The sequence below is a fragment of the Bradyrhizobium sp. AUGA SZCCT0105 genome, from assembly GCF_018129565.1.
Classification (GTDB): domain Bacteria; phylum Pseudomonadota; class Alphaproteobacteria; order Rhizobiales; family Xanthobacteraceae; genus Bradyrhizobium.
Genome location: NZ_JAFCMK010000002.1, coordinates 1,288,851 through 1,344,209, shown reverse-complemented (window position 1 = coordinate 1,344,209; position 55,359 = coordinate 1,288,851). Strand labels below are relative to the sequence as shown.

58 protein-coding genes (2 of these 58 running past the window's edge) are annotated in these 55,359 nt (G+C 64.4%); 31 read left to right on the top strand and 27 right to left on the bottom strand.

Features of this window, described 5'->3' with window-relative positions:
• Together JQ573_RS15455 and JQ573_RS15450 are read right to left on the bottom strand one after the other, a co-directional pair.
• On the bottom strand, positions 1-455 hold the beginning of the coding sequence (locus tag JQ573_RS15455; RefSeq protein ID WP_212310655.1) for a malonyl-CoA decarboxylase. 910 nt of this gene lie to the left of the window's left edge; only the first 455 of its 1,365 coding nucleotides appear in the window; its start codon is at positions 453-455; the stop codon falls past the left edge of the window.
• A gap of 158 nt (positions 456-613) precedes the next feature.
• Positions 614-1,414: a helix-turn-helix domain-containing protein gene (locus JQ573_RS15450; RefSeq protein WP_212310654.1), complete on the bottom strand. Its 801-nt coding sequence runs from the start codon at positions 1,412-1,414 to the stop codon at positions 614-616.
• 89 nt (positions 1,415-1,503) lie between these two features.
• Between JQ573_RS15450 and JQ573_RS15445 the strand changes: the two genes are divergently transcribed.
• From JQ573_RS15445 to JQ573_RS15420, 6 genes are all read left to right on the top strand, one after another.
• The gene (locus JQ573_RS15445) at positions 1,504-2,694 is read left to right on the top strand and encodes an MFS transporter (RefSeq protein WP_176529719.1); all 1,191 of its coding nucleotides are present in this window, start codon (positions 1,504-1,506) and stop codon (positions 2,692-2,694) included.
• Positions 2,695-2,904: 210 nt separating this feature from the next.
• A complete protein-coding gene (locus JQ573_RS15440) occupies positions 2,905-4,455 on the top strand; it encodes an SUMF1/EgtB/PvdO family nonheme iron enzyme (protein ID WP_212310653.1) in 1,551 nt (516 codons plus the stop codon).
• A 34-nt stretch (positions 4,456-4,489) separates the two neighbouring features.
• Positions 4,490-4,915, top strand: coding sequence for a DUF4399 domain-containing protein (locus JQ573_RS15435; protein WP_212310652.1), 426 nt, complete (start codon positions 4,490-4,492; stop codon positions 4,913-4,915).
• A gap of 154 nt (positions 4,916-5,069) precedes the next feature.
• Entirely contained in the window at positions 5,070-5,816 is a 747-nt protein-coding gene (locus JQ573_RS15430) for a transporter substrate-binding domain-containing protein (RefSeq protein ID WP_212310651.1), read from the top strand.
• A 509-nt stretch (positions 5,817-6,325) separates the two neighbouring features.
• The gene (locus tag JQ573_RS15425; protein WP_212310650.1) at positions 6,326-7,144 is read left to right on the top strand and encodes a formate/nitrite transporter family protein; all 819 of its coding nucleotides are present in this window, start codon (positions 6,326-6,328) and stop codon (positions 7,142-7,144) included.
• 60 nt (positions 7,145-7,204) lie between these two features.
• The gene (locus JQ573_RS15420; protein ID WP_212310649.1) at positions 7,205-8,941 is read left to right on the top strand and encodes a bifunctional protein-serine/threonine kinase/phosphatase; all 1,737 of its coding nucleotides are present in this window, start codon (positions 7,205-7,207) and stop codon (positions 8,939-8,941) included.
• 199 nt (positions 8,942-9,140) lie between these two features.
• Here JQ573_RS15420 and JQ573_RS15415 read toward each other — a convergent pair whose 3' ends face one another.
• Together JQ573_RS15415 and JQ573_RS15410 are read right to left on the bottom strand one after the other, a co-directional pair.
• Positions 9,141-9,929, bottom strand: coding sequence for an extracellular solute-binding protein (locus JQ573_RS15415; protein ID WP_212310648.1), 789 nt, complete (start codon positions 9,927-9,929; stop codon positions 9,141-9,143).
• 193 nt (positions 9,930-10,122) lie between these two features.
• Positions 10,123-11,346 carry a polyhydroxyalkanoate depolymerase gene (locus JQ573_RS15410; RefSeq protein ID WP_212310802.1) on the bottom strand — a complete coding sequence of 408 codons (1,224 nt, stop codon included), beginning with the start codon at positions 11,344-11,346 and terminating at the stop codon, positions 10,123-10,125.
• A gap of 174 nt (positions 11,347-11,520) precedes the next feature.
• Here JQ573_RS15410 and JQ573_RS15405 point away from each other — a divergent pair, with 174 nt between their 5' ends.
• The 3 genes from JQ573_RS15405 (at position 11,521) to JQ573_RS15395 (ending at position 13,089) form a co-directional block, all read left to right on the top strand.
• A complete protein-coding gene (locus JQ573_RS15405; RefSeq protein ID WP_212310647.1) occupies positions 11,521-12,177 on the top strand; it encodes a glutathione S-transferase in 657 nt (218 codons plus the stop codon).
• A 320-nt stretch (positions 12,178-12,497) separates the two neighbouring features.
• Positions 12,498-12,932 carry a cupin domain-containing protein gene (locus JQ573_RS15400; protein ID WP_212310646.1) on the top strand — a complete coding sequence of 145 codons (435 nt, stop codon included), beginning with the start codon at positions 12,498-12,500 and terminating at the stop codon, positions 12,930-12,932.
• Positions 12,933-12,951: 19 nt separating this feature from the next.
• Positions 12,952-13,089, top strand: a complete 138-nt coding sequence (locus tag JQ573_RS15395) for a hypothetical protein (RefSeq protein ID WP_171947700.1) — start codon at positions 12,952-12,954, stop codon at positions 13,087-13,089.
• A gap of 90 nt (positions 13,090-13,179) precedes the next feature.
• Here the strand turns inward: JQ573_RS15395 and JQ573_RS15390 are convergent, their stop codons facing one another.
• The gene (locus JQ573_RS15390) at positions 13,180-13,404 is read right to left on the bottom strand and encodes a hypothetical protein (protein WP_029079022.1); all 225 of its coding nucleotides are present in this window, start codon (positions 13,402-13,404) and stop codon (positions 13,180-13,182) included.
• Positions 13,405-13,599: 195 nt separating this feature from the next.
• Here JQ573_RS15390 and JQ573_RS15385 point away from each other — a divergent pair, with 195 nt between their 5' ends.
• Positions 13,600-13,971, top strand: a complete 372-nt coding sequence (locus JQ573_RS15385) for a hypothetical protein (protein ID WP_212310645.1) — start codon at positions 13,600-13,602, stop codon at positions 13,969-13,971.
• Between the two features lie 106 nt (positions 13,972-14,077).
• Here JQ573_RS15385 and JQ573_RS15380 read toward each other — a convergent pair whose 3' ends face one another.
• The gene (locus tag JQ573_RS15380) at positions 14,078-15,181 is read right to left on the bottom strand and encodes a mandelate racemase/muconate lactonizing enzyme family protein (RefSeq protein ID WP_212310644.1); all 1,104 of its coding nucleotides are present in this window, start codon (positions 15,179-15,181) and stop codon (positions 14,078-14,080) included.
• A 245-nt stretch (positions 15,182-15,426) separates the two neighbouring features.
• Positions 15,427-16,668, bottom strand: a complete 1,242-nt coding sequence (locus tag JQ573_RS15375) for an ABC transporter substrate-binding protein (protein WP_212310643.1) — start codon at positions 16,666-16,668, stop codon at positions 15,427-15,429.
• Positions 16,669-16,905: 237 nt separating this feature from the next.
• On the opposite strand from JQ573_RS15375, the gene JQ573_RS15370 reads away from it, so the two are divergent.
• The gene (locus JQ573_RS15370; protein WP_212310642.1) at positions 16,906-17,745 is read left to right on the top strand and encodes an AraC family transcriptional regulator; all 840 of its coding nucleotides are present in this window, start codon (positions 16,906-16,908) and stop codon (positions 17,743-17,745) included.
• A gap of 51 nt (positions 17,746-17,796) precedes the next feature.
• Positions 17,797-18,651 carry a transglutaminase-like domain-containing protein gene (locus JQ573_RS15365; protein ID WP_212310641.1) on the top strand — a complete coding sequence of 285 codons (855 nt, stop codon included), beginning with the start codon at positions 17,797-17,799 and terminating at the stop codon, positions 18,649-18,651.
• A 534-nt stretch (positions 18,652-19,185) separates the two neighbouring features.
• Here the strand turns inward: JQ573_RS15365 and JQ573_RS15360 are convergent.
• Entirely contained in the window at positions 19,186-20,196 is a 1,011-nt protein-coding gene (locus tag JQ573_RS15360; RefSeq protein ID WP_212310640.1) for a polyprenyl synthetase family protein, read from the bottom strand.
• Between the two features lie 135 nt (positions 20,197-20,331).
• Between JQ573_RS15360 and JQ573_RS15355 the strand changes: the two genes are divergently transcribed.
• From JQ573_RS15355 to JQ573_RS15320, 8 genes are all read left to right on the top strand, one after another.
• A complete protein-coding gene (locus tag JQ573_RS15355) occupies positions 20,332-20,559 on the top strand; it encodes a DUF2007 domain-containing protein (RefSeq protein WP_173638095.1) in 228 nt (75 codons plus the stop codon).
• A 16-nt stretch (positions 20,560-20,575) separates the two neighbouring features.
• The gene (locus JQ573_RS15350) at positions 20,576-21,379 is read left to right on the top strand and encodes a methyltransferase (protein WP_212310801.1); all 804 of its coding nucleotides are present in this window, start codon (positions 20,576-20,578) and stop codon (positions 21,377-21,379) included.
• 245 nt (positions 21,380-21,624) lie between these two features.
• Positions 21,625-22,548 (top strand): S49 family peptidase, encoded by a 924-nt coding sequence (locus JQ573_RS15345; RefSeq protein ID WP_212310639.1) that lies wholly within the window; start codon positions 21,625-21,627, stop codon positions 22,546-22,548.
• Positions 22,549-22,664: 116 nt separating this feature from the next.
• Positions 22,665-22,856: a hypothetical protein gene (locus JQ573_RS15340; RefSeq protein WP_050403245.1), complete on the top strand. Its 192-nt coding sequence runs from the start codon at positions 22,665-22,667 to the stop codon at positions 22,854-22,856.
• A 247-nt stretch (positions 22,857-23,103) separates the two neighbouring features.
• Entirely contained in the window at positions 23,104-24,039 is a 936-nt protein-coding gene (locus tag JQ573_RS15335; protein WP_212310638.1) for a glycine--tRNA ligase subunit alpha, read from the top strand.
• Positions 24,039-26,177: a glycine--tRNA ligase subunit beta gene (gene glyS, locus JQ573_RS15330; protein WP_212310637.1), complete on the top strand. Its 2,139-nt coding sequence runs from the start codon at positions 24,039-24,041 to the stop codon at positions 26,175-26,177. The genes JQ573_RS15335 and glyS overlap by 1 nt, the downstream gene beginning before the upstream one ends.
• A 3-nt stretch (positions 26,178-26,180) precedes the next feature.
• A complete protein-coding gene (locus JQ573_RS15325) occupies positions 26,181-26,774 on the top strand; it encodes a bifunctional 2-polyprenyl-6-hydroxyphenol methylase/3-demethylubiquinol 3-O-methyltransferase UbiG (RefSeq protein WP_212310636.1) in 594 nt (197 codons plus the stop codon).
• Positions 26,775-26,894: 120 nt separating this feature from the next.
• The gene (locus JQ573_RS15320) at positions 26,895-27,995 is read left to right on the top strand and encodes a hypothetical protein (protein ID WP_212310635.1); all 1,101 of its coding nucleotides are present in this window, start codon (positions 26,895-26,897) and stop codon (positions 27,993-27,995) included.
• 150 nt (positions 27,996-28,145) lie between these two features.
• On the opposite strand, the gene JQ573_RS15315 is transcribed toward JQ573_RS15320, so the two are convergent.
• Complete coding sequence (locus tag JQ573_RS15315; protein ID WP_212310634.1) at positions 28,146-28,505, bottom strand: DUF1236 domain-containing protein; 360 nt, start codon at positions 28,503-28,505, stop codon at positions 28,146-28,148.
• A 236-nt stretch (positions 28,506-28,741) separates the two neighbouring features.
• On the opposite strand from JQ573_RS15315, the gene JQ573_RS15310 reads away from it, so the two are divergent.
• From JQ573_RS15310 to JQ573_RS15280, 7 genes are all read left to right on the top strand, one after another.
• Complete coding sequence (locus tag JQ573_RS15310; RefSeq protein ID WP_084518327.1) at positions 28,742-28,897, top strand: DUF3096 domain-containing protein; 156 nt, start codon at positions 28,742-28,744, stop codon at positions 28,895-28,897.
• Positions 28,898-28,988: 91 nt separating this feature from the next.
• Positions 28,989-31,904: a pyruvate, phosphate dikinase gene (ppdK, locus tag JQ573_RS15305; RefSeq protein ID WP_212310633.1), complete on the top strand. Its 2,916-nt coding sequence runs from the start codon at positions 28,989-28,991 to the stop codon at positions 31,902-31,904.
• Between the two features lie 416 nt (positions 31,905-32,320).
• Entirely contained in the window at positions 32,321-33,802 is a 1,482-nt protein-coding gene (locus JQ573_RS15300) for a cell wall hydrolase (protein WP_212310632.1), read from the top strand.
• 188 nt (positions 33,803-33,990) lie between these two features.
• On the top strand, positions 33,991-35,235 hold the full coding sequence (locus JQ573_RS15295) for an MFS transporter (RefSeq protein WP_212310631.1): 1,245 nt from the start codon (positions 33,991-33,993) through the stop codon (positions 35,233-35,235).
• Positions 35,236-35,280: 45 nt separating this feature from the next.
• Positions 35,281-36,267 carry an MDR family oxidoreductase gene (locus JQ573_RS15290; RefSeq protein WP_212310630.1) on the top strand — a complete coding sequence of 329 codons (987 nt, stop codon included), beginning with the start codon at positions 35,281-35,283 and terminating at the stop codon, positions 36,265-36,267.
• 186 nt (positions 36,268-36,453) lie between these two features.
• Complete coding sequence (locus JQ573_RS15285; RefSeq protein ID WP_212310629.1) at positions 36,454-37,032, top strand: hypothetical protein; 579 nt, start codon at positions 36,454-36,456, stop codon at positions 37,030-37,032.
• A 137-nt stretch (positions 37,033-37,169) separates the two neighbouring features.
• Positions 37,170-37,403, top strand: coding sequence for a DUF6894 family protein (locus JQ573_RS15280; RefSeq protein WP_050403167.1), 234 nt, complete (start codon positions 37,170-37,172; stop codon positions 37,401-37,403).
• Between the two features lie 28 nt (positions 37,404-37,431).
• Here the strand turns inward: JQ573_RS15280 and JQ573_RS15275 are convergent, their stop codons facing one another.
• From JQ573_RS15275 to JQ573_RS15255, 5 genes are all read right to left on the bottom strand, one after another.
• On the bottom strand, positions 37,432-40,131 hold the full coding sequence (locus tag JQ573_RS15275) for a DUF2339 domain-containing protein (protein WP_212310628.1): 2,700 nt from the start codon (positions 40,129-40,131) through the stop codon (positions 37,432-37,434).
• A gap of 110 nt (positions 40,132-40,241) precedes the next feature.
• Positions 40,242-40,748, bottom strand: a complete 507-nt coding sequence (locus JQ573_RS15270) for a tyrosine phosphatase family protein (RefSeq protein WP_212310627.1) — start codon at positions 40,746-40,748, stop codon at positions 40,242-40,244.
• Positions 40,749-40,864: 116 nt separating this feature from the next.
• Complete coding sequence (locus JQ573_RS15265) at positions 40,865-41,482, bottom strand: YfbR-like 5'-deoxynucleotidase (RefSeq protein WP_212310626.1); 618 nt, start codon at positions 41,480-41,482, stop codon at positions 40,865-40,867.
• A complete protein-coding gene (locus JQ573_RS15260; protein WP_212310625.1) occupies positions 41,479-42,105 on the bottom strand; it encodes a DNA-3-methyladenine glycosylase I in 627 nt (208 codons plus the stop codon). Before JQ573_RS15260 ends, JQ573_RS15265 begins: the two co-directional genes overlap by 4 nt.
• Complete coding sequence (locus JQ573_RS15255; RefSeq protein ID WP_212310624.1) at positions 42,102-42,983, bottom strand: folate-binding protein YgfZ; 882 nt, start codon at positions 42,981-42,983, stop codon at positions 42,102-42,104. Before JQ573_RS15255 ends, JQ573_RS15260 begins: the two co-directional genes overlap by 4 nt.
• Before the next feature lie 129 nt (positions 42,984-43,112).
• On the opposite strand from JQ573_RS15255, the gene JQ573_RS15250 reads away from it, so the two are divergent.
• Complete coding sequence (locus tag JQ573_RS15250; protein WP_212310623.1) at positions 43,113-44,447, top strand: dihydroorotase; 1,335 nt, start codon at positions 43,113-43,115, stop codon at positions 44,445-44,447.
• A gap of 83 nt (positions 44,448-44,530) precedes the next feature.
• Here JQ573_RS15250 and JQ573_RS15245 read toward each other — a convergent pair whose 3' ends face one another.
• The 5 genes from JQ573_RS15245 to JQ573_RS15225 all read right to left on the bottom strand — a co-directional run bounded on the left by JQ573_RS15245 (position 44,531) and on the right by JQ573_RS15225 (position 47,020).
• Entirely contained in the window at positions 44,531-44,797 is a 267-nt protein-coding gene (locus JQ573_RS15245; RefSeq protein WP_028332620.1) for a hypothetical protein, read from the bottom strand.
• Between the two features lie 155 nt (positions 44,798-44,952).
• Positions 44,953-45,609: an HAD family hydrolase gene (locus JQ573_RS15240; protein ID WP_212310622.1), complete on the bottom strand. Its 657-nt coding sequence runs from the start codon at positions 45,607-45,609 to the stop codon at positions 44,953-44,955.
• Complete coding sequence (locus tag JQ573_RS15235) at positions 45,599-45,976, bottom strand: TIGR02301 family protein (RefSeq protein WP_050424352.1); 378 nt, start codon at positions 45,974-45,976, stop codon at positions 45,599-45,601. Before JQ573_RS15235 ends, JQ573_RS15240 begins: the two co-directional genes overlap by 11 nt.
• A gap of 85 nt (positions 45,977-46,061) precedes the next feature.
• The gene (locus JQ573_RS15230) at positions 46,062-46,481 is read right to left on the bottom strand and encodes an NUDIX hydrolase (protein WP_212310621.1); all 420 of its coding nucleotides are present in this window, start codon (positions 46,479-46,481) and stop codon (positions 46,062-46,064) included.
• Between the two features lie 38 nt (positions 46,482-46,519).
• On the bottom strand, positions 46,520-47,020 hold the full coding sequence (locus JQ573_RS15225; RefSeq protein WP_212310620.1) for a hypothetical protein: 501 nt from the start codon (positions 47,018-47,020) through the stop codon (positions 46,520-46,522).
• Positions 47,021-47,082: 62 nt separating this feature from the next.
• On the opposite strand from JQ573_RS15225, the gene JQ573_RS15220 reads away from it, so the two are divergent.
• Complete coding sequence (locus tag JQ573_RS15220) at positions 47,083-47,844, top strand: SOS response-associated peptidase (RefSeq protein ID WP_212310619.1); 762 nt, start codon at positions 47,083-47,085, stop codon at positions 47,842-47,844.
• Between the two features lie 304 nt (positions 47,845-48,148).
• Here JQ573_RS15220 and JQ573_RS15215 read toward each other — a convergent pair whose 3' ends face one another.
• From JQ573_RS15215 to JQ573_RS15205, 3 genes are read right to left on the bottom strand one after another with little or no spacing between them, the layout of a single operon-like run.
• Complete coding sequence (locus JQ573_RS15215; protein ID WP_212310618.1) at positions 48,149-48,544, bottom strand: RidA family protein; 396 nt, start codon at positions 48,542-48,544, stop codon at positions 48,149-48,151.
• 4 nt (positions 48,545-48,548) lie between these two features.
• On the bottom strand, positions 48,549-49,028 hold the full coding sequence (locus tag JQ573_RS15210) for a DUF6691 family protein (protein WP_212310617.1): 480 nt from the start codon (positions 49,026-49,028) through the stop codon (positions 48,549-48,551).
• A gap of 2 nt (positions 49,029-49,030) precedes the next feature.
• A complete protein-coding gene (locus JQ573_RS15205; protein WP_212310616.1) occupies positions 49,031-49,468 on the bottom strand; it encodes a YeeE/YedE family protein in 438 nt (145 codons plus the stop codon).
• A 207-nt stretch (positions 49,469-49,675) separates the two neighbouring features.
• On the opposite strand from JQ573_RS15205, the gene JQ573_RS15200 reads away from it, so the two are divergent.
• Positions 49,676-50,110, top strand: coding sequence for a hypothetical protein (locus JQ573_RS15200; protein ID WP_092116023.1), 435 nt, complete (start codon positions 49,676-49,678; stop codon positions 50,108-50,110).
• A 93-nt stretch (positions 50,111-50,203) separates the two neighbouring features.
• Here JQ573_RS15200 and JQ573_RS15195 read toward each other — a convergent pair whose 3' ends face one another.
• Genes JQ573_RS15195 through JQ573_RS15185 form a run of 3 tightly spaced genes read right to left on the bottom strand, consistent with a single transcriptional unit; the run spans position 50,204 to position 51,661 of the window.
• Positions 50,204-50,719: a mismatch-specific DNA-glycosylase gene (locus tag JQ573_RS15195; RefSeq protein WP_212310615.1), complete on the bottom strand. Its 516-nt coding sequence runs from the start codon at positions 50,717-50,719 to the stop codon at positions 50,204-50,206.
• Between the two features lie 37 nt (positions 50,720-50,756).
• Complete coding sequence (locus JQ573_RS15190; protein WP_212310614.1) at positions 50,757-51,236, bottom strand: NUDIX domain-containing protein; 480 nt, start codon at positions 51,234-51,236, stop codon at positions 50,757-50,759.
• Positions 51,237-51,265: 29 nt separating this feature from the next.
• The gene (locus tag JQ573_RS15185; RefSeq protein WP_212310613.1) at positions 51,266-51,661 is read right to left on the bottom strand and encodes a hypothetical protein; all 396 of its coding nucleotides are present in this window, start codon (positions 51,659-51,661) and stop codon (positions 51,266-51,268) included.
• A gap of 202 nt (positions 51,662-51,863) precedes the next feature.
• Between JQ573_RS15185 and JQ573_RS15180 the strand changes: the two genes are divergently transcribed.
• Positions 51,864-53,570, top strand: a complete 1,707-nt coding sequence (locus tag JQ573_RS15180; RefSeq protein ID WP_249131705.1) for an NAD(P)/FAD-dependent oxidoreductase — start codon at positions 51,864-51,866, stop codon at positions 53,568-53,570.
• A 70-nt stretch (positions 53,571-53,640) separates the two neighbouring features.
• On the opposite strand, the gene JQ573_RS15175 is transcribed toward JQ573_RS15180, so the two are convergent.
• Together JQ573_RS15175 and JQ573_RS15170 are read right to left on the bottom strand one after the other, a co-directional pair.
• Entirely contained in the window at positions 53,641-54,732 is a 1,092-nt protein-coding gene (locus tag JQ573_RS15175) for an adenylate/guanylate cyclase domain-containing protein (RefSeq protein WP_212310612.1), read from the bottom strand.
• A 13-nt stretch (positions 54,733-54,745) separates the two neighbouring features.
• Positions 54,746-55,359, bottom strand: partial view of a HAMP domain-containing sensor histidine kinase gene (locus JQ573_RS15170; RefSeq protein WP_212310611.1) — the 3' portion only. It continues 1,180 nt past the right edge of the window; the window shows 614 of its 1,794 coding nt (coding positions 1,181-1,794); its start codon lies off the right edge, out of view; its stop codon occupies positions 54,746-54,748.

Genomic DNA, 55,359 nt, shown 5'->3' with positions numbered 1-55,359 from the left:
TTGTTGCCCTTCATCAATGAAAGCAGATCCGAGCGGATCGACACCAGCTCGCCGGTGCCGCCCGGCGCACGGTTGAGCCGGCGAATCAATTCCTGGCGGCGCGGCTCGGAGGCGAAATGCAGGTCGCTGGCGTCGCCGCCATTGGCCTTGTCATCCGCCTTGGCGCGCCAGCTCTCGATCGCCTGCGCCAGTCTGGCGTGATCGGGGCCGAAATCGCGGGCCAGCGTCTGGAAGAACGACAGGCGGCCGGCGGCATCGAGGTGGTGGTAGCGGTCGAGCACTTCGCGCGCCATCGCGGTGCCGGAGGCCTCGCCCCGGCCGGACAGCAGCGCCTCGCACAATTCCAGAAGTTCGGACGCATCCTGCTTGTCGTCGGCCGGGCTGGCGCGGCCGAGCAGGACGCGGCCGCGTTCGGAAATCGTCGAGAGCAGGTCGGAGAAGAAGGCGTTGGCCATGTGCGGGTCGTATCCAGCGGGTCGTATTCAGTGAAGCCAGACCTTACACGGGATTTAAGGTCGGGAGGACTGCAATCAAGCGCTAGGATCGTACGGAAATATGTCGCAACGCGACAACGGTATAATTCGTCATCGCTACGGGTGGTGACAAACCCCGTTCACGTTTTCTCGGCGAACGCGGTCGGTGTCTTGCCGGTGACCTGACGGAACGCATGGGAAAATGCCGGCACGCTGGCATAGCCGAGGTCGGAGGCGACCTGCTTGACCGAAATATTCGCGCTGGTCGACAGGCGTTCGATCGCGGCGGCGATGCGGGCGCGCTGGCACCAGCTCTTGAAGGACAGTTGCGTCTCCGCCGAGAACAATCGCGACAGCGTCCGCGCCGAGGTGCCGACCGTGCGCGCCAGCGCATCGATCTCATGGTCCTTGGTCGGATCGGCCAGCACGATGTCGGCGGCGCGGCGGCAGCGCGGCTCCTGCGGCAGCGGGATGAAGGTTGCGGAATCCTCGGCCTGGTGCAGTTCCAGCATCACGAGCCTGATCAGGAGGTCGGTGCGCTCGCGTCCGCATGCGGCGTCGAACAGCGCAAGGATCGCCTGGTGCACCAGCGGCGACACCCGCACCACGAATTCATGGCCGAGGCTGTCGCTGCGCGCTTTGCGGGCGAGCCAGGCCCGGTCGAAATACAGCGTGCGCATCTCGATATCGGCGAGCACGTCGATCGCGTGCGGGAGCAGAGCAGGGACCCACACCGCGCGGTCCGGCGGCACCAGCCAGCGGCCCTTCGGCGTGGTCACCTGCATGGTGCCGCTGGCGGCATAGACCAGTTGCGCCTCGCGGTGCATGTGCGGGTCGAGGCGGACGCCCTTTTGGTAGCTGCGCGCGACCATGTGCACCCCGTCGCCGGTGACGCGCCGGTCCTTGTGGAGGGCTCTTATTGGCGGCTCAGCGATAGTCATTGGCGACATCCCGTCAGAACAAGGACCTATAACCTATTTTCGAGCAATTGAAGAATCGCGTGAGAGACGTGCCAGTGAAAGATCTGCCCATGAGCAGCCCCACCAACAGTCCAAGCCGGGTGATCAGCTTCGTCAACGCCGGCCATTTCATCGATCACTACGCGATGCTGATTTTCGCGGCCGCCGTCATCATCATGGGCCCGGCGCTCGGCATGGCCTATTCGGAACTGCTGCCCTATGCGACGCCGGGCTTCATCGCCTTCGGTGCCGGTTCGCTGATCACGGGCTGGCTCGGCGATCGCTGGAGCCGGCGCCACATGATGGTGATCTTCTTCGTCGGCATCGGCCTGTCGATGATCTCGGTCGGCTTCGTGCAGACGCCGCTGCAGCTCGGCGCCGCGCTGCTTGCGATCGGCATCTTCGCCTCGATCTACCATCCGGTCGGTACCGCGATGATCGTGTCCTATGCCGAGAAGCTCGGCGCCCAGATGGGGATCAACGGCGTCTGGGGCAATCTCGGCGTCGCCTCCTCGGCGCTGGTCACCGGCGTGATCGGCCAGTATCTCGGCTGGCGCTGGGCCTTCATCGTGCCCGGCACGGTCACCGTACTGGTCGGCATCGCCTTCGCGATGACGGTGGTGCATGAGGACCGCAAGGGCTCCCGGCAGGCCGCAGCCCAGGTGCGGGTCGCCAAGGAGGACATGTGGCGCGTGGTGCTGTCGCTGCTGATCGTGGTGATCGCGATCTCGACCACCTTCAACGCGGTCACGGTGGCGCTGCCGAAGCTGTTCGCCGAGCGGCTCGCCGATCTGACCAGGAGCCCGGCGCTGCTCGGCGTGATCGCGGCCGGGGTCTATGTGTTCGGCGCGATGACGCAGTACACGATCGGCAAGCTGCTCGACAGGCATTCGCTGAAGACGGTGGCGCTGCCGCTGTCGTTCATGCTGGCGCCGTTCCTCTATCTGGCGGCGAGCCTGTCCAACCTGCCGCTGATCGTGGTCTCGATCGGGATCGTGATGGGGGCGTTCGGCCAGGTCACGGTGAACGATGCCATGGTCGGCAAGTACACGACCGAGGAATGGCGCTCGCGCGCCTATGCGGTGCGCTACTTCGTCGGCTTCACCGCCGCGGGCGCCTCCGTCGGCCTGGTGGCCTGGCTGTACGACCAGGGCGGCTTCTCGATGATGCTGCGCGCTTTCGCGGCACTGTGCCTGCTGGCGATTGCGGCTGCGATCATTCTGCCGCGCGAGATCCGGACGCCCGCCACGCAGGCGGGGTGATGTCCTGACGGTTTGCCGCGCCATTTCGGCTTGAAATAGGCCACCGCGCCCATCCGCCCCCAGCGGATGGCGCTTTTTCGCGCATCGCACAATTGTATCCATAAACTTTGTCCAGACCCGGCGGTGTGGTACGCTCCACACGGGCCTTCGGGCCCAAGGCGCCGGTTGCGCCGATCACTGCCATTTGTGGTTCGTGGAGCAGCCGAGGCCATGGGCGAAATTCGCGACTTCAAATCCGGCAAGCCGGGCAAGCCACCGCCCGGCGACGCGATGCCGCGCCGCCTTGCCGCGATCGTCGCGGGCGATATCGCCGGCTACAGCCGCCTGATGCAGCTCGACGAAGAGGGCACCCACAACCGCGTCAAGCGGATCGAGCGCGATCTGGTCGAGCCCACCATTGCCGAGCACCACGGCAAGCTGGTCAAGACCACCGGCGACGGCTTCATCGCGATGTTCGACAGTCCGGTCGAGGCCGTCCGTTGCAGCATCGTGATTCAGCAAAACATGATCGGCCGCAACGCGGCGATCGCGCGAGATCGCTGGATCGAGTACCGGATCGGCGTCAATCTCGGCGACGTCATCATCGAGGCTGACGATATTTTTGGCGACGGCGTCAATGTGGCCTCGCGCCTTGAAGGGATTGCAGCGCCCGGTGAAGTCTTCATCTCCGGCGGCATCTACGAGCAGATCAAGCACAAGATGGTCTGCGGATACGAATCGCTCGGCGACAAGAAGGTCAAGAACATCACTGATCCGGTCCGGGTCTATCGCGTGCTGCCGGACGCCGCCGCATACCAAAGAACGCGCCGGCGCCGTGAGTCCATCCTGCTCACGCTGCTCGGACTGGCGATCGCAATCATCGCCGGGGGTGCGCTCTGGTACATGCTCGCGCAGCCGCGCGGCAAGTTGACCGACGTGGCGCGGGCGCCTTCCGCGCCGACGGCATCGCCTGCCGTTCAGCCGCCGGCAGCAACCGCGGCTCCCGCTCAGCCTCCAGGCCAGGCTTCAAGTCCGATCCCAGGTGCCGCGCCGGCACAGCAAGCGACACCGCAAGCCGCACCCTCGCCGAGTCCTGCGGTGACCGTGCCGGAGCCCGAAATGGTCTCGCTGCAAGGCGGCAGCTTCTCGATGGGAAGCAATGACGACCCTTCAGAGCGTCCGATCCGAAAGGTGACGGTCAAGCCGTTCGCGATGGGCAAATATCCGGTCACCGTGCGGGAATGGAATGCCTGCGCGGCGGCCAAGGCGTGTGGCTTCACAGCCAGTGGCAAAGACGACGTTCCCGTCACCAACGTGAGCTGGAGCGACGCGAAACAGTATGTGGCGTGGCTCGCCGAGGGGACGAAGAAGGCTTACCGGCTTCCGAGCGAGGCCGAATGGGAATATGCGGCGCGGGGCGGGACGCAATCGAGATACTGGTGGGGCGACCAGATGCAATCGGGCAACGCCGGTTGCAAGGATTGCGGCGGCGACGCTGCCGCCGAACAGCCGGTCAGGGTCGGCAGCCTCAAGCCGAATCCGTTCGGTCTTTACGACATGGGCGGCAGTGTCGATCAGTGGGTCGAGGATTGCTGGCACAGGAACTACCAGGGCGCTCCGGCCGACGGTGCGGTGTGGTCCGGCGGCGACTGCGGGTCCCATGTCATTCGTTCCGGCTCCTGGAAGAATGACGCACGCTATGTTCGTCCAGCCAATCGCGACAATTACGACACCAATGTTCGCTACCCGACCCACGGTTTCCGGGTCGCACTGTCTCCCTGAGAGATCGTCCGCAATCGCCGGATTTGGAGGGGTTATGAAAAGTGCAGGCTTGATCGTGCTCGCTGCGGCACTGACATTGCTCGCCAGTCCGGCCACCGCGCAAAACAAACCGGCGGGGAAAGACACCAAGCTGTATTTCATCTGGCCGCACGACGGAACCAGGCTCAAAAGCCCGTTCTGGTGCCGCTTCGGGCTGCGCAACATGGGCGTCACCCATGCCGGCGACGAATATCCGAACAGTGGCCATCACCATCTTCTGATCGATGTGGATGAGCCGTTGAATCCGAACGAGCCGATCCCGTCGGACAAGTCTCACCAGCACTTCGGTGCGGGCCAGACCGAGACCCAGCTCGATCTGGCGCCCGGCAAGCATACCTTGCAGCTAGTGCTGGGCGACGCCAAGCACTATCCATTCAACCCGCCGGTCGTCTCCGAAAAAATCACCATCCGGGTCAAATAGGCCGATACGGATAGCTCCCTTGCGCGACCGCCGCTTGCGCAAGGCGGCCTCGTGCGGTTTGTTGCGCGCCGCCGGGCGCTAGACCCGGCGTGGAGGGCGTCCGATGCTGTCGCGACTGCTGCGTTTGGCTGGCCTCGTTCTGGGAGTGATTGTCATGGCCACATCCGCCAATGCCGACGCCTTGAAGGACCAGATCGCGCCGACCGGAAAGCTCCGGGTCGCGATTGCGATCAGCCCGGCGGGCGGCGCGTTCTGGTCGACCCGGACCGAGAACGGCTATGCCGGCGTTCCCGTCGATCTCGGCAAGGAGATGGCGGTGCAGCTCGGCGTTCCCGTCGAGTATGTCGTGCATCAGAATTCCGGCCAGATCACTGATGCGGCGTCGAGCAACAGCTGGGACATCACGTTCCTGCCCAAGGATCCCGAGCGTGAGACCAGGATGACGTTCGGGCCGATCTACGAGGTTGCCGACGCCACCTATATCGTCAAGCCGGGTTCGGCGATCGCAAATTTTGCGGCGCTGGACCAGGACGGCGTCAAGGTCGCTGCCGTCAACGCCACCACCACGATGCGCGGCGCGATCGCGCATCTCAAGCACGCCAAGGTCACGGGCTATCAGACCTATGACGAGATCTTCAATCTGCTGAAGAGCGGCGAGATCGACGCGTTCGCGTTGTCGCGCGATCAGCTCAATGCGATGACCAAAAAGATTCCGGGCACCCGCGTGCTGGACGAGACCTTCAAGCAGACCGTCACCGCGGTTGCGGTGCCGCTCAACCATCCGCTGGCCGCGGCGTTCGCCACCAGGTTCATGACCGATGCGATCGCCAACGGCACGCTGCGCAAGGCCTATGACAATAACGGGCTGAAGGGCTCCCCGGTCCGCACCGAGGTGAAGTAGCGGCGCGTACCGACTCTATCCCCGTCACCCTGACTTCTCCCCGTCACCCTGAGGAGCGCGTAGCGCGTCTCGAAGGATGCACGGCCCGGCTGGTGGCCGTCGATCCTTCGAGGCTCGCTCCGCTCGCACCTCAGGATGACGGGGATGGAGAGGCGCACATCCTCTGGGTGACATCTGTGCACGCTGCACAATTCGGCGCCATCGCGCCGGTCTGCCGTTCCGCGGATCATCTAACTCATTGTACCAACAGTAATTTTTTGGTCGCGGCCATGGCCCCCGGTTGGCACATCCATTGCTTTTAGTAGCACCAGTCAATGACGACTGCCGTCCTCCGGATTGCCGAAGCCAATGCAGGCCGAGGTGAGGGGATCAAGGCGCCCCGCCGGGGCGCCGCGAGCAATCGTTGCACCCCCCAAACTCACTCCCCGGACGGACGAGCAATTCAATCAACCCGCGTCGCTTCCGGCAGGCAGCCGGCGCGGCCGAATTGCGCAAGGGGACTTTACGAAATGGCTTATCTCGCACCGTCCGAATTCGTCACCAAGATGGTGGACGCCGGCGAATCCAAGATCTTCATGTCGACACGCGACACCGTGATCCGCGCCTACATGGCCGGCGCCATCCTCGCGCTCGCAGCCTGGTTTGCCGTGACGATCAACGTCAACACGGGTCAGCCGCTCGTCGGCGCATTGCTGTTTCCGGTCGGCTTCGTGATGCTCTATCTGCTGGGCTTCGACCTGCTGACGGGCGTGTTCGTTCTCTCGCCGCTCGCGCTGCTCGACAAGCGCCCCGGCGTCACGCTCGGCGGCGTGCTGCGCAACTGGGGCCTCGTCTTCGTCGGCAATTTTGCCGGCGCGCTCACGGTGGCGTTCATGATGGCGTTCGTGACGACGTTCGGCTTCACGCAGGAGCCCGACAAGGTCGGCATGACCATCGGAAACGTCGGCGAGGCACGAACGCTGGGTTATGCAGCGCATGGCGCGGCGGGCATGGCCACTCTCTTCATCCGCGGCATGCTCTGCAACTGGATGGTTTCCACCGGCGTCGTCGGCGCCATGATCTCCACGACCGTGCCCGGCAAGGTCATCGCGATGTGGATGCCGATCCTGGTGTTCTTCTACATGGTGTTCGAGCATTCGGTCGTGAACATGTTCCTGTTCCCGTCGGGACTGATGCTCCATGCCAAGTTCTCGATCATGGACTACCTGATCTGGAACGAAATCCCGACCGTGCTGGGCAACCTCGCCGGTGGTCTCGCCTTCACCGGGCTCACGCTCTACACGACGCATGTGAAGACGGCGCCAAAGCGCCAGCGCCTCGCGGCTTGATCCTGGCCGGCTTATGGGGCTCTCCTGTCACAGAGGGCCCCATTCGCACTGGGACGGTCGATGCCGCGTGCGCTGACAATATCGGTCGGGCAATTCTCTGATCAGGGCCGCAAGGACACCAATCAGGATTTCCACGGCGTGCTGATCCCCGACGAGCCGCTGCTCGGCTTGAAGGGCATCGCCGTGGTGCTTGCCGACGGCATCTCCTCGAGCAGCGTCAGCCGCATCGCCGCGGAGTCCGCGGTCAAGAGCTTCCTGACTGATTATTATTGCACCTCGGAATCCTGGTCGGTGAAGACCTCGGCGCAGCGGGTGCTGGAGGCGACCAATTCCTGGCTCCACGCCCAGACCAGGCGCAGCCAGAACCCCTACGACAAGGACAAGGGTTACGTCTGCACACTCAGCGCCCTGGTCATCCGATCGACCACGGCGCATCTGTTCCATGTCGGTGACAGCAGGATCTACCGCGTCGCGGGCAACAGCCTCGAGCAACTGACCAACGACCACCGCGTCGTGCTGTCGTCGCAGCAGAGCTATCTCGGCCGCGCGCTCGGCGTGAACCCGCAGCTCGAGATCGACTACCAGAATCTGCGGCTGGAGCGGGGCGATACCTTCCTGCTGGTTACCGACGGCATCTACGAGCACGTCCCCGCGCGGCAGCTGGCGAAGACGATCAGGGATGGCGCTGCCGATCTCGATGCTGCCGCGAAATCGATCGTCGCGCAGGCCTATGAGAACGGCAGCCCGGACAATCTCACCGCGCAGATCATCCGGATCGACGAATTGCCCGACGGCGACGCCAGCGAGGTGTTCGGCCAGCCCACCGAGCTGCCGCTGCCGCCGCTGCTCGATGCAAGGATGCTGTTCGACGGCTACCGCATCGTCCGCGAGCTGCATGCCTCGCACCGCAGCCACATCTATCTCGCGGTCGACGAGGAGAGCGGTACGACGGTCACGATCAAGATCCCCTCGATCGACCTGCGCGACGATGGCGCCTATCTGAAACGCTTCATGCTGGAGGAGTGGGTCGCCCGGCGGATCGATAGCCCGCACGTGCTGAAGCCGTTTCTGCCGCAGCGCAAGCGCAACTTCCTCTATGTTGCGATGGAGTACATCGACGGCCAGACCCTGACGCAGTGGATGATCGACAATCCGGTTCCCGCACTGGAGAAGGTGCGCGACATCACCGAGCAAATCGCAAAAGGGCTGCGGGCATTCCACCGCAAGGAGATGCTGCATCAGGACGTCAGGCCCGACAACATCATGATCGACAGGACCGGAACGGTGAAGATCATCGATTTCGGCTCGACGCGGATCTCGGGCGTTGCCGATGCGGCGCCGGCTGATGTCGAGGACATTCTGGGCACCCAGCAATACACCGCGCCGGAGTATTTCCTGGGCGAGGGCGGCACCGCGCGTTCCGACCTGTTCTCGCTCGGCGTCGTGACCTATCAGATGCTGACCGGCCGCTTGCCCTACGGCGCGCAGATCGCGCGCGCCCGCACGCGGTCTGACTTCAACCGGCTGGTCTACCGTCCGGCTGCGCATGGCGGCCGCGAGATTCCAAGCTGGGTCGACGGCACGCTGGAGCGCGCGGTACATGCCAATCCGCTCAAACGCTACGACACCTTCTCGGAGTTCTTGTTCGACTTGCGCAATCCCAACGCAAGATATCTGACGACGTCATCGACGCCGCTGATCGAGCGCAACCCGGTGCTGTTCTGGAAGTCGACCACGCTGCTGCTGGCGCTTGTCCTGGTGGCGCTGCTCGCCTACGGTGCGCATCATTTGCGGTAGGGATTCAACTTCGCCACCAACCCCGTCATCCTGAGGCGCTCGCGGAGCGAGCCTCGAAGGATGAATCGGCCCCGCTGGTGGCCGTGCATCCTTCGAGGCTCGCCCAGCGGCGCAAGTGCGCCGCAAGGCTCGCACCTCAGGATGACGGGGAGGGCGCGGGATGACGGGGATAGGCCAGCACCTGCGGTTCAACGCCTCGCTAATGCGTCGCGCCAGCGGCAATCGGGTCCAGCCCGCTCTTGACCAGCGCGTCGCGCGCATCCGGTGAGGCGAGGAAGCTGATCAGCGCCTTGCCTTCGTCGGGCTCCTTCGAAGCGGTCGCGATGCCGGCGGAGAACACCGTGATCTTCTGCAACGGCTCCGGCAAGGGACCTATGATGTCGATGCCGGCGACCGGCTTCAGCTCGGAGATCTGCTGCAAGCCGATCTCGGCCTCGCCCTTGGCGACGATCTCGCCGACCGGGGTTGCCGGGATCATCCGCGCCTTGTCCTTCATCTGATCGGCGATGCCGAGTTTCTGGAACATCTCGGTCGAGACATAGACGCCGCTGGCGCTGTCGGAATAGGCGACCGATTTCGCCGCCAGCAGCGCCTGCTTGACTGAATCGGCCGAGCTGATGTCCGGCCTCGGTGCGCCTGCCTTGACCGCAATGCCGATCGGCGACTTCACGAGGTCGACGCGGCTGTCGGCCACCACCTTGCCCTGCTTGACCAGGTCCCCCAGCGCATAGCCGACCATGATCAGCACGTCGGCCGGCTCGCCGCGCTCCAGCCGCACCGGAATGGCGTTGGTCGTGGTGCCCATCGACGGCCCGAAGGCGGTCACCACCTTGTGCCCGGTCTTGCGCTCGAACTCCGGCACCAGCGCCTTGTAGGCCGCGGTCAGCCCGCCCGAGATCATGACGTGGACTTCGGCGGCGGATGCAGCTGACGTGAGGGCGAGGGCGCCGATGACGGCGAGCGTGAGGGTGCGGAAGGTGGCGCGCATGGAGTTTCTCCCTGGACGATTCTTGGGAAACAGGTCGTCGTGGCGGGGGAGATTACTGCTGGAGGGGATGCGTGACTAGCCGCCGCTCGTCATTGCGAGCGAAGCGAAGCAATCCATCGTGCCGCTTGTGCGGAGGCATGGATTGCTTCGTCGCGTTGCTCCTCGCAATAACGGGGAGGGTGTCGTCGCGCCGTCACGAATTCACATGCACGAAATCGCGCAGCAGCGGGTAGATCTCGTTGTTCCAGCGCTTGCCGGAGAACACGCCGTAGTGGCCGACGCCGGCCTGCATGTGGTGCACCTTGCGATAGGTGCGCACGCCGGTGCAGAGGTCCTGGGCGGCAAGCGTCTGCCCGATCGAGCAGATGTCGTCCTTCTCGCCTTCCACCGTCATCAGGCCCATGCGCCGGATCGCCGCCGGGTTCACCGGGCGGCCGCGATGCATCAGCATGCCCTGCGGCAGCAGATGTTCCTGGAACACATCGCGCACCGTCTCGATATAGAATTCCGCCGGCAGATCCATCACCGCGAAATACTCGTCGTAGAAGGTCTTGATCACCTCGGCCTTGGCGGTCTCGCCTTTGGCGAGATGGTCGGCGAGATCGATGTGCTGCTTGATGTGGCGCTCGAGGTTCATCGAGACGAACGCCGTCAGCTGCACGAAGCCGGGATAGACCTGACGCAGCGCGCCCTTGCACTGCATCGGCACGTAGTTGATCAGATTGTCCTCGAACCATTTGATCGGCTTGCTCTTGGCGAATTCGTTCACCTTGGTCGGCAGGATCCTTGTGTCGATCGGTCCGGCCATCAGGGTCAGCGATGCCGGCCGCGCCGGATGATTGTCTTCGGACATCACCGCGGCAGCCGCCAGCGCCGACACCGAAGGCTGGCAGATCGCCACCATATGCGCGCGCGGGCCGAGCTGGCCGAGGAAGTCGATCAGATGGTCGGTGTAGTCCTCGAGCCCGAAGCGGCCCTCCTGGCGCGGGATGTCGCGCGGATTGTGCCAATCGGTGATGTAGACGTCGTGGTCCTGCAGCAGCGTCTTCACGGTGCCGCGCAGCAGCGTGGCAAAATGGCCGGACATCGGCGCCACCAGCAAGAGCCGCGGCTGCTCCGGGCCGTCCACCTTCCGGAAATGCAGCAGCGAGCCGAACGGCGTCGCGTAGGCGACCTCCTCGGTCACCTGGTATTCCCGGTTGCCGGCGGACACGCTGCCGATGGCGTAGTCGGGACGGGCGTAGGTCAGGGTGGAGCGCGAGATCAGCTCCAGCGCCGCCGCGAGTCGGCCGTACACCCGGTCGGCGGCGCCCTGCGGCACCAGATTGAGGTATTTCAGCGCCGCTGCAGCCCCGGTCCGCCATGGCGCCGTGAGGTCCATGTGGTTCTGATAGGCTTGGTACATCATTGACATCATACGCATCCGCCCCTGGCCCGGCTGGATATGCAATATCGACGCCAGAGAGGGGGCGGGCTGCCCGGCAAATTGGCACGTGGCTTGCTGCAAAAATGAACGGCTTCGGGGCGCGGCGGTTGGACCGGCGCGCGGTCACCGGGGGGCTAAGGACTCGTTCAGGCGTGAGGATCCGATATGGCGAAAGCGACACTCACCATCAGCAGCAAGAACTATTCGTCCTGGTCGCTGCGCGGTTGGCTGCTGGTGAAATTCGCCGGGCTGGAATTCGAGGAGGTGGTCACTGCGCCCGATGACGCCTCGGCGCGGGCCGAACTGCTGCTGCTGTCGTCATCGATCCTGGTGCCCTGCCTGCGCCACGAGGGCGCAACCGTCTGGGATACGCTGGCGATCGGCGAGTATCTCAACGAGATCATGCCGCAGGCCGGGCTATTGCCGGACGACCGGATCCAGCGCGCGCATTGCCGCTCGATCTCGGGCGAAATCCATTCCGGCTTCACCACGCTGCGGTCGTCGCTGCCGGTCAATCTCAAGGGGCATTTTCCCGGCTTCAAGATCTGGTCGCGGGCGCAGGCCGACATCGACCGTGTCTGCACCATCTGGCGCGACTGCCTCGGCCTATCAGGCGGACCGTTCCTGTTCGGCGAACGCCGCACCATGGCGGACGCGATGTATGCCCCCGTCGTGACCCGCTTCATGACCTATGACGTCAAGCTCGGCCCCGTTCTCGCGGCGTATGCCGGCACCATCTTGGCGATGCCCGAGATGCAGGAATGGATCGAGGCGGCGAAGGCCGAGCCGGCCGACGTCGAGGAGCTCGAGGTCGAATATTAGGCAGCGCGCGCCGGGCCTGCCGGCGCCGGCGGCTCAAGCTCCGGGCAGGCCTTGCTCAATGGACGTGCCGTCGGCATCGGGCATCGGCGCCGCGCGGCGATCGGGCGCAGCCCGCACCGAACGCAAATTCAGGCTTTGCTCCAAGTGCTTCCGCTGCGACGGCGGTGCGTGGCGAGACCGATCGCCGCAGCACAACCGGGCTGGCAAGGATTTCGCATAGCAACAAGCGAGCTGTGACCGCGACGATGCGACGCTGCCGAAAATTTGGACGCTGAGCCGGCGCCGCGATCTCGCGAACACGAGAACCGTGGAGGCTTGAAATGAACCAGCACGCCGCCGTCAGCAAATTCTCCCACGTCAAACCCGGTGACACCGAGTTCAAGGGCGGAGGTCTGCGCGACTTCTTCCTGTATCGCGATCTCGGCATCGCCGATGCCACCGGCGGGCAGGTGATCTGCCATCTGGTCAAGGCCAATCCCGACCTGCCGCCGGAAGAGGGCACCGGCTGGCACAAGCATCTGTGCGATTTTCAGATCGTCATCATGACCAAGGGCTGGGCGCGCTTCATGTACGAGGACAAGGAGACGCTGGTCGAGGCCGGCGACGTGATCCATCAGCGGCCCGGCATCACCCACTATCTGTTCGATTACTCGAAGGACATGGAATACCTCGAGATCGTCAGCCCCGCCGATTTCAAGACCGTGGATGTGCCGCCGGCAACCGAGACGGTGCCGCCGGTGACGCCGTGGAAATGATCGCGAGGAGGGACCGCAAATGTCGTCCGCGGAGGAATTAACCTTTGTCGTCGGCCGCTGGCTGCGGCCGATCGTCATGCTTCTGTATGTGGTGCGCCGCCTCGGGCTGATGACCACATCTAGCCGTGAACAACGGAGTACGTTGCTCGATCAGTGATTCGGACGCGGTTCGTTCCATCCGCGTTCCAAATCTTAAAACGCCTCGCGTGCGCGTCGCGTTTTGAAACAGCGCGCGTCAATGCGCCGCTCAGGCCATGCCCGCCTGCTTCACGCGTGGCATCCGCCAGGCGATGACGTTGACCTCCAGCGCGCCGCCGGTCGTGTCATTGCGCCACTGGCCGTCGATGAATCGGCAGGCGAACGGCAGCTGATACGTGCCGCTGTGATCCTCACAAAGCACTTCCACGCGTTGTTCCGGCGAAGGTTCGCCATTGCCGTCGAATTGCGCCAGCCGTTTTTCGCGCGTAGCCATACGATCTGTCTCCACTGCCCAAGGTCGAGCCAAAAGGGGTCGAACCAAACTAGTTCCGAAGGCCCCCGTCCCCACGAGTAGTCCCGGTAATGGGTCAAGCACACCGCTCGAATGCGGTTTCAGTGTGGTATGTCTGCCTGGCTTTCTGCGTCGCGAGCACAAAACTGTGAATGACGCATGTGATTGGGGATGCCGATGATCGCGCGCTTCGTTCTTGCCTTGCTCGTGCCGCTTGCACTCGGCTTCGTCGGAACCGCGCATGCGCAGGACGTTCCCGGCATTGAGATATGCACCGTCGAGAAAACGATGGAGCGGCGGACCAGCTGCCTGCAGAGCAATGTCGATTTCCTGCAGAAGACGATCGGCAAGCTCACATCGGATCACCAGCAGAAGCTCGACGCCGCCAACCGGCAGGTCGAAAGCCTGAAGAGCACAATTGCGGGCTTGCAGAAGCTCGTCACTGATTTGCAGGCGGCGCAGGTCAAGCTGACCGAAGACCTGAAGAAGAAAGCCGACGCGCCGCCGGCGAAGGATGCGCCGCCTGTGGCGAAGGACGGGACGAAGTAGCAAATCGTCATTGCGAGGAGCGAAGCGACGAAGCAATCCATCTCCTCGTGTGTGGATCGATGGATTGCTTCGCTTCGCTCGCAATGACGGGAAGCGCGCCGCGCCCTCACGCCACCCGATACGTCTCCATCACATCGCGATCCGGCTCGTAGCCGAGCCCGGGGCCCTGCGGCACGGCGACATGGCCGCTGGCGTCGACGTCGATGCGGTCGCCCCACAAGCAGGCGGGGCGCTTCATGAAGAACACTTCGATCAGGCCTTCGTCGCGGATCGTCATCAGATGCAGCGTGGCGAGGAAGCCCGGTCCGAAATAGGGCGAATGCGGAATCACCTGGACGCCGAACTCGTCGGCGAGCACGGCCACGCGCAAAAATTCGGTGACGCCGCCGACCTTGATCACCGACGGCTGCGCGTGGCTGACCGCGCCCGCGGTCATCATCTGGCGGAACTGATGCACGGTGCAGGCATTCTCGCCGGCGGCGATATCGAGCCGGCCTTCTCTCCGCACCTCCGCCAGCGTCGCAAAATCCTCCGGCGGCCAGACCGGCTCCTCCAGGAACATCGGCGCCGCCTGCTTGCAGTCGCGGGCGAACTGGACCGCCGCCGGTCCATCCAGCGGGCAATTCATGTCGACCATCAGCGGTACGCCGGGGCCGATCGCTTCGCGCGCCGCAGCAACTGCCGGCACGGTGGTCTCGTGCAGCTTGATCGCGGCGTAACCGAGCTTGATCGCCTTCTTGCATTCGGCGGCGATGTGCGTCGGATTGCCGATCCGCATCAGGCTCGCATAGGCCGGAATCGTGCTGCGCTTGGCGCCGCCGATCAATTGATGCAGCGGCACGCCTTTCACCTTGCCGGCGAGATCCCACAGCGCGATGTCGAGCGCCGAGATCGCAAACATCGTGATGCCGTAGCGGCCGAACAGATGCAAATTGCGCTGGATCTGCTCCATCGCGGCCGGAATGCTGGCCGCGTCGGGCACCTCGAGGCCGCGGGCCTGCGGCGCGATCATCTCGGCCACCGCCATGCAACTCGTCTTTGGGCAGACATAGGCGAAAGCATCGCCCCAGCCGGTCAGGCCGGCATCGGTCGAAACCTCGACCAGCACCATGTCGAGCGCCGAGATCGCGGACGCGCCCTGGCGGAAGCTTGCAGGGCCAGCGTCATAGGGAATGCGGATATGGTGGGCGCGGACGTCGGTGATCTTCATTGTTGTTGTCCTTCCGATCGCAGGATGTCGCTGGATGTCCCTGGAGCTCGTGAGGGCCGGATGCGGCAGCCTGGACGGTGTTGCTTCGGCTCGTCTGGGTTCCAGCCATCGCAGCTCTTGCTGGTGGCAAGTCTTGTTTGTGGCAAGTGTTGCTCGTGACAAGTCTTGCTCGTGAATCGTGTCGAAGACGTGGATGCCCGGCGTGGCGCCGGGCATCACGAACTCCGAAACTGTGGAGAAGGCTGCTACGAACTCTTCTCGCCGCTCATGACGGGGCCGAACCGCTCCCAGCTCTCGCCCTTGAAGCGCATCATCTGCAACTGCTCGATCGGTGCATAGTCGTCCGGTCCGGTCTTGATCTTGGTGCCGGGCAGATAGATGCCGATCTCGAAGTTGAGGCTCGCCGCCTGCTTCATCAGGTTCTCGCGGGTGAGGTTGTCGCCGCATTGCCGCAACACCTGCTCGAGCCCCTTGGCGACGCCGTAGCCGAACACGGTCGAGGCGTCGTTCTGGTCGCCCTCGGGATACCACTTGGTCATGAAAGCGCGCCACTCGTTCATGGCCGGATCGTTCTTCCACTCGTGATCCGCGGGATCCTTCAGATACTGGGTCGACAGGATGTCCTGGCTCGCCTCATAACCGGCCGGCTTCATCACGCCGCCGATCGAGACGGAGACGTTGGTCAGGAACTGGACCGGATGCCAATCGAGCTCGGCGGCCTTCTTGATCGCCTGCGCCGCGAATTTCGGCGTCGCGATGTTGACGAAGATGTCGGGGTTGGCGCCCTTGATCTGCACGATCTGCGAATCCACCGTCGGCGACGTGGTCTCGTAGGAGGATTCGACGACGATCAGTTTCTTGGCCGCATCGCCGAGCCCCTCATGCAGGCCGATCAGATAATCCTTGCCGAAATCGTCGTTCTGGTAGAGCACGCCGATGGTCTTGCCGGGATATTTCTGCAGGATGTATTTGGCATAGATGCGCGCCTCGACCTGGTAGCTCGGCTGCCAGCCCATGGTCCACGGGAAATTCTTCGGATCGTTCCACTTGGCGGCGCCGGTGGAGACGAACAGCTGCGGCACCTTCTTGGCGTTCATGTATTTCTGGATCGCGGTGTTGCCCGGCGTGCCCAGCGGATTGAAGATCAAGAGCACCTCGTCGCTCTCGACCAGCTTGCGGGCCTGCTCGACCATCTTCGGCGGGCTGTAGCCGTCGTCGTAGGAGACGAAATTGATCTTGCGGCCATTGATGCCGCCCTCGCTGTTGAGCTTGTTGAAATAGGCCGCCTCCGTCTTGCCGATCGTGGCGTAGGCGGATGCTGGGCCCGAATAGGGCATGATGTTGCCGACCTTGATCTCGGTGTCGGTCGCACCCGGATCGTATTTCTTCTGGGCGTTGGCTGCGCTGGCGACGGCGATCGTCAAAAGCCCCGCAAGCGCCGCAGACTTGACGCAGTTGACATAGCTCAGGCGGTGGTGGTGCATCATTGTCCTCCCTGACATGCTGGCCGCGGCTCGTGCAGTCTTGATTTTCGGGCAGCTTGGTGAGCCGTCGGATCGATGCAATTGCGAGTATGCACGATTGCAGCGGTGTTGCCAGCGACGGCTTTGCGGTAAAATTTCGCAGAGCGGAATCACAGTTTCGCCGCTGCGAAGCAAGGATTGTCAAACGCGGCGCGTTGCAGCCATGCATGATGTCTGGGCTTTGCAGGAAGGCCGTCGTCCATGAATCCAGCCCAGAAGGCGCTCTGGTACATCGAAAGCCACCTGCGCACGTCGCTGACGCTCGATGATATCGCGGTCGTCGCCGGGGTCTCGCGCTTCCATCTGGTGCGGGCGTTCGCGGAGGCGACCGGGTTTTCGGTGATGCGCTATGTGCGGGCGCGGCGATTGAGCGAGGCCGCGCGCGAGCTCGCGGCCGGTGCACCCGACATTCTCACGCTCGCGCTGGATGCGGATTACGGCTCCCACGAGGCATTCACCCGCGCGTTTCGCGACCATTTCGGCGTTACGCCGGAGACGGTACGCGCGACGACGTGCCTGACCAAGCTCAAGCTCCAGGAGCCGATCACCATGATCTCGACCGCTCTCGATCATCTCGATCCGCCGCGCATCGCGACCGGCAAGGCCTTTCTCGTCGCCGGCGTCGGCGAGCGCTACAACCACGCCAATGACAGCACGGCCGGCATCCCGAACCAGTGGCATGGCTTCCACCAGCAAGGCGCGCACATTCCCCGCCAGGTCGGTGACGTTGCCTATGGTGTCTGCTGCAACGGCGACGATGCCGGCAATTTCGACTACATCGCAGGTGTCGAGGTCGCCGATTTCTCCGACCTGCCGCGCGAGTTCGCGCGCGTCCGGATCCCGGCGCAGAAATACGTGGTGTTCACCCATGCCGACCACATCTCGACCATTCGCCGCACCGTCAACACGATCTGGAATCGCTGGCTGCCGCAATCCGGAATGAAGGTCGCGGACGCGCCGAACTTCGAGCGCTACGACGAGAAGTTCGACAAGAACAGCGGCAACGGCGGGCTCGAGATCTGGGTGCCGGTGGAGGAGTAGCGGCCGGTGTGGTGGTTGCGCGGGAGGCGAGACGTGCGGGAGACCTTTCAGATGAACGTCGACAGATACGAAACACCGGTTGCCATGAGCGATCCGGGGCGTCACGCCGCTCTGTTCGAGGGCTTGCCGCGGGGCGCCAGCGCGCTTGCGGCGACCGTGCAGGGTCTGCTGATCCATCAGCACATCGCCCCGGCCTATGGAGTTGCGCTCGGCGGCGACCGGCAAGCGCAAGCGCAGGTCCGCGCCGTCGAGACGATGCTGGATGAAATCGTGACGCGCGATGCGCGGCCGCTTGCGGTGGCGCGTGCCGTCAACGAACGGCAGGTCGGTGTCTGCAGGCACTTCACGCTGCTTCATGTGGCGATGTTGCGCACGCAGGGCATTCCGGCGCGTGCCCGTTGCGGGTTCGGAGCCTATTTCGAAGCAGGAAAATACCTCGACCATTGGGTGACCGAGTACTGGAACGAAGACAGGAAATGCTGGGTATTGTTCGATTCCCAGATCGACGATCGCCAGCGTGAGCTGTTCGGGATCGGGTTCGATGCGGCCGATGTGCCGCGAGACCAGTTCCTGGTCGCCGGCGATGCCTGGTCGCTCTGCCGCGGTGGCAGCCGTGGTCCCTGCGCCTTCGGCATCCTCGACATGCACGGACTTTGGTTCATTGCGGGCAATCTTGTCCGTGACATCTGCGCGCTGAACAATCGCGAGATGTTGCCGTGGGACGTTTGGGGCGCCATGCGCATGCAGGACAGCGAACTCGATCTCGCCTTCTTCGACCGGCTGGCAATCGTCAGTCGTGAGCCCGATGCTCACGTCGATGAGCTCAAGGCGCTTGATCGCGATGAGCGGGTGCGTATTCCCGGAGCGGTGTTCAACGCCGTGCTCGACTGCGTGCAGGAGTTGTAGCTGAAGGTCGCGGAGGCGCTGGGCTTCGAGCCGGGCAAATCATGTCGCGAGAATGCGAAGCTGCGTCCTCATCCTCAGCTGTCATCGCCCGGCTCGACCGGGCGATCCAGTACGCCGCGGCCCCTCGGCTCAAGCATTGGCGTCTCTGGAATACTGGATCACCCGCATGCGCGGGTGATGACACCGAGCATGCTGTTTGACAGGTTGAATCGAGAACCATCCTCAGCGTCGTCCTGGCGAAAGCCAGGACCCATTACCCCAAATGGCAATCGTTGCGCGACGCTGGGGCTACGATCTTCTTCACAATCAAATTCGGTGGCTATGGGTCCTGGCCTTCGCCAGGACGACGACGTTTGCGACGGGCAGCGCGCCACACACGCGATGTCGTCCCGGGCAAGCGAAGCGCGACCCGGACCCATAACCACGAACGCCAATTAGTTTGCAAAGCTGGGGCCACGGCGCGCTTTAACAACGCAGCCCAGTGGTTATGGGTCCCTGCTTTCGCAGGGACGACGGTTGTGGGTGAGGCGCTACTCAGTGCGATCTTGCGAGGCAGAACGCCACGACCTGTTCCAGCGCCGTCTTCATCGGCGAGGACGGGAACAGCGCCAGCGCGTCGACCGCCATTGCGCCGTAGTGCTGGGCGCGGCTGATGGTATCTTCCAGCGCGCGGTGCTTGGTCATCAGCCCGATCGCGTGATCGAGATCGGCCGCTCCGATCTCGCCGCGCTCCAGTGCGCGGATCCAGAACTGGCGCTCGGTGTCGTTGCCGCGGCGGAAGGCGAGCACCACCGGGAGCGTGATCTTGCCCTCGCGGAAATCGTCGCCGACATTCTTGCCGAGTTTTGCGGATTTGCCGCCATAGTCGAGCACGTCGTCGACGAGCTGGAACGCGATGCCGAGATTCATGCCGACCGAGCGGCAGGCGGTCTGCTCGGCCTTCGGGCGGTTGGCGATCACCGGGCCGACCTCGCAGGCGGCGGCGAACAGCTCCGCGGTCTTGCCGCGGACTACGGCGAGATACTCGTCCTCGGTGGTCGCGGTGTTCTTGGCGGCGGCGAGCTGCATCACCTCGCCCTCGGCGATGGTGGCGGCGGCCGCGGAGAGAATGTCGAGCGCGCGCAGCGAGCCGACCTCGACCATCATCCGGAACGCCTGGCCGAGCAGGAAGTCGCCGACCAGCACGCTGGCCTCGTTGCCCCACAGCATCCGCGCGGACAATTTGCCGCGGCGCAGCTCGCTCTCGTCGACCACGTCGTCGTGCAGCAGGGTGGCGGTGTGCATGAACTCGACCGCGGCGGCGAGCTTGATATGGCCGTCGCCTGTGTAGTCGGCGAGCTGGGCCATCGCCAGGGTCAGCATCGGGCGCAACCGCTTGCCGCCGGAGGAGATCAAATGATTGGCGACCTCGGGGATCATGGTGACCTCGGAGCCGGTCCGCGAGAGGATGGTCGCGTTGACGCGCTCCATGTCAGCGGCGACAAGTCCCACCAGCCCGTCGATCGAAGCATTGGACGGGCTTTCGAAGGGTACAATAACCGCCACGCTGGTCTCCAATTTTGCCGAATTCGCACTATCCTCAGCTATAACAATAGAAACTGCGCGGTGCAGCGGCAAGGCCACGAAGTTGTTGACATGTGACGCTTTGGCCGCACAGCCGGGCGGAGAGGAGAGTGGATTTTGCGGGAATTGGTACGGACCAATGACGTGGTGCTGGTCTCCGCCGTCGGCGCGCTGCTCGACAGCGCTAACATCCATCATCTGGTGCTGGACCAGAACATGAGCATCATCGAGGGCTCGCTCGGCGTGCTGCCGCGGCGGATCCTGGTGCACGAGGACGACAACCACGAGGCCCGCCAGCTCCTGACCGATGCCGGCCTGGGCCACGAATTGCGGGCCGATGAGTAGAGCGTTTTCAAGCGAAGTGGGCCCCGGTTCGCGTGAAGAAAACGCGTCAAAAAACGAGTCTCCGGCCGCTGAAATCACCGAAGACGGATTCCTCGGCGGGCAATTGCGGCTGCGGCAGCCCCGCAGCGGCCATCGCGCCGGCCATGACGCGATCCTGCTGGCCGCGGCGACGCCGGCCCGATCAGGCGATCGGGTCGTCGATCTCGGCTCCGGCGTCGGCGCCGCCGGGCTCGCGGTGGCACGGCGGGTCAGCGGGATCGATCTGGTTCTGGTCGAAATCGACCCTGCATTGGCCGAGCTAGCCCGGAATAACGCCAGCGCCAACGAGATCATGGCCAAGGTGATCGTGCTCGATGTCGAGGCCGGCGCCTCCGCCTTCGATGATTTGGGCCTCACGCCCGACAGCGCCGACGTCGTGCTGATGAACCCGCCGTTCAACGATCCCTCAAGGCACCGCGCCTCGCCGGACGGTGTGCGGCAGCGCGCCCATGTCGCGACCGCGACCACGCTCGCCGGCTGGGTTCACGTGGCGCGGCGGATCCTCAGGTCGAACGGGCAGCTTGCGCTGATCTGGCGGGCCGATGGGATTGCCGAGGTGCTGGCTGCGCTCGACCGCGGCTTTGGCAGCCTCGAGATCCTTCCGGTTCATGGCGAGGTGACCTCGCCGGCGATCCGAATCCTGGTGCGGGCCACCAAGGGCGGCCGGGCGCCGACGCGGCTGCATGCCGCGCTGTTGCTCAATGAAGAGTCAGGTGTGCCCAATAAATGGGTGCAGGAGATCTTGGCTGGGAAAGGGGAATTGCCGCTGGCGCGGCGCTGACGGGCAGGGATGCTGCCCGCGTCGTACTGGCACTAAATCACTGCGGGGCCGTTTCCGACTGGCGTTCAGGCCTGGATGTGAAGTGGATCGCGGTCAGAAGTGTACCGATCAGCAAAATCAGCAGGTAGATCTTCATGGCTCCCTCTCCGCCCGCGCGTTGCAACCCCAATGACAAAATGCAAAACGCGTTCCACGAAATCCAATGACACTGGCGTGATAAAAAGTGGTTAATTCGAGGTAACTGCATGAGTGAACAAATTAGTGATCGCCAAGGGCATTCTGGAGGACGTTCGGGATGGCTCGATCGCGCGCAGGGAATGCTCCCGGCGCGATTCAGGCGCGGCATGGCTGTCGTGCCGGTGGTGCGGCTGTCAGGCGTGATCGGCGCGGTGACGCCGCTGCGGCCCGGCATGACGCTCGCCGGCGTCGCCAAGATGCTGGAGCGCGCCTTTGGCACTCGGAATGCCAAGGCGGTGGCGCTGGTGATCAATTCGCCGGGCGGCTCGCCGGTGCAGTCGCGGCAGATCTATCTGCGCATCCGGCAACTGGCCGCCGAGAAGAAGCTGCCGGTGCTGGTGTTCGTCGAGGACGTCGCGGCCTCCGGCGGCTACATGATCGCCTGCGCCGGCGACGAGATCTATTGCGATCCGTCCTCGATCCTGGGTTCGATCGGCGTGGTCGGCGGCAGCTTCGGCCTCGAGGGATTGATCAAGAAGATCGGGGTCGAGCGGCGGCTCTATACGGCCGGCAGCCACAAGGCGATGCTCGATCCGTTCCTTCCTGAAAACCCCGACGACGTCGCCCGGCTGAAGTCGATCCAGCGCGAGATCCATGCGATCTTCATCGCGCTGGTGAAGCAGAGCCGCGGCAGCCGCCTGAAGGGGCCTGACGACGAGTTGTTCACCGGCGAATACTGGGCCGGCGAGACCGCGATCGGGCTCGGGCTTGCCGATGGCATCGGCGACCTGCGCGCGACGCTGCGGGCCCGCTATGGCGAGAAGGTGCTGACGCCGGTGATCGCGCCCGCAAGCGGCATGCTGTCCGGCCTGCTCGGCCGGCGGGCGCCCGGAGCGGGCTCGATGGCGGCGCTGGACGGGCTCGCAAGCTTGCCGGACGACCTGATCTCGGCGGTCGAAACCAGGGCGATTTGGGCCAGATTCGGGCTCTGAACACGGGGATTTGAGCGCGCCATTTTGCCCCAAAAGCGCGATTGCGGCGCAGGCCGCCTTGCGCGAGAATACCTTCCATTGGGGGCCTGACTGACGTGAACGACAAGGATCGACCGATGCCGCCGCTGATTGCATTCGCAGGCGTCCTGGGTGGCCTGGCCGTGGTCCGCTGGGCATACAAGACGGCCGTCCGGATCAACCAGGAACTGGAAGAGGCGCGATTGTCCCGCGTGGCCGAGACCACGCGTGCGAGCGAAATCAAGACCCTGCGCCGCGACCCCGTGACCGGGGCCTATCGTCCGGGCTAGGGCTTGGATCTCCCTCGCCCCGCGCTTGCGGGGAGAGGGCTGGGGTGAGGGGCTGTTTCCGCGAACTCGAAAGACGAGAGTGTGCGGAGAGTCCCCCTCACCCGAAATCCGCGCGTTGCGCGGATTTCGACCTCTCCCCGCAAGCGGGGCGAGGTGGCAGAAACATCCCCCATCGCCTTGATTCCATTGGCCGCCGCCGATACGGTCCCGCGCGCTTCAAAACCCCCTCGCGAGACCTGTACTGACGATGGACGCCCTGCCTGACCACATGCGCCCGGAACGTTCGTTCCAGGGCTTCATCCTGGCTCTCCAGCGATTCTGGGCCGAGCAGGGTTGCGTCATCCTGCAGCCCTACGACATGGAAATGGGCGCCGGCACCTTCCATCCCGCGACCACGCTGCGCGCGCTTGGGCCAAAGCCGTGGAACGCGGCCTATGTGCAGCCCTCGCGGCGGCCCAAGGACGGCCGCTATGGCGAAAATCCCAACCGCCTGCAGCACTACTACCAGTTCCAGGTGATCATGAAGCCGTCGCCGCCGAACCTTCAGGAATTGTACCTGAAGTCGCTGGCCGCGATCGGCATCGACGCCGCCGTCCATGACATCCGCTTCGTCGAGGACGACTGGGAGAGCCCGACCTTGGGCGCCTGGGGCTTGGGGTGGGAATGCTGGTGCGACGGCATGGAAGTCTCGCAGTTCACCTACTTCCAGCAGGTCGCCGGCGTCGAATGCGCGCCGGTGGCGGGCGAGCTCACCTACGGGCTCGAGCGGCTTGCGATGTATGTGCAGGGCGTCGACCGTGTCTACGACCTCAACTTCAACGGCCGCGAGGGCGCCGAGAAGGTCACCTATGGCGACGTCTTCCTGCAAGCCGAGCAGGAATATTCGCGGCACAATTTTGAATACGCCGACACCGCGATGCTGTTCGAGCAGTTCAGGATGGCGGAAGAGGCCTGCCGCAAATATCTCGCCGCCGGCTGGCGCGAGGGAAGCAATTCGAAGGAACATCTGATGGCCTTGCCGGCCTACGACCAGTGCATCAAGGCGAGCCACGTGTTCAACCTGCTCGACGCCCGCGGGGTCATCTCGGTGACGGAGCGGCAGAGCTATATCGGTCGCGTGCGCGATCTGGCGAAGGCCTGCGGCGAGGCATGGATCCACACTGAAACGGGCAGGGCGGTCTGATGCCCGATCTTCTCCTCGAACTGTTCTCCGAAGAAATCCCCGCGCGCATGCAGGCCAAGGCGGCGGACGATCTGCGCCGCATGGTGACCGACAAGCTCGTCGCCGAGGGCCTCGTCTATGAGGGCGCCAAGGCGTTCGCGACCCCGCGGCGGCTGGCGCTGACCGTGCACGGCATTCCCGCGCGCCAGCCCGATTTGAAGACCGAACGTCGCGGCCCGAAGATGGGCGCCCCGGATGCGGCGGTGCAGGGCTTTCTGAAAGCGACTGGTCTCAAGTCGCTGGATGAAGCGAAGATCCAGAAAGATGCGAAGGGCGATTTCTACATCGCGCTGATCGAAAAGCCCGGTCGGGCTGCGATCGACGTGATCGCGGAGATGATTCCGGTGATCATCCGCACCTTCCCCTGGCCGAAATCGATGCGCTGGGGCGCGCGCTCGGCCAAGTCAGGCTCGCTCACCTGGGTGCGGCCGCTGCACGCCATCACCGCGACCTTCGGTCTGGAGACCGAGGAGCCCGATATCGTCAAGTTCTCGGTCGACGGCATCAAGGCCGGGCAGACCACCTATGGCCACCGCTTCATGGCGCCGGGTGCGATCAGCGTGCGCCGCTTCGAGGACTACGAGGCCAAGCTGAAGGCCGCCAAGGTGATCCTCGATCCGCAGGCGCGCAAGGACATCATCCTCGAGGACGCCAAGGAGCTGGCGTTCGCGCAGGGCCTCGAACTGGTCGAGGACCAGGTGCTGCTCGACGAGGTCTCCGGCCTCGTCGAATGGCCGGTCGTGATGATGGGATCGTTCGAGAAGGAATTCTTGTCGATCCCGGATGAAGTGATCCGCGCCACCATCCGCAACAACCAGAAGTGCTTTGTGGTCAAGGACCCCAAGACGGCGAAGCTGACCAACAAATTCGTGCTTACCGCCAACATCGAGGCGCCCGACGGCGGCAAGACCATCGTCGCCGGCAATGAGCGCGTGATCCGCCCGCGGCTGAGTGACGCAAAGTTCTTCTACGAGACCGATCTCAAGACCAGGCTGGAAGACCGGCTGCCGAAGTTCGAGCAGATCGTGTTCCATGAGAAGCTCGGCACCCAGGCTGAACGGATCAAGCGGATCGAACGGCTCGCCGCCGAGATCGCGCCGCTGGTCGGCGCCGATGTCGAGAAGACGAAACGCGCCGCGCGACTGGCGAAGGCGGATTTGTTGACGGAGGTCGTCGGCGAATTCCCCGAACTGCAGGGCCTGATGGGCAAGTACTACGCGCTGGCGCAGGGCGAGGATGCGGCAGTTGCGGCTGCAAGCGAAGAGCACTGGAAGCCCCAGGGACCGACCGATCGCGTGCCGGCTGATCCAGTGAGTATCGCGGTCGCACTGGCGGACAAGCTTGACACGCTGGTGGGTTTTTGGGTCATCGACGAGAAGCCGACTGGGTCGAAGGATCCTTATGCGCTGCGCCGTGCTGCATTGGGCGCGATCAGGATTCTGCTGGAGCACAATATCCGTGCTCCGTTGACGTCGGATCTGGAAGCGTCGCTTGCGCTACACTTCATGCGGGGCGACGGGCGCCCAGTCGCGGACATTCTGAAAGAGGTAGAAGGAAGGGTCGTTGCCATCGTCAATGACTTGCTCGCCTTCTTCGCCGATCGTCTGAAGGTCCAGCTCCGTGACCAGGGCGCGCGTCACGATCTCGTCGACGCCGTGTTCTCGCTCGGCGGCCAGGACGATCTCTTGCTCGTCGTCCGCCGTGTCGAGGCGCTCGGCAAATTCCTCGACAGCGACGACGGCAAGAACCTGCTCGCGGGCACCAAGCGCGCCAGCAACATCCTCGCCATCGAGGAAAAGAAGGACAAGCGTACGTTTGATGGCGCGCCCGACGCCGCGCTCTACAGGCTCGACGAAGAGAAGACGCTGGCTGCGGCGATCGACCAGGTGAAGGCCGAGGCCTCTGCCGCGGTTGCAAAAGAAGACTTCGCCGGTGCGATGAGCGCGATGGCCAAGTTGCGTCCGGCGGTCGATGCGTTCTTCGACAAGGTCAAGGTCAACGACGACGACCCGCAGGTGCGCGAGAACCGGCTAAGACTGCTCAACGAGATCCGCGCCGCGACGCGCGCGGTGGCGGATTTCTCCAAAATCGAGGGCTGACCGATGGACCGCGCAACGCTCGCCGCTTACGACAAGGATGCGGCGGCGTTTGCGCAGGACTGGCACGAGCAGCCGGCACCTCGCGATCTGCAGGAGATCGTCGGGCAATTCTTCATCAAGGGCGGCACGACCGCCGATATCGGCTGCGGCAGCGGCCGCGAGGTGGCCTGGCTCAATGCCAACGGCTTTCCGGCCGAGGGCTTCGATGCCTCCGAGGGTCTGCTTAGCGAAGCTCGCACCCGCTATCCGGCGCTGCGCTTTGTGCGCGCCGAATTGCCCGCGCTGTCCGGCATCGCCGCCAAGAGCTTCGATAATGTGCTCTGCGAGACCGTGATCATGCATCTCGATCACGCGCTGATCGTGCCGTCGGTGCGCCGCATGTTCGAACTCGTGAAGCCCGGCGGCATCTTCTATCTGAGCTGGCGCGTCACCGCCGGCGACGATGCGCGCGATGCGCATGGCCGGCTCTATGCAGCGTTCGATACCGCGCTGGTGCGGACCGAGCTGGCGGCGGCCGAACTGTTGCTCGATGCGGAAGTCGTCAGCGCCTCGTCCGGCAAGGTCATTCACCGTATCGTGGCGCGGAAGCGCGCCTGATCGGGCCCTCAGAAATATTTCGAAACAATTTGCAATTTATTAACCATGCCCTGCGAGGGTCCTGGCGAGTCAACGATTTCTTAAGAGATCGCCCCTCGCGCCAATGCAGGGACCTCCCCGATGACCTCGATCGGCACCACGCCCAATCCCTACGCCCAATATGGCTCGGCCTATGCGCGGGCCGCCGCGACGCCCTCGCTGGCGGCGACATTGTCGGGCGACGGCACCGCCGGCGACCTGTCGGCGCCCGCGACATCTGGCGCTGCAACCAACCTCACGCTGTCGGACGCCGCCCGCGCGCAGCTCGCCAAGGCGCCGCCGCCGGATTTTGCGACCGTCACCAATGATGCGCGCGTCACGCTCGACCGGCTCTACACGGTGGCGGGGGTGAAGAAGCCGATCGTCGACGGCAAGACCACGATCGATCTCTCGACACTTGATCGCCGCTCGCTGTTTGCGATCTCGACCAACAATGGCGGCAAGTTCACGCCGGACGAGCAGGCGGTCGCCGCCACCGAACTGAAGCAGCGCTTCGACAAGGCCTTGGCGCCGTCGCTTGCGACCACCCGCCTGACCGGCGACTACAGCGTCAGCTACAAGTCGGCGCTCGACTATCTCGACGGTGCCAGCGATGAGGAAAAGGCAACCGCCACCTGGGCCAACCAGCGCGCCGCGGTGCTGAAGGGCTATCAGGCGACGCAACAGGATCCGAACAAGGCGCCGGCGGGAATTTCAGGCGACCCGATCGCGGCGGCGCTGGCGGGGACCACGTCGCCCACGACGGGCAAGCCACGTGACTTCGGCAGCGTGGCGAGCGATGCGCGCGCCTTCCTAGATCGGCAGAAGAGCGAGGCGGCGAAGAGCGGCAAGGAACTGGTGTACGATTCCCGCCGCAAGACCGGGCAGCTCGCCGACCTGTCCTCGCTCGACAATCGCTCGCTGTCGGCGATCTCGCTGAACCAGGACAAGAAGTTTTCGGGCGAGGAGATCTTCGCGGCCAAGCAGGAACTCAACACGCGGACCCGCCTTGCCGTGCTCGACGCGCTGAAGCAGAGCCAGTCCGCCGGCGATCCCCGTCAGTTCAGCCTCGGCATCCTCAAGCAATATTCCTCGATGAGCGCGGAGGAACGCCAGGCGGCCAACTGGACGCAGGATTTCCAGGACGCCGCGATCAAGAGCTACAAGTCGACCTCGACGCTGCTCTCGATCCTGAAATCGTAGATCGGGACGACATCAGAATTGATCACGTGACAACAGAAGAGCCCCGCCCGGAGGGGAGGCCGGGCGGGGCTTTCTGGTCCGGTCGAACTGCGCGCACATCCGCTTGCGCGGCGCCCGGACTGTTCGTTCAGGCGATCGTGCTGAGTTGAGCTACTCGACGACCTGAACGATCCGCCGCGAACGCGGCTCGACCAGAACGGTCTCGCCATTCACGACGGTGTAGCGATAGGGCGTCGCGCCGAACCGTTGCGGCACGTCGTAATAAGTTACGCCGGCATCCGGCAGCACGGTGCCGACCACGACGCGATCCGGAACGGAGTAGTTCGGCACGCGCTCGCGCACGATGTATTCGCGGAATGCCGGGCGCTGCTCGACCGCAATGCCTTCGTCATCCTCGACTGCAACCGGCGGGCCACCGCGGACAACGCCGACGGTCTGGGCCTGTGCGGCAACAGCCGGCACCGTGATCGCAGCAGCAACCGCTGCAACGGCAAGTATTCTGTTTCGCATGGCTCGCTCCATTCTTTTGACGCGCGCGCCGACCTTCGCCGATGCGCACGGCGAGCCAATGCATCTGGTGTGGTGATGTTCCGGAAAAACCGCTGCCACATACGCGGCATTTTGGAGCAATTTTCGTGAGTTGCGGGAACTCTCAGGCCGTGACGGACGTCTTGATGTGGAAACCCCCGCAGCGGATAAACTGCCGCTCGATTCGCTCCTCCAAAAACCGCCGGAGAAACACTTCAATGGTCATCACCGCTGGGCATTTGCCGCACATTGTCGCTCTGATTGCAGGCATCCTGATCCTGATCATGCCGCGGCTGCTCAACTACATCGTCGCGATCTACCTGATCTTCGTCGGGCTCGTCGGGATGGGCCTGCTGCGCTGGCTGCACCTGTAGCGGGAAAGCGGGGTTTCGCGGCTTGCGCGGAACCCCCCAAAATGGTGTAAGGCGCGCATCTTCGACCCCTCTTTTCGGATTGTTGTCTGACATGGCCAAAGCCGTCGCGAAGTCCAAGAAAACTGCCGAGAAAACCGCAGCGAAATCAAAGTCTTCGGCACCGCCCCGGAAGGCCGCGCCGGCGCGCAAGGCGCTGAAGAAGAGCGCCCCGAAGCCGGCGCCGAAGCCCGCCGCCAAATCGACTGTGAAGCCGGCTGCAAAGCCCGCTAGCAAGGCGCCGGTAAAGGCCGTCACCGCTGCGAAAAAGGCGGCTCCGCCAGCGATCAAGGCCGGCAAGTGGGTCTATACGTTCGGCGACGGCAAGGCCGAGGGCCAAGCGACCTTGCGCAATCTGCTCGGCGGCAAGGGCGCCAACCTCGCGGAAATGGCCAATCTCGGCCTTCCGGTGCCTCCGGGCTTCACCCTCCCGACCTCGGTCTGCACCTATTTCTACGATCACGACAAGACCTATCCGAAGGAACTGAAAGCACAGGTCGAGAAGGCGCTCGACTATGTCGGCAAGCTGACCGGCAAGACCTTCGGTGACGCCAAGAACCCGCTGCTGGTCTCGGTCCGCTCGGGCGCACGCGCCTCGATGCCGGGCATGATGGACACCGTGCTCAATCTCGGCCTCAACGACCGCACGGTCGAAGCGCTTGCCGAGCTCTCTGGCGACCGCCGCTTCGCCTATGACAGCTATCGCCGCTTCATCACGATGTATTCGGACGTGGTGCTCGGCTTCGAGCATCATCATTTCGAGGACATCCTCGACACCTTCAAGGACGGCCAGGGCTACACGCTCGACACCGACCTCACCGGCGACGACTGGGTCGAGCTGGTCGGCAAGTACAAGGAGGCGGTCGCCAAGGAGACCGGCCACGACTTCCCGCAGGATCCGCACGACCAGCTGTGGGGCGCGATTGGTGCCGTGTTCTCATCCTGGATGAACGCGCGCGCGGTGACCTACCGCAAGCTGCACGACATCCCGGAATCCTGGGGTACCGCGGTCAACGTGCAGGCGATGGTGTTCGGCAATATGGGCGAGACGTCGGCGACCGGCGTCGCCTTCACCCGCAACCCCTCGACCGGCGAGAGCAAGCTGTACGGCGAGTTCCTGATCAACGCGCAGGGCGAGGACGTCGTCGCCGGCATCCGCACCCCGCAGGACATCACCGAAGAGGCGCGCCAGGAATCCGGCTCCGACAAGCTGTCGATGGAAGCCGCGATGCCGCACGCGTTCAAGGAGCTGACGCGGATCTACACGCTGCTCGAGAAGCACTACCGCGACATGCAGGACATGGAGTTCACGGTCGAGCAGGGCAAACTGTGGATGCTGCAGACCCGCGGCGGCAAGCGCACCGCGAAGGCGGCGCTGCGCATCGCGGTCGAACTCGCCAATGAAGGCCTGATCTCGCGCAAGGACGCGGTGACGCGGATCGATCCGGCCTCGCTGGACCAGCTGCTGCACCCGACCATCGATCCCGCCGCCAAGCGCGACGTGATCGCGACCGGCCTGCCGGCGTCGCCTGGCGCTGCCTCGGGCGAGATCGTGTTCTCGTCGGACGAAGCCGCCAAGCTGCAGGCCGACGGCCGTAAGGTGATTTTGGTCCGCATCGAGACCAGCCCGGAAGACATCCACGGCATGCACGCCGCGGAAGGCATCCTGACCACCCGCGGCGGCATGACGTCGCATGCTGCGGTGGTCGCGCGCGGCATGGGCAAGCCCTGCGTCTCCGGCTGCGGCACCATTCGTGTCGACTACGGCCGCGGCACCATGAGCATCGGCTCGCGCACCTTCAAGACCGGCGACGTCATCACCATCGACGGCTCGGTCGGGCAGGTGCTGGCCGGCCGCATGCCGATGATCGAGCCGGAGCTGTCCGGCGAGTTCGGCACGCTGATGGGCTGGGCCGACGAGGTCCGCAAGCTCGGCGTCCGCGTCAACGGCGACACGCCCGACGATGCGCGCACCGCGGTGAAGTTCGGCGCCGAAGGCATCGGCCTCTGCCGCACCGAGCACATGTTCTTCGAGGAGACCCGCATCCGCACCGTGCGCGAGATGATCCTCTCCGAGGACGAGCAGTCGCGCCGCGCCGCGCTGTCGAAGCTGCTGCCGATGCAGCGTGCCGACTTCGTCGAGCTGTTCGAGATCATGAAGGGCCTGCCCGTCACGATCCGCTTGCTCGATCCGCCGCTGCACGAGTTCCTGCCGCACACCCAGGCCGAGATCGAGGAAGTGGCGCGCGCCATGAACACCGATCCGCGCAAGCTCGCCGACCGCGCCCGCGAACTGTCCGAGTTCAACCCGATGCTCGGCTTCCGCGGCTGCCGTCTCGCGATCGCCTATCCTGAAATCGCCGAGATGCAGGCCCGCGCGATCTTCGAGGCGGCGGTCGAAGCCGGCAAGCGCACCGGCAAGCCTGTTGGACTCGAGGTGATGGTGCCGCTGATCGCGACCAAGGCCGAGTTCGATCTGGTCAAGGCGCGGATCGATGCCATGGCCAACGCGGTGATGAAGGAAACCGGCGTCAAGCTGACCTACCAGGTCGGCACCATGATCGAGCTGCCGCGCGCCTGCCTGATGGCGGGCCAGGTGGCGGAGACCGCGGAGTTCTTCTCCTTCGGCACCAACGACCTGACGCAGACCACCTACGGCATCAGCCGCGACGACGCCGCGAGCTTCCTTGGCACTTATGTCGCCAAGGGCATTCTCGAGATCGATCCGTTCATCTCGGTCGATCGCGACGGCGTCGGCGAGCTGGTCAGGATCGGCGTGACGCGGGGCCGCAAGACACGGCCGAACCTCAAGGTCGGCATCTGCGGCGAGCATGGCGGCGATCCCGCCTCGGTCGCGTTCTGCCACGAGGTCGGACTCGATTACGTCTCGTGCTCGCCCTATCGCGTGCCGATCGCGCGTCTCGCCGCAGCGCAGGCCGCGCTCGGCAAGGAGATCGCCAGCCAGGCGTGAGCGATCAAACAGTCCAGAGAGTGCAATGGCCGGGACCAAGTCCCGGCCATTTTTGTTTGTTGAGGCACTTGGTAAGCACCGTCATTGCGAGGAGCGATAGCGACGAAGCAATCCATCGACCCGCATGTGCGGTGAGATGGATTGCTTCGCTTCGCCGCAATGACGGTGCGTTGCCGGTCACCGCCTGCAACACTTTGTTCACCATCTTCGTTGATCGGATGTTTACGACTTTCATGCGCCGCGCATTTACCAAGACGCGTGATGCGACGCGCGTCGCACGTGCGATCGCTTGAGTGTAACGCGCGTGCAACGCCGATTAACTCCGCGGCAACCTAAACAAGTTAGCAACGAGAAAGGTCGAATTGCGCGGATGTACCGCGTTCGATTGCACTCAGTAAGCGTTGCGTGAGCGTACGATGTTTGTGTCGCGTAACCAGCCGAAGGGCGCACGTCTTGCGCTCTTCGGTCTCGGTCTTGGCATCTTCGCACTGATGCCGACCGAGCTCGGATATCAGGATATTGCGTCGCTTCTGGCCCGGCAGCCCGGCGTTGCCGAGCGCTGGCAGAAGCGCGTCTTCGCCTCCGCGGTCGGTTCCATCCAGGTCGCGACCTACAGTTTCGGCCGTCCGATCGGAACATCGGCGCCACAGGATCCGCAAATCCTGCTCGCACGGCTGGACAGTCCGAGCGCCGACATCACCGGCACGGTGACACGCAATCCGATCACAGCAACGCCGCCGCGCTACCAGGCATCTGATTTTCCCAAGGTCGATCGCACCCTGAAGGGCGATCGTCTCGTCGTCGGGCGGCCTGACCAGGTCGATCCTGCACAGCCCGCCAACACGGCTCCGGCGAACGAGGATCCCGCGATATCGAATTCGTCGGTCAAGGGGATGAAGACTGCGACCGCGCCGGCCGACAACGCGCCGCTCGATCCCGAATTGCAGGAGGCGCTGCGTGCGCCGCCACTGCCGCAATATGTGAAGCCGTCGCCGCAGCAATACGACGTGTCGATGTCGCTCGAGGCCAGTCCGCTCGACGATCTGAAGCCTGTGCCCGCGAAGCCTGCTGCTGCGCCGCCTGTCGATGCAACGCATGCGCGCGATCCGTTTGCATTCAAGACCGCCAGCCTGTTCTTCGGCTCGTCGCTCGGCACGCCCGAGAATCTCGAGCGCTGGCAGCCCGGCGAGGCGCCGGTGGTCGTTGTGCCGGCAGCGCAGCCCGATCCCGACCTGAAGGTGATGGCGTCACTGCCGGTCGATGCCGACGGCCCGGTCAAGGCCGGCGAGATGGGCGAGAGCATCGCGCCGAAAGGCGAGGTCAACGCCGACGACCAGCACACCAAGACGCCGGCGGAACGGCTCGGCCTGTTCGACGAGAAATCGCGCGCCAAGTCGGAGAAGTGCCTTGCCGAGGCGGTCTATTTCGAAGCGCGCGGCGAAGCGGTGCGGGGCCAGATCGCGGTCGCCCAGGTGGTGCTGAACCGCGCCTTCTCCGGCAAATATCCGGAGACGGTGTGCGGCGTGGTCTACCAGAACAAGAACCGCCACTATGCCTGCCAGTTCACCTTCGCCTGCGACAACATCCCGGACGTCGTCCGCGAGCCCGACATGTGGGACCGCGCCAAGAAGATCTCGAAGGCGATCCTCGACGGCAAATTGTGGCTGCCGGAAGTCGATCGCTCGACCCACTACCACGCCTATTGGGTGCGGCCGTCCTGGGTCAGTGAAATGAAGAAGACGTACAAGTTCGGCGTCCACACCTTCTATCGGCCGCGCGCCTGGGGCGATGGCAGCGATGCGCCGAGCTGGGGCAACCCGGCCGAGACCGCCAAGATATCGGCGCAACTCGCCGAAGCCGCCCAGAGCTCGGCCGAGCAGGCCAGCGCCAAGCGGTAGCGCCTCCAGCCTTCCACTCCAGGGTCGCCATGCCCCGGAATGACGCTCGTCATCCTCTCGGATTCTGCAGAGCTGCCTTGCGAGCGAATATTTTTCTCCGCCGCCTCTTGGGGTTTTCATGCAGATGCATTAACTCCCGGTAATGTTCGCGGGGCGGTTCCCCCGCAGCAGTTGCGGGGGAAGACAACATGGCGGTTACCACCGGGGATCTTCGACCGACGTCCGGCACCTGGCGCACGCCGCTCGTCATCATCGTCTGCGGCTGCGCGATCGCGCTGCTGAGTTTCGGCCCGCGCTCCAGCCTCGGCTTTTTCGTGCAGCCGATGGGCCGTGAATTCGCCTGGGGCCGCGACGTGTTCGGCCTTGCCATCGCGCTGCAGAACCTGTTGTGGGGTCTCGGCCAGCCGATCGCAGGCGCGATTGCCGATCGCTTCGGCCTGCTGCGCGTCATGGTCGTCGGCGCCTTGCTGTACGCCGCCGGCCTGCTGCTGATGCGTTACTCGACCACCTCATTGTCGCTCGACATCAGCGCCGGCGTGCTGATCGGCTTCGGCCTGTCGGGCTCGTCGTTCAATCTGGTGCTGGCGGCGTTCAGCAAGCTGTTGCCGCCGGAGAAGCGCGGCATCGCGCTCGGCGCCGGCACCGCCGCCGGTTCGTTCGGCCAGTTCCTGTTCGCGCCGTTCGGCGTTGCGATGATCGACAATTTCGGCTGGCAGACCGCGCTCGTCGTGTTCAGCGCGCTGATGCTGTTGATCGTGCCGCTCTCGCTCGCGCTTGTGACGCCGCCCGCCGAGGCCGGCAAGGTGCCGGCCGCCGACCAGCAGTCGTTCAAGACCGCGCTCGCCGAAGCCTTCGGCCATCGCTCCTATGTGCTGCTGGTGCTCGGTTTCTTCACCTGCGGCTTCCAGCTCGCCTTCATCACCATCCATCTGCCGGCCTATCTGGCCGACCGCGGCATTCCGGCGACCACCGGCGGCTGGGTGGTTGCGGCGATCGGCCTGTTCAACATCGTGGGCTCGCTCAGCGTCGGCTGGCTGCAGAACTTCTTTCCGAAGCGCTATTTGCTCTCGGTGATCTACTTCTCGCGCGCGCTGGCGACCGTCGCCTTCATTTCGTTCCCCGTGACGCCGTTCTCGGCCATTGCCTTCGGCGCGGTCTCGGGGCTGCTGTGGCTGTCGAGCGTGCCGCCGACCTCGGCGCTGGTCGCGCTGATGTTCGGCACCCGCTGGTTCTCCACCCTCTACGGCTTCGCCTTCGTCAGCCATCAGGTGGGCGGCTTCCTCGGGGTCTGGCTCGGCGGCGTCGTGTTCGAGCAGTATGGTTCCTACACGCCGATCTGGTGGCTGTCGGTGCTGTTCGGCGTGCTGTCGGCGCTGATCAACCTGCCGATCGTCGAGGCGCCCGTCGCACGCCCGGTTGCGCAGCCCGCCTGATGGGTTAAACACTCCCCGAAACCAGAATTACGGGGAGTGCTCATCGTGGCAACGTTCAAGGCAATCAGGATCGACAAGGCGGACAAGGGTACCACCGCCGCACTGACCCAATTCGACGACGCGGAATTGATGGACGGCGACGTCACCGTCCGCGTCGAATGGTCGACGCTGAACTACAAGGACGGCCTGGCGCTGACCGGCAAGGCGCCGGTGGTGCGCCGTTTCCCAATGATCGCCGGCATCGATTTCGCGGGCACGGTCGAGCAATCCAGCCATCCCGACTGGAAGGCGGGCGACAAGGTCGTCTGCAACGGCTGGGGCATGGGCGAGACCCATCTCGGCGCCTATGCGGAAAAGGCCCGCGTCAAGGGCGACTGGCTGGTGCGGTTGCCGGACGGGATTTCGGCCCGTGACGCGATGGCGGTCGGCACCGCCGGCTATACCGCGATGCTCTCGGTGCTGGCGCTCGAGAAGCACGGTCTCACGCCGAAGAGCGGCCCGGTGGTGGTGACGGGTGCCGCCGGCGGCGTCGGCTCGGTCGCGATCGCCGTGCTCTCGAAGCTCGGCTATCACGTCATCGCCTCGACCGGGCGGATGTCGGAGGCCGACTATCTCAAAGGTCTCGGTGCCACAGAGGTGATCGACCGCGCCGAACTGTCGGGTGCCCCCAAGGCGCTTGCGAAGGAGCGCTGGGCCGGCGGCGTCGACAGCGTCGGGTCGACCACGCTCGCCAATCTGCTTTCGATGACCAGGTATGGCGGTGCCATCGCAGCCTGCGGCCTGGCGGCCGGCATGGACCTTCCGTCGTCGGTCGCGCCCTTCATTTTGCGGGGTGTGTGCCTTCTCGGCATCGATTCCGTGATGTGCCCGATCGAGCTCCGCAGGATCGCCTGGCGCCGTCTTGCCAGCGATCTGGATAAGGCGAAACTGGCTGATATCACTCATGAAATCGCCTTGGACGAAGTCATGGGGTATGGCGCGAAAATCCTCGATGGCCAGGTCCGCGGCCGCATCGTGGTAAAAATAGTCTGAGGACGTTCAGACTTTACCAACCAAGCTGCTCCAATGTTGCCACGGTTGGTATGGTAAGCAGCGGGTAAAGAGACTTGCAGCATGATCCCGGGGGGCCGGGTTTCCTCGCGCAGACGTCGAGAAGCGTTGGTGCGGGGATCATGCTCAACAAGGAGCGGGTGCCCGCGCTCGTAAGTGGAGTAGCTCATGCTTGCGCGTTTGGTGTTGGGGGCCGTCACGGCCGGAGCAATGGTCGTGCCGGCATTCGCAGGCATGATGAACGCCGATGAGGCCCGCAAATTCGTCGCCGGCAAGGTGTTCGCCTTCACCTGTTTCGACGGCACCCGCGGCGCCGGCCGTATCCTCGACGATCTCGGGGCCACAGGCTCGATCCAGTTCTCCGGCTCCGGACCGATCCGCCACGTGCGGCTGCCCGGCAATACGCTGCAAATCCGCGGTCAGAGCGTGTGCGCGTCGCTGAAGGGCATTCCGTTCGAACCGTGCTTCAATCTCGACAAGCAGGACGACCGCACGTTTCGCGGCTCGGTCTCCGGCATGGGCTTCGCCTACTGCGATTTCCATCACCAGGGCGGGCAGCAGATGCTGATGGCACGTGCGGTGGCGCGTCCGCGTTCACTGCACCCGCGCACCCGATCCGCGGATGCCTCGCCGACCGAAGTGTCGCGCGTTGAGACGCCGCAGGTCGAAAGGGCGAAGCTCGAGCCGGTCAAGGCCGAGCCCGCCAAGGTCGAGAGCGCGCCGGAATTGCGCCGCTCCACTGACTAACGTTTCATCTGCGCGCTAGCGGGAATAGCTGCCGAGCCGTAGTCATACGGATGGCGGTCGCCACGCGTTGATAGCTACTCAATAGCCTAGCGTTCGCCGACAGGCGGGATGACGAGGACACCGATTTGAGTAGTCATATGGCGCAGTATTTTTTCCGTATCAGTGACGGCGATTACGCTGGTGCGTCCGACCACGCGACGGAGTTCGAGAGCCGTGACGTGGCCTGGGCCGAGATGACCAAGGTCTGCGGTAATTTCCTTGGCAGCATTTCGCGCAACATGAAGCAAGACAGCGAATGGCACATGGAGCTGCTCGACGAGAGCCGCAAGCCCGTGTTCAGGATTCGGCTGGTTGCCGAATCCGTCGACTGAGGCTTTTCGCCGTTCAGGACAACAAGCTTCAAGCCCCAGCCTGCGGGACCGGCGGAGCGGCCCGCCTGCGGAACAGGATCCGCTGATACAGCCAGCCGATCGCGACCAGCACAATGCCAAGGCACATGAACGACAGCGCCCGGTAGACACCCGTGAGCGTCGACATGTCGACGAGGAACGCCTTCAGGATCGTAAGCCCGATCACCGCGGCGGAGGCGAGCCGCGCCCGCTGCGAGTTGACGACGATGCCGATGCCGAGCAGCGCGACGCCGAACATCAGCCACGCGATCGAATAGGTGTATTGCTCCGCACCCGTGGTCTCGCCGCGCGTCAGCACCGGTCCATGATAGAGCCTGCGAATTTCGAACGTGACGTAAGCGAGCGCAAGCACCAGCGCGCCGGCGGCAATCGTGTTGGCGTAGCTTGCGGGACGATGCCCCGCCACCGCATAGGACAACAGTAGCGCCAGCACGGCCGGCAATGCGTAGCCGAGCAGCAGCAGATTGATGAAGCTGCCGCCGACGTCCTGCCACCACAGCATCGGGTTGTCCAGTCCTAGCAGCCCGAACAGGCTGGCAAGCCCGGCGAACGCGGTCAGCAGCACCGCGCCGACATTGTGGACGATGCTGCCGCTGCGCAGCCGCAGCCGCTCCAGCCCGATCGCCATCGCGAGCGTCACGCCGACCTGCAACGCGACCTCGGTCAGTCCGGCGCTGTCGCGATAGACGTCGCCGCTATTGACCGAATGACGGATCTCCATGAAGGCGAGCAGCACCGTGAACAGGATCGCAGCGGATTCGACCATGCGCAGCGGGATGTCGTCGCCGTTGCGGCGTAGGAAATGACTTCCCGCCCAGAATGACAGCGCCGGGACGCCATAGCCCCACAGCAGCCAGTTGAAGATCGGCGTGGTGCCGACGGCATCGCCGGCGATCCGCGGCTCGTAGCCGATCCGCAGCACCACGATGCCGGCCAGGATCGCGGCGAGCCAGCGCAGGAACGGGATCGGCCGCTGCACCGACAGCCACGCCGTGCCCATCGACACCAGCGCCAGCGCGATGGTGAGCCAGCCCTTGTCGAGCCCGAAGGTCAGCGCCAGCGCCAGCGAGGCGAGGGCGCCGGTCGCCGACAGCGCGATCGAGGGCGACAGCTCCGGCCGCTCGCCGCGCCGGGTCAGTGCTTCGGTCGCGGCCGCGTAGGCGGCTGCGAGCAGCACGGCGAGGATTGCGAACGGGATCGAGCGATCGAGATGCGCGATGCGTGCATAGAGAGCGACCAGCAACGCAACCGGCGTGAACACGGCCGCCGCGGCCCAGGTCACCGTGATCTTCGTGGTGGCAAAACGCAGTTGCGCCAGGAAGCCGGCGATGCCGAAGGCGGCCGCGAATAGCGCCGCGGTGACGAGATGCAGCGAGACCGAGCCGTCGGTCGCGGACGGGCCGATGCCCGGGATCGCACCGCCAGGCAGCACCAGCATGTCGACGTTGCGGCGGACGGCCCATTCGCCGAACACGATGAAAACGAACGCCGACGCGGCGGCGATCGCGCCGGCAGCGGCGGGCGCGCGCCAGGCCACGACAAGGCTGGCGGCCGTCAGCAGCGCAAAGCCGATCATCGCGCTGTCGGCATGCGCGCTGTTGAGCACGATCAGCATCGCGCCAAACAGATAGGCCGCGAGCGAGCCAGATGAGATCGGTTCGATCTCCTCGCCATCGCCGTCGGGGCCGAACATGAAACCGCAGACCACGAGCAGCGCCGCCAGCACGAAGCCCGCGATCACGTGGAAGACGTGGGGCGCGATCATCTCCGGCTCGCATTGCAGGCACGGGAAGGTCCACAATAGCGCGAATGCAATCGTCGTGACCGCAAGCCAGCGCCACAGCCGGATCCGGGCGAGGGCGAACGCCGCCGCAGTGACGATGGCAAGATAGATGTAGAGCGACCAGAAGTCGGGCTTGTCGGATGAGACCAGGATCGGCGTGACGAAGGCGCCGACGATGCCGAGCCCGGCCAGCGCAGGTCCGTGCAGCAGCGCGGCCGCGAGCGTGCCGAGCGCGACCATGCCGAGCAGGATGAAGGCGGTTGCCGGCGCCAGGAAATCATAGAGCGCATAGGCGGCGTAGACCGTGGCGAACGCCACCGCGGTGCCGGCGGCGGTGAGGATCGCCGGAATGTTGGCGACCGGCAGTGCCGCGATGCTGGAGATGCTTTCCTTGCGCCGCGTCCATTCGCCGGCGCCGAGCAGCGCCAGCGCGAACAGCCCTCCAAGCATCGTGCGCACGCCGGGGCCGAGCAGCCCGGCCTCGATCGAATAGCGCACCATGAAGAAGCCGCCGAGCGCGAGCGTCAAGCCGCCGATCCACACCACCCAGCGCGTGCCGAGCGTTTCCTCGAAGCCGGGCGCCGGGGGCGGCGGGACAGGCGGTTCTGGCAGTGGCGGCGGGGCGGCCGCGTCCGCGGCTGCCTCTGCATGCACATCCGGTTCGCTCGCCGCTGCCTCTGGGAGCGGCGGCGGCGCGATGGGAGGCGCCGCCGGTAGCGTCTGTTCGAACGCCTCGAGCGGCGCCAGCGGCGGCGGCACGGCCGTCCGCGCGGCGGACACGCTCGCGGCCTCGACCGCATCCAGCCGGCGCTGCAGCACCGCAATCTGGCCCAGCGCCTTGCGCGCAAAGATGATCGCGACAATGGCGATAACGAGCGTGAGGAAATCGAACGGCGAATCGAACATTGGGCCTCCGGCGGGACGCGCCGGACCATCGGCCAGCCGGCCGCCCGTCGCAACCTAGTAGTGCAGTTGAGAGGACTTGAAGTTCAAGCGGCGGCGCGTGGCCAGTCGCGTTAGTCCAGATCGATGTGGAAGGGCCGGCCTTCGACGCTCATGCTGCCGGGGCCCATCGCATCGAGTGCGCGCAGCATCCGGCCCTCGCGCCCCAGCGCCTTGTCGGCGAGGCTGACGATCAGCCGGTTGGGCGCCGCGATCGGCGAGGCCTCGCGGATCTGCCGGGCGATGGACATTTCGTCGCGGTGCGGATTGAGCGCGCAGACGGTGGCGAATGCGCTCGCGGTCGAACGGCTGATGCCAGCGTAGCAATGCACCACCATCGGCGCGCGGCGATCCCAGCCGCGCACGAAGCTCAGCACTCGCTCGATATGCGTCTCGTTGGGTGCAACGAACCCGTCCATCTGTTCGACGATGTCGTCCATCGACACCTTCAGATGGTTGGCCGGAAGCACGGAGGGCGGCCGCTGCACCTGGTCGACATTGGCCATCACGGTCAGCACGTGGCTGGCGCCGGTGGCACGAACCGTGTCGGAGAGCGCGGCAAGCGAGCAAACGTGAAGCATGATGGTCCTTGGTTATCGGTGCGCCCGAGTATAACGGCTGCTCCCGGGCGGGCAAAGCCGGTGGCGCGATGCCGGCGCTGCGTTTTGCGGCGCAACCGGCAGCGCCCTTGGTGCTGTCACACCTGCTGCACGTGCAATGCGTTGAAGCGTTCGAGGAACTGCTTTTCGGCCCTCGCGGCGGTCCATGGCGTCAGATAGTCGCGCTCGGTCGCCTCGGGCAATTCCGGATCGCGGCCGAACAGCCGCCTGGCTTCGGCCTGCGAAAATCCCGCCAGATGCGTCGCCTCGAGATACGCGGCGCCGCGATCGGCGGCCTTGATCTGCTGGGTGATCTCGTCTGCCAGCACGGCGGGCAGGCCGAAGCGGATATGGATCGCCGCCAGCAGCCGCTTCTCCACCGCTTTGTATTCACCGGCAAGCACGGCCTTGAACGGCGAGATCATGTCGCCGATGACATATTCCGGCGCGTCGTGCAGCAGTGCCGCGAGACGATGGCCGATATCGACGCGCGGCGTCTGCTGACGCATCACGGCCTCGACCAGCAGCGTGTGCTGCGCCACCGAGAAAATGTGCGCGCCAGAGGTCTGGCCATTCCAGCGCGCGACCCGCGCCAGTCCGTGCGCGATGTCGACGATCTCGATATCGAGCGGCGACGGGTCGAGCAGATCCAGCCGGCGTCCCGACAACATCCGCTGCCAGGCGCGGGTGGTCTCCGTCGATCGGCGCGCAGTCATTTCTTCTTGAGCCGCGGTGTGCGGAGCTTGCCGCTGCAGGCCTCGTGGCAGAAGCAGGTCACGAGATGATCGTTGACCATGCCGGTTGCCTGCATGAAGGCATAGACGATGGTGGGGCCGACGAATTTGAAACCGCGCGCGCCGAGCTCCTTGGAGACCTTGATCGAGACCGGCGTCGAGGCCGGCACGCTCGCGGTGGTCTTGAACTGATTGACCTTCGGCTTGCCGTCGACGAAGTCCCACAGGAATTTCGAGAAGCCGGGGCCTTTCTCCATGATTTCGAGATACGACTTGGCGCTCGCCACCGTGCCTTCGATCTTGGCGCGGTTGCGGACGATGCCGGCGTCGTTCATCAGCGCATGCACCTTCTTGTCGGTGTAGCGCGCGATCTTCTCGGGCTGGAAATCGTCGAAGGCTTTGCGGAAATTGTCGCGCTTGCGCAGGATCGTGATCCAGGACAGGCCGGCCTGGAAGCCGTCGAGGATCAGCTTTTCATAGAGCGCGCGGTCGTCATATTCCGGCACGCCCCATTCATTGTCGTGATAGGCGACGTAGAACGCGTCCTCGCCCGGCCACGGGCAGCGCGTCTTGCCGTCGGGATGCAGTTGCGCAGTCCGGCTCATGCGACGGTCTTCTTGGGTGTGGTGCGGACAGCATCAGGTTCGGCGAGATGAAGCGCGAGCCCGCCTGCGGTCAGCGGCAGGCCGGCGTCCAGCGCATCGGCGACGCGGTCGATGCGCACCAGCGCAAGGCCCAGCTCGCCGGCGGTCGAGCCCATGGTGCCGACCTGCTTGTCGCCGGCCTGGATCGTCGCGCCAGTCTCGGGGGCGGCGCCGTCGAGAATGATCTTCACCGTGCGGGTGCGCGCCGTGCCGCGATGCTGCATGCGTGACACCACCTCCTGGCCGACATAGCAGCCCTTGTCGAAATCGACGCCGTGGAGGCGGTCCATATTGGTCTCGTGCGGGAAGGCGTCGCCATAGATGAAGTCGAGCCCGCCGCGCGGCACGCCGGTTGCGATCCGATGCGCCTCATAGGCGCTGGAATCGACGAGATCGGCACCGATCAGCTCGGAAAGTTTCTGCTTCAGATCTTCCGGGATCAGGACGCGCCAGCCGAGCGCCGGGTTGCGCGGATCGGCGAAAGCGAGATCGGGGATCGCCGCCGGCTCGCCATCCCAGGCGGCCAGCACGCCGAGGCTGTCGGAGAGGTTCTCGACCACGACCTTGGCGCGCAGCTTGTAGAAGCCGAGCTTGTCGGCAAGCCCCTTGGCGAGCGCGCCCGGCGCGTCGATCAGGAAGCCGCCGCCATGGCCTGTGGGTATCTCGGTGATCAGGAAGTCGACGATGATCTTGCCCTGCGGCGTCAGCAACGCGCCGAACCGGGCCTGTCCCGGGGCCAACTGCTCGACATCGGTCGTGATGAGGCCGTTGAGGAAGTTGCGGGCGTCCTCGCCAGAGACTTTGATCACGCCCCGATCTGGAAGAAACGCTGCTTTCATTCGCAAAATTGGCTCTTTTTCCAAGTTCCTTGGGAAACGCGCGGCGCGCGGATATCCCCAGCCAAGCTAAGGCGCTACAGTGCACCGAACAAGGCCCGCGCGACACCCGAAAGCGGGCGCCGAGGACCGATGAATCAGCATTTCGACACCATTCTAAAATCCGGCACCGTGGTCAATCAGGACGGCGAGGGCGTGCGCGATATCGGCGTCACGAATGGCCGCATCGCCGCGATCGGCTCGCTCGCCCAGGCCGCGGCCGGCGAGGTGATCGACTGCAAGGGGCTGCACATCCTGCCCGGCGTGATGGACACCCAGGTGCATTTCCGCGAGCCCGGACTGACGCAGAAGGAAGACCTCGAGACCGGCTCGCGCAGCGCCGTGATGGGCGGGGTCACCGCCGTGTTCGAGATGCCGAACACCAATCCGCTGACGGTCACGGAGGAGGCGTTCACCGACAAGATCAAGCGCGGTCACCACCGCATGCATTGCGACTTCGCGTTCTTCATCGGCGGCACCCGCGAGAACGTGCAGGACCTGCCGGAGCTCGAGCGCGCGCCGGGCTGCGCCGGCGTCAAGGTGTTCATCGGCTCCTCCACCGGTGCGCTCTTGGTCGAGGACGACGAGAGCCTGCAGCGGATCTTTCAGGTGATCCGGCGCCGCGCCGCATTCCATGCCGAGGACGAGTATCGCCTGAACGAGCGCAAGCCGCTGCGGATCGAGGGCGATCCGCGCTCGCATCCGGTGTGGCGCGACGAGACCGCGGCGCTGATGGCGACCGAGCGGCTGGTCAATCTCGCGCGCGAGACCGGCAAGCGCATCCATGTGCTTCACATCTCGACCAAGGAAGAGATTCTGTATCTGCGCGACCACAAGGATGTTGCGTCCTGCGAGGCGACGCCGCACCACCTCACCATGGCGGCGCCGGAGTGCTACGAGCGGCTCGGCACGCTGGCGCAGATGAACCCGCCGGTGCGATCGGCCGATCACCGCGCCGGCATCTGGTACGGCATCGAGCAGGGCATCATCGACGTGCTCGGTTCGGACCACGCGCCGCATACGCTGGAGGAGAAGGCCAAGACCTATCCGGCCTCGCCGTCGGGCATGACCGGCGTGCAGACGCTGGTGCCCTTGATGCTCGATCACGTCAACGCGGGTCGGTTGTCGCTACAGCGGTTCGTCGATCTCACCAGCGCCGGGCCGGCGCGGCTGTTCAACATGGCCTGCAAGGGCCGCATCGCGGCGGGCTATGATGCCGACTTCACCGTGGTCGATCTGAAGCGCAGCGAGACCATCACCAACAAATGGATTGCCTCGCGCGCGGCCTGGACGCCCTATGACCGCGTGCGGGTGCAGGGCTGGCCGGTCGGCACCTTCGTGCGCGGCAAGCGGGTGATGTGGCAGGGAGAGGTCACGACGCCGTCGACGGGCGAGCCGGTCCGGTTCCTCGAGACGCTGAAGGCCTAGCGCATCAAATGCGCTAGATTCTTGTTTGACGCGTTTTCTTGACGCGAACCGGTGCCCACTTCGCTCGAAAGCGCTTTGCGGGATTACTGCCGGGCCAATGCCAGCGAGAATTCGCCGTTGCGCACGCGCGCGGCGAGGCCCTCGGCGAACTTCGCCACCGCGTCCTCGCCATAGGTGCCGACGAGCTCAGCGAGCGCTGCGAACAGGCTCGCCTGCGCCAGGCAGTCGCCATCGACGCCGTCGTGACGCGCTTCCGCCCAGGCCTCGTTCAGGTAGCCCAGCGCCGCCTGCTTCTGCTCGTGATCGGGACGGGGGTCTTGGTGATGGGGAAAGGACGCTGGATGGCGCATGAAACTCTGCAAAATGAATGCGCGCGGTCCGAGGAGCGAACCACTGCGACGCGCGAGATTTATCACGCATGCGGGTACCGCCTAGCCCACATCTTTCGAAAAGGTTAACGCCCGTCACGGCATTTAAAGGGGAATTCCGGATAGCGCCGCCGCGATCAGCCAAATGAGCTGTGGATATGGTCCAGCACGGCGCGCGGCGAGGCGCACAGATGGCTGGCGCCGGCCTCGATCAGTTCCTCCGGCGTGCCGTAGCCATAGGTGACGCCGATCGCGCGGATGCCGTTGCGATTCGCTCCGACAACGTCGTGACTGCGGTCGCCGATCATCAGGGCCTTGCCCGGGTCGGCCCCGGTCTGCGCCAGTGCATAGGCCAGCAGGTCGACCTTGTTGACCCGGGTTCCGTCGAGCTCGGAGCCGAACACGTGGTCGAAATACCGGCTGAGGCCGAAATGCGCGACGATCCGCGTCGCGAACGCATGCGGCTTCGAGGTCGCAACGTAGATGCGTCCCGGCGCCTGCCGCAGCTCCGCCAGCACGTCAGCGATATCGGGATAGACGCTGTTCTCGAACAGCCCGACATCGCCGAACCGCTCGCGGTAGAGCTCGACGGCGCGGTCGGCGAGCTCCTCGCCGCCAAGCAGCATCGCAAAGCTCGCCCGCAGCGGCGGCCCGATGCACCAGGTCAGTTCGTCCTGCGTGGGAACCGGGCGGCCGAGCTTGCCCAGCGCATACTGGATCGAGCCGGTGATGCCGGGCTTCGGGTCGGTCAGGGTGCCGTCGAGGTCGAAGAAGATCGCGCGGTCAGTTGGCATAGCGGGCCGTCAGGTCGCGCGAGATCTTCGAGCCTTCCTCGATGTAGCGGCGGATCGCCACCGAGGCTGCGGGGGTGCAGGTCCGGTAGGTTTGCTGGAAGCCGTTGTAGCCGCGGTTGAAGCCCGCGACCATGCGGGCGCGGCGGTCGCCGGAGGGGGTTTCGGCGTCGATCAGCGCCTGCATCTCGTTGCGCCATTTGGCGCCCTCGTTGGAGCCGCAGATGCCGCGCAGGTAGTGCAGGGCGCCGAGGATCTCGGCGAGCCGCTGCAGGTCGCCGTCGAACGGCGCAGCCGCGTCCTGCGCGCGGGCGGGCGTCGCGAGGCATGCCGACATCAGGATCACAACGGCGAGAAAGGCTCTGATCATCAGGGGTTCCGGGATCGCCGTGGTATGCCCCCTCAATGCGCCCGAGGCAAGGCGGCAAGGCTTCAATACCGTCCCCGAACAGGCCTCAAACCAGCCGCCGGGCGGCCGCAATGACCTCATGGAGACCGCCGGTGACCTTGAGGTTGCCGATCTCCTCCGGCGCCAGCCATTTGAAATCGTCGTGCTCGTCGTTCAGCACGGGGTCGCGGGAGGCCCAGCGCGCCGCGAACGTCATGATCACATAGTGCCCGGTGCCGGGCCCGGTCGGCAGCACCTCGCGCCAGCCGGCCAGCCCCAGGATCTCGACCCTGAGGCCAGTCTCCTCGTCGATCTCCCGGTGCAGGGCGGTGTGCAGCGTTTCGCCGAATTCGACCCGGCCGCCGGGCAGCGAATAGAAGCCCTTGCCGGGCGAGCGGGCGCGGCGCACCAGCAGCACCTTGCCGTCGCGGAAAATCACGCCGGAGACGGCGAGCTGCGGGCGGATCGGAGGTTCGGGAGAGCTCAAGACGACAACCAGTTTTGACAACCATCATGCCCGATAAATCAGGCGCCCGCCATGATGCTCTCGACATCGGCCTCGGCGGCGCCGTTGATGACACCGGCGGTCTGCATCACCAGCGGCTTGACCCAGACGATGGCCTGCTCGGCGAGCGCGACCCGGCTCCTGTCCTGATGCAATTGCCGCATAGCGGCGCCGACCTCGGTCAGGATACTGGTCATGCTGGCGGTGAGCTGGTCGAATTCGGCCCGGATTCGGGCGTCCGCGGTCTCATAGGCCTCGATCGCGAGGTCGCGCGCCTTGAAGTTGGACGCGGTGAAATGCTCGGCATAGGACAGTGGCTGCCATTCCAGGAAATCGCTGGCGCATTCCGGCAAGTCCGGCACCATCTCGAGCAGCATGATGGCTTCGTTGAAGTGATTGAGGTAGTCGGTCGCAAGCCCGGTGCGGGGATTGATGTTGGCGGCGCGCAACAGCGCCGCCCGCGCCTCGTCGGGGTACGTCGGTCGCGGGGAAGAGCCCGCTATGGCGGCCGTTGAGGTCATTGGTCGCAGTCTTTAACGGTCCAAGTTAAGGCGGAATAAACGGATACCACCCTGGACAGGATATGTGCGGACGCTTTGTCATTACCTCACCGCCGGCGGCCTTGCGAGAGATGTTCGGCTACATCGAGCAGCCGAATTTTCCGCCGCGGTATAATGTTGCGCCGACCCAGCCGATCCCGGTCGTGCTGCTGCAAAATGGCGGCCGGCATTTTCAATTGATGCGCTGGGGCCTGATCCCGTCCTGGGTCAAGGATCCCCGCACGTTCTCGCTGCTCATCAACGCCCGCTCCGAGACGGTGCGGGAGAAGCCGGCCTTCAAGAACGCGATCAAGCGGCGCCGCGCACTGATCCCGGCCGACGGCTATTACGAATGGCAGGACGCCGGTGGCCGCAAGCGGCCGTTCTTCATCCATCGCCGCGACGGCCATCCGCTCGCTTTCGCCGCGCTGGCCGAGACCTGGATGGGGCCGAACGGCGAGGAGCAGGACACGGTCGCGATCGTCACTGCGCCTGCGAGCCCCGACCTCGCGCAACTGCATCACCGCGTGCCCGTCACGATCAAGCCCGAGCAATTCGCGCGCTGGCTCGACTGCCTGCCTAACGATGTCGACGACGTGATGCCGATGCTGAAGGGACCCGATGTCGGCGAGTTCGCCTGGCACCAGGTGACGATGCGCGTCAATGCCGTCGCCAACGATGACGCGCAACTGCTGCTGCCGATGACCGCGGAAGAGATCGCCGCCGAAGACGCGCCGGCCCTGAAGAAGGCGGCAGTGCGCAAGGCGCCGGTGCGCGAGGACGACGGGCAGGGGTCGTTGTTCTAGGGGCTGACTGAACACGCGCGGTGCAGCGTGGATTTGTGCCTAGCTCTCTCCACATCGTCGTCCTGGCGAAAGCCAGGACCCATAACCACCGAATTTAATTGTGAACGGGAACGCGGCCCCAGCCTCGCGCAGCAATCGAGATTTGGGGTAATGGGTCCCGGCCTTCGCCGGGACGACACTGAATGTGTTGCGCGGCCCAGATTCAATCAGCTTGTCTTGTCGCAGGCGGGCGCTCTCTCTATTCGTCCTCTACTCGTCATTCCCCGGTTCGCAATTGCGCATCGGGGAATGACGAAAAGAGCCATCACCCCTTCACGGACGCCACGCCCTCGATCTCGATCAGCATCTTCGGATTGGGCAGCGCCACCACGACGCAGGTAGTGCGCGCGGGGTAGGGTGCAGGGCCGAACGCGCCGGCATACAGAACGTTCATCGTCGCGACGTCGCTGGCGCGGGTCAGCAGCACGTTGACCTTGACCAGATCGCGCATCGTCGCGCCGGCCTCGGTCAGCACGCGCCGGAAATTGGTGACGACATTGGCGAACTGCGCCTCGAAGCCGTCGGGCAGCTCGCGGTTGGCGTCGAAGCCGGGAATGCCTGAGATGAACAGGAGATCGCCGACGCGGGCGCCGAACGAGAGCGGCGGCGCCGTGACGCCGGGCGGAGGAGGGAAGTGCTTGATTGCCGTGTTTTCTGTCATTGGGTCACCCGTCTGCGCGAGATGGAAGGGAAGCGGTTTCGACGGCGCTCGGCGCCAGCGTACGCCGCCGCCAGAGATTCTTGCCGAAGAGATTCTGGCCGATCATGCCTGCCAGCATCGCGACGACGAACACCACGATCGGCAGCGAAAGACCGGCAAGGTTGACCAGCGCGGGCCCAGGGCAGATGCCGGCGAGGCCCCAGCCGATGCCGAACAGGATTGCGCCACCAACGAGCGGCGCGTCGATGTCGTTGCGGTCGGGCCAGAGGAAGCGCGCCGAGAAGGCAGGCGCGGTGCGCCGCCGCGCGATCGCAAAGCCGGATGCCGCGACCGCAACCGCACCCGCCATCACGAAGGCAAGCGTCGCATCCCACGCGCCGAACAGATCGAGGAAGCCGAGCACTTTCTGCGGATCGGTCATGCCCGAGATCAGAAGGCCCGCGCCGAAGATCAGGCCACAGAGGAAGCTTGCGAGAAGGCGCATCGCTAACCCCCGATCCCGTGCCTGACGATGGCAACGGTGACGATCGCCGCCGTCATGAAGATGAACGTGGCGGCAATCGAGCGCCCGGACAGCCGCGCGAAGCCGCAGACGCCGTGGCCCGAGGTGCAGCCATTGCCCATCCTTGTACCGAACCCGACCAGAACGCCCGCGATCGCGATCACCACAAGGCTCCCATTCATCGCAGGCCGCGGCAGCGGCGCGCCGAATAGCGCCGCAATCAAGGGCGCCGCGATCAGCCCCGCGATGAACGCGATGCGCCAGGCGCGGTCGGCAGTGCGGTCGGCGGTATCGGGCTGGAGCAGGCCGCCGACGATGCCGGTGACGCCGGCGATCCGCCCGGTCAGCAGCATCAGCAGCGCCGCGGCCAGGCCGATCAGCGCGCCGCCGAGAAGGCCGGAAAGTGGGGTGAAATCGTGCATCGGTGCGGGTCCCTGTTGCGCAAACTCCTCAGCGATGGCGCAAAGCGGTGGCAGCGCATGCGCCAATGGTCGCGCGACTACATGGGCGATGATAGACTCCGCAATAACAGGAACAAGCGCAATCCCGCGTGTTTTGCCGGCATTTCGACGTGCCGCCGCCCGATTGGATTGCCAGCGATTCGCTTCACTTCGTCCGGAGAACCCCCCATGAGATTGTCATCCGCCGCCCGCGCCGTGCTGTTTGCGCTGGCGCTGCTCACCGGATCGTCCGCTGCACTGGCCGACGAGGGCGCGGTGACGCTCGTCATCTTCAAGGGCGGCTGGTTCTTCGGCGGCTCCGCCGGCAAAGGCGTCCTGACCTTCCACGGCCAGACCTACGGGCTCACCGCCGGCGGGCTGGACTACGGCCTCGTGTTCGGCGGCTCCCAGACCACGTTGCAGGGGCGGGTGCGCAACATCCGCCGCGCCCAGGATATCGCCGGCGTCTATGCCGCGGCGGGCATGGGCGTTGCGCTCGGCGCCGGCGTGCGCGGCATCCTCTTGACCAACCAGAACGGCGCGGTGCTCGAACTCAGCGGCAAGCAGATCGGGCTGATGGCCAATGTCGACCTCAGCGGGCTTGCGATCACATTGAAGGAATAAGGGGCGCGGTGCGTAGGGTGGGTTAGCCGAAGGCGTAACCCACCGACTTATATCCGCGATTGAAGATGGCGGGTTACGCTGCGCTAACCCGCCCTACGATTCTGCGATCCTCTCGGCGAGCTCGCGCCACGGCTGCAACGTCCAGTGCCCGGACGCCGCACCCGATGGCGACGGCAATACGAACACATCAGGAAAGCCGCTCGTGGCCGGCTGCCGCCCGAGCGCAAGCGCGCTGGTCGGCTTGCCGTAAAACAGGCTCGCCGCCTTCTTGCTGGTGAAAGCGATGGTCTTCGGCCGAACCATCTCGATCTTCGTCCTGAAGTCCGCGACATCGAACGAGCCCCGCGCGATCTCGTGATCCATCCCGGCGCCGGTCTTGGAGAGATCGGTGAAGCCGATGCCGAGTTCGAGCAATGCGGTGAACTCGTCCGGCCGATAAAGCCGTGGCGTGATGCCGGCCTCATGCAGCGCACGCCAGAACCGGTTGCCGGGATGCGCGTAGTAATGCCCGACGGCGGCCGAGCGCGTGCTGGCCGCGGTGCCGACGAACACCAGCCGCAGGTTGGCGCGGAGCTGGTCGGGGAGGCGGTGGGGATTGTTATCGGGCATCGCGGAAGGAGGGAGCAGAGCAGCGGGGCGATCCTGCCTACACGAAATCGTCTTTCGGCAGGCCAAGCTTCTCGACCAGGCTGTTCAGGACAGGCAGCTGTCCCTTGGTAACCTTCCTGAACGCCTCCTTCAATGTAAACCAGCCCGCGCGGTCCGCCTCGGGGAATTCCGCGAGGCGGCCGGATCGTGGCGGCCACTCCATCGCGAACGTGTTGCTCTTGAACGCTGCGAGGTCGAACTCGCCTTCGAACGCCCATGCGCTGACATGCTTGCCGCTCGGTTGCTTGAACACGCCGAGCTCGATGAAGGTGCCGACTGGCCGCTGTCCCGTCTCCTCCTCGAATTCGCGTTTCGCGGCGCTCAGGGGAATTTCGCCCTCTTCATAGAGACCCTTCGGGATCGACCATGCCCCATCATCCTTCTTCGTCCAGAACGGCCCGCCCGGATGCACCAGCAGCACTTCCGCGCTGCCGCGTCTGCGGCGAAACATCAGCAAACCGGCGCTGCGCTGGGGCATGATCAATTCCGAAGATGTACGGCTGCGCGCTAGCGCACCGGCTCCTTCACCTCGTTTTCCGCCGCCACCCCTTGCGCCGGCCCGCTCGAACGCACCATCAGGAACGCTCCCGAGAACGCCGTGCCACGGATGCTCCAGCGGCCGTCGATCTCCGTCGCGTCGGCATTGACAGCGCCTTCATAGTGCACCGTGTCATAGCCGTAGCCTCGCGGCTCGTAGCGCTTGACGAACGACACCGCGCTGCCGGAGCGGTGACCTGCGAGTGAGGCATTGTGGGTGCTGAGCGGGCAGCCCGGCGCCATGCACGGCTCGGTCACGCTGCCGCCGAGCGCGCCGCCGGCGTCGATCAGCGTCGCCAGGAACGTGACCATGCCGCCTGGCTGAACATAGCTGCCGTCCCAGACGCCGGTGAGATTGTCGGTCATGGTAGCCTTAGCTGCGTAGCCCGCATGAGCGTAGCGACATGCGGGGCGCTCGCAAACCCGGATGTCGCTTCGCTCATCCGGGCTACGATGTGGCGTTCGCAGCGCCTCAACGCAAGTCGCGCCCGCTCGCGCGCAGTTGCCTGCACCAGCAAAAGGGTCTGTAATCCCATCCAACAGATCAAGAAGAATTTTGGGAGCGGACATGACGGGAGAGCCGAAAACCCATTTCGAGGTGATCGTGGTCGGCGCCGGCGTCGCCGGCATCTACCAGATCAAGCGGCTCGCCGATCTCGGCATCGACGCCACCGTGCTCGAAGCCGCGCCCGATCTCGGCGGCACCTGGTACTGGAACCGCTATCCGGGCTGTCGTTTCGACTCGGAGAGCTACACCTACGGCTTCTCGTTCTCGCGCGAGCTGCTCGACGAGTGGCACTGGAAGGAGCGCTTCTCCGCCCAGCCCGAGAATCTGCGCTACCTCAACTACGTCGCCGACAAATTCGACCTGCGCAAATACATGCAGTTCAACTGCAAGGTCGAGGCGATGCAGTTCGACGAAACGCGCGATCTCTGGCAGCTCAAGCTCAGCGACGGTCGCGAGCTGACCTGCCGCTTCGTCGTGCTTGGGATCGGCCTGCTCTCGGCGCCGACCATGCCGCGCGTGCCTGGCATCGATGACTTCAAGGGCCGCTCTTTCCATACTTACTATTGGCCGCACGAGCCCGTCGATCTCACGGGCAAGAAGGTCGCCGTGATCGGCACCGGCGCGACCGGCATTCAGGTGATCGGCGAGATTGCCGACAAGGTCGGCGAGCTCACCGTGTTCCAGCGCCGGCCGAACTGGAGCGCGCCGCTCAACAACTCTGTGATCTCGGAAGCCGAGATGGCCGACATCCGCGCGCGCTATGACGAGATCTTCGCCGCCTGCGCACTGACACCGGGCAGTTTCGTGCATGGCCCCGACAAGCGCGGCTTCTACGAGGTGAGCCGCGACGAGCGGCTGGCATTGTGGGACAAGCTCTACGATGAGCCTGGCTTCGGCATCTGGCTCGCGAACTTTCGCGAGATCTTCATGGATGAAGCCGCCAATGCGGAGCTCTCCGAATATATCGCCGGTCGTATCCGCCGCCGCGTGAAGAATCAGAAGGTCGCCGAAAAGCTGATCCCGCGCGATCACGGCTTCGGCGTGCAGCGGCTGCCGCTGGAGACCCGGTATTTCGAGGCCTACAATCGCGACAATGTGCATCTCGTCGACCTCAGCGAGACGCCGCTGGTGCGCGTCACCGAGACCGGCCTGCGCACCACGGCGCGCGACTACGAGTTCGACATCATCGTCTACGCCACCGGCTTCGATGCCATCACGGGCGCCTACGATCTGATCGACATCACCGGCATCGGCGGCGCGAAGCTATCGGACAAATGGAAGCAGGCGCCGTCGACCTTCCTCGGCATGCTCGTGCACGGCTTCCCGAATTTGCTGATGCCGACCGGCCCGCAAAGCGCCTCCGCCTCGACCAACTTTCCGCGCGGCATCGAGAACGGCGTCAACTGGTGCACCAACCTGCTGCAATACATGTGGGACCGAGGCCTGACCCGCGCCGATGCCACCTTGGAGGCACAGCAGCGCTGGACCGCGCATGTCGCCAAAATGTACGAGATCATGCTGATGCGCAAAGCCAAGTCGTGGTTCACCGGCTACAACTCCAACGTCGCCGGCCACGAGGAGGGCACCGTCCGCTACTTCGTCTACAACGGCGGTACGCCGAAGTTCTTGGGGATCATCAACGGTGTGGCGGCGGAGGGGTATCGGGAGATTGAGTTTGGGGCGGGGGCGGGCGGTGATGTGCGGGCCGCGGCCGTCAGTACCTCAGTATGGAAGTCGCGCGATCTGTGCCGTCAATTCCCGTCCTAAATTCTCTGTCGCAGCCGCGATATATACCTTTCTAATCTCTCATGTACGGATCAAATGAAGCGGGCCGATGCTATTTTTTCCCAGAAACCGAGAAGAGAGGAAATTTGCCGGGAATGTTCTTAATATCTTCGATCGTTCCGGCATCAACGGTTTCGAAGTGCTCTTTGATTCGTGCTTGTGTTGAGGCAGAGATCAAAATCTGCCCTTTTGTAGATCTCGATTCAATTCTGGCAGCTAAGTTTACGTCGGGGCCCAGTGCGGTGTATTGATCTCGCGATACAGGACCTACATTTCCGACCAATACATCGCCAGTGTGTATGCCGCATCCGAGGCCGATGTCGATCTTTTCAGCCGTATATAGGGTCCATTCAGCCGTCCACTTCTTGCACAAGACATCAAAGCGCTGCCGAAAATCAAGGGCTGCTTCTACGGCGTTTATTGCATCCTCTCGTCCTTTGTCTTCCCGATGCTGTAAGGCGCCGAATAGGCCCATCACGCCATCACCGATATATTTATCGAGTACACCGTGCCGGTCAAAAATCACGTTTGCCGCTGCTTCAAAATACTCTTTAAGAAAATCTGCAATAAGCGCGGGATGCCCCTTTAGACTGTCGCAAAGCTTGGAGAAGCCTCTCACGTCCCAGAAGCAGATTGTTACAGTGTCCCTGCGAAGCTCAAGTAGTTCAGGATTCTGTTCGAGTACGCCAAAAACGCGAGGATCGAAATACCTTTTCATGAATGTCAGCCGCTTCTCGTCGGCGATTTGCCGAGCCGTTAGCTGACGAAAACGCAATGCGGCCTGCGTCTTCACGATGATTTCTTCAGCCGCAATAACTCCCGGTGTATTCTTCTGCACGCAATCGAATGCTCCGAGCTCGAAGGCTTTGTAGCGATCAAGATGCTTCTCGAATGCAGTGATCAGGATCACCATTACGAAGGGATCGCGCGCCTTCGCGTTGCGAAGCACCTCCATTCCGCTTTGATCCGTGGCCATCACTAAATCAGTGATGACCACATCGATCGAATTGCCTCCTAGGACTTCCGTGGCTTCATGCTCATTGGCCGCCGTGAGAATGATCCAATCTGGATTCCTATCACCTACTTCCCTCTTCAGGGCATTTAGGTTTTGCGGCTCATCATCGACTATGAGGATGCTAGGCATGTGGTTTGCTTCCCTACTTGCCGGCCGCTTGCGGCAAAAAGATTTCGAAGTTAGCCCCTTGACCGGTGGCGCCGACCTCGCGGATAGCGCCGCCGTGTGCCTCGATCAGCCGTTGGACAAGCGCCAAGCCCAATCCTGTACCATGCGGGTAAGTACTGTAAAATGGCGCGAAAATCTCATCCTTCTTTTCGGTCGGAATGCCCTCTCCGTTGTCTTCAAAACGGATGCGTACGTACTTCTTTGTGACATCCAAGGTCACGGGAAGATCATCTTTCTGCGATAACTCTAAGCGGATTCGGATCTGTTTGTCAGGCTTCTGCAACCAATGAAGTGCGTTCGCGAAGAGTTCGTCAAAACACTCGGCCATCCGAACTGGATCGGCCTCGATCGATCGGTTTTTTATTTCGGAGGCGATGTCGACCTTGACGCCATTTGCGGTTGCGACTTGGGCTGCTGTCTCGATAATAGGAAGGAGATCGATTGACCGCTTCGAGATGTTATTTGCTTTTGTCAGAGATTTGAATTGTTCGATTATCGTCTTTGCTTTCTCGATTGAGATATTCATCTCATCCGTGATTTCTTTGGCCCCCGAAGCTTGATCCTTGATTTTCCTTTTGAGCCCAAGCA

Bases quoted from the DNA above. Each gene is read 5' to 3' on its own strand.
- JQ573_RS15400 (WP_212310646.1), top strand. From the start codon at position 12,498: ATGAACCAGCACGCCGCCGTCAGCAAATTCTCCCACGTCAAACCCGGT.
- JQ573_RS15420 (WP_212310649.1), top strand. From the start codon at position 7,205: ATGCCGCGTGCGCTGACAATATCGGTCGGGCAATTCTCTGATCAGGGC.
- JQ573_RS15445 (WP_176529719.1), top strand. From the start codon at position 1,504: ATGAGCAGCCCCACCAACAGTCCAAGCCGGGTGATCAGCTTCGTCAAC.
- JQ573_RS15260 (WP_212310625.1), bottom strand. From the start codon at position 42,105: ATGAGCCGGACTGCGCAACTGCATCCCGACGGCAAGACGCGCTGCCCG.
- JQ573_RS15295 (WP_212310631.1), top strand. From the start codon at position 33,991: ATGGCGGTTACCACCGGGGATCTTCGACCGACGTCCGGCACCTGGCGC.
- JQ573_RS15205 (WP_212310616.1), bottom strand. From the start codon at position 49,468: ATGCACGATTTCACCCCACTTTCCGGCCTTCTCGGCGGCGCGCTGATC.
- JQ573_RS15200 (WP_092116023.1), top strand. From the start codon at position 49,676: ATGAGATTGTCATCCGCCGCCCGCGCCGTGCTGTTTGCGCTGGCGCTG.
- JQ573_RS15210 (WP_212310617.1), bottom strand. From the start codon at position 49,028: ATGCGCCTTCTCGCAAGCTTCCTCTGTGGCCTGATCTTCGGCGCGGGC.
- JQ573_RS15345 (WP_212310639.1), top strand. From the start codon at position 21,625: ATGAGTGAACAAATTAGTGATCGCCAAGGGCATTCTGGAGGACGTTCG.
- ppdK (WP_212310633.1), top strand. From the start codon at position 28,989: ATGGCCAAAGCCGTCGCGAAGTCCAAGAAAACTGCCGAGAAAACCGCA.
- JQ573_RS15430 (WP_212310651.1), top strand. From the start codon at position 5,070: ATGGCCACATCCGCCAATGCCGACGCCTTGAAGGACCAGATCGCGCCG.
- JQ573_RS15370 (WP_212310642.1), top strand. From the start codon at position 16,906: ATGAATCCAGCCCAGAAGGCGCTCTGGTACATCGAAAGCCACCTGCGC.
- JQ573_RS15415 (WP_212310648.1), bottom strand. From the start codon at position 9,929: ATGCGCGCCACCTTCCGCACCCTCACGCTCGCCGTCATCGGCGCCCTC.
- JQ573_RS15280 (WP_050403167.1), top strand. From the start codon at position 37,170: ATGGCGCAGTATTTTTTCCGTATCAGTGACGGCGATTACGCTGGTGCG.
- JQ573_RS15315 (WP_212310634.1), bottom strand. From the start codon at position 28,505: ATGCGAAACAGAATACTTGCCGTTGCAGCGGTTGCTGCTGCGATCACG.
- JQ573_RS15365 (WP_212310641.1), top strand. From the start codon at position 17,797: ATGAACGTCGACAGATACGAAACACCGGTTGCCATGAGCGATCCGGGG.
- glyS (WP_212310637.1), top strand. From the start codon at position 24,039: ATGCCCGATCTTCTCCTCGAACTGTTCTCCGAAGAAATCCCCGCGCGC.
- JQ573_RS15300 (WP_212310632.1), top strand. From the start codon at position 32,321: ATGTTTGTGTCGCGTAACCAGCCGAAGGGCGCACGTCTTGCGCTCTTC.
- JQ573_RS15410 (WP_212310802.1), bottom strand. From the start codon at position 11,346: ATGATGTCAATGATGTACCAAGCCTATCAGAACCACATGGACCTCACG.
- JQ573_RS15425 (WP_212310650.1), top strand. From the start codon at position 6,326: ATGGCTTATCTCGCACCGTCCGAATTCGTCACCAAGATGGTGGACGCC.
- JQ573_RS15335 (WP_212310638.1), top strand. From the start codon at position 23,104: ATGGACGCCCTGCCTGACCACATGCGCCCGGAACGTTCGTTCCAGGGC.
- JQ573_RS15390 (WP_029079022.1), bottom strand. From the start codon at position 13,404: ATGGCTACGCGCGAAAAACGGCTGGCGCAATTCGACGGCAATGGCGAA.
- JQ573_RS15180 (WP_249131705.1), top strand. From the start codon at position 51,864: ATGACGGGAGAGCCGAAAACCCATTTCGAGGTGATCGTGGTCGGCGCC.
- JQ573_RS15380 (WP_212310644.1), bottom strand. From the start codon at position 15,181: ATGAAGATCACCGACGTCCGCGCCCACCATATCCGCATTCCCTATGAC.
- JQ573_RS15395 (WP_171947700.1), top strand. From the start codon at position 12,952: ATGTCGTCCGCGGAGGAATTAACCTTTGTCGTCGGCCGCTGGCTGCGG.
- JQ573_RS15440 (WP_212310653.1), top strand. From the start codon at position 2,905: ATGGGCGAAATTCGCGACTTCAAATCCGGCAAGCCGGGCAAGCCACCG.
- JQ573_RS15325 (WP_212310636.1), top strand. From the start codon at position 26,181: ATGGACCGCGCAACGCTCGCCGCTTACGACAAGGATGCGGCGGCGTTT.
- JQ573_RS15175 (WP_212310612.1), bottom strand. From the start codon at position 54,732: ATGCCTAGCATCCTCATAGTCGATGATGAGCCGCAAAACCTAAATGCC.
- JQ573_RS15195 (WP_212310615.1), bottom strand. From the start codon at position 50,719: ATGCCCGATAACAATCCCCACCGCCTCCCCGACCAGCTCCGCGCCAAC.
- JQ573_RS15185 (WP_212310613.1), bottom strand. From the start codon at position 51,661: ATGACCGACAATCTCACCGGCGTCTGGGACGGCAGCTATGTTCAGCCA.
- JQ573_RS15235 (WP_050424352.1), bottom strand. From the start codon at position 45,976: ATGATCAGAGCCTTTCTCGCCGTTGTGATCCTGATGTCGGCATGCCTC.
- JQ573_RS15435 (WP_212310652.1), top strand. From the start codon at position 4,490: ATGAAAAGTGCAGGCTTGATCGTGCTCGCTGCGGCACTGACATTGCTC.
- JQ573_RS15275 (WP_212310628.1), bottom strand. From the start codon at position 40,131: ATGTTCGATTCGCCGTTCGATTTCCTCACGCTCGTTATCGCCATTGTC.
- JQ573_RS15265 (WP_212310626.1), bottom strand. From the start codon at position 41,482: ATGACTGCGCGCCGATCGACGGAGACCACCCGCGCCTGGCAGCGGATG.
- JQ573_RS15340 (WP_050403245.1), top strand. From the start codon at position 22,665: ATGCCGCCGCTGATTGCATTCGCAGGCGTCCTGGGTGGCCTGGCCGTG.
- JQ573_RS15405 (WP_212310647.1), top strand. From the start codon at position 11,521: ATGGCGAAAGCGACACTCACCATCAGCAGCAAGAACTATTCGTCCTGG.
- JQ573_RS15375 (WP_212310643.1), bottom strand. From the start codon at position 16,668: ATGATGCACCACCACCGCCTGAGCTATGTCAACTGCGTCAAGTCTGCG.
- JQ573_RS15270 (WP_212310627.1), bottom strand. From the start codon at position 40,748: ATGCTTCACGTTTGCTCGCTTGCCGCGCTCTCCGACACGGTTCGTGCC.
- JQ573_RS15250 (WP_212310623.1), top strand. From the start codon at position 43,113: ATGAATCAGCATTTCGACACCATTCTAAAATCCGGCACCGTGGTCAAT.
- JQ573_RS15245 (WP_028332620.1), bottom strand. From the start codon at position 44,797: ATGCGCCATCCAGCGTCCTTTCCCCATCACCAAGACCCCCGTCCCGAT.
- JQ573_RS15190 (WP_212310614.1), bottom strand. From the start codon at position 51,236: ATGCCCCAGCGCAGCGCCGGTTTGCTGATGTTTCGCCGCAGACGCGGC.
- JQ573_RS15310 (WP_084518327.1), top strand. From the start codon at position 28,742: ATGGTCATCACCGCTGGGCATTTGCCGCACATTGTCGCTCTGATTGCA.
- JQ573_RS15450 (WP_212310654.1), bottom strand. From the start codon at position 1,414: ATGACTATCGCTGAGCCGCCAATAAGAGCCCTCCACAAGGACCGGCGC.
- JQ573_RS15225 (WP_212310620.1), bottom strand. From the start codon at position 47,020: ATGACCTCAACGGCCGCCATAGCGGGCTCTTCCCCGCGACCGACGTAC.
- JQ573_RS15240 (WP_212310622.1), bottom strand. From the start codon at position 45,609: ATGCCAACTGACCGCGCGATCTTCTTCGACCTCGACGGCACCCTGACC.
- JQ573_RS15255 (WP_212310624.1), bottom strand. From the start codon at position 42,983: ATGAAAGCAGCGTTTCTTCCAGATCGGGGCGTGATCAAAGTCTCTGGC.
- JQ573_RS15220 (WP_212310619.1), top strand. From the start codon at position 47,083: ATGTGCGGACGCTTTGTCATTACCTCACCGCCGGCGGCCTTGCGAGAG.
- JQ573_RS15320 (WP_212310635.1), top strand. From the start codon at position 26,895: ATGACCTCGATCGGCACCACGCCCAATCCCTACGCCCAATATGGCTCG.
- JQ573_RS15385 (WP_212310645.1), top strand. From the start codon at position 13,600: ATGATCGCGCGCTTCGTTCTTGCCTTGCTCGTGCCGCTTGCACTCGGC.
- JQ573_RS15285 (WP_212310629.1), top strand. From the start codon at position 36,454: ATGCTTGCGCGTTTGGTGTTGGGGGCCGTCACGGCCGGAGCAATGGTC.
- JQ573_RS15215 (WP_212310618.1), bottom strand. From the start codon at position 48,544: ATGACAGAAAACACGGCAATCAAGCACTTCCCTCCTCCGCCCGGCGTC.